This is a genomic window from Fulvimarina uroteuthidis (assembly GCF_034321785.1).
Lineage (GTDB): Bacteria > Pseudomonadota > Alphaproteobacteria > Rhizobiales > Rhizobiaceae > Fulvimarina > Fulvimarina uroteuthidis.
On the sequence record NZ_JAXLPB010000006.1, the window covers coordinates 47,742 to 105,412 of the forward strand.

Sequence of the window (57,671 nt, forward strand, 5' to 3'; positions counted from 1 at the left end):
CGTAAAATGCCATCGGCGCACGGCGGTGTAGGAGCCCATCCAGTGACGAACACCAAAGAAGCGTCGTCATCCCGGGCCTGACCCGGGATCCATTCCGCTGGACGGCCGACGGGTGAGGTTTCCCTTTGCCCCCACCGCATAGCTGCACGGGCTCCGGAATGGATCCCGGCTCGGAGGCCGGGATGACGAGAACGCGGAGCTTTTGTCTGACCTGGCCAAGCCCAGTGCCCGGCTACGGCCGATTGCACCCGGTTACCGCGTACCGAGGCTGGTCAAACAGGTATGCCGAGTAACGGTCTTCGGCATCGAGTGTGCCGATGCAATTGTCGCCTGCACGGCGACGACCCCTGACCCGTAAAATGCCATCGGCGCACGGCGGTGTAGGAGCCCATCCAGTGACGAACACCAAAGAAGCGTCGTCATCCCGGGCCTGACCCGGGATCCATTCCGCTGGACGGCCGACGGGTGAGGTTTCCGCTTTGCCCCCACCGCATAGCTGCACGAGCTATGGAATGGATCCCGGCTCGGAGGCCGGGGTGACGATAAGGGCAGGCGCTCCGTCCGAGCGGCGCCGACCGTGTCCATCCGGGCTGTCGCCTACACCGCCCGCCGGCCACCCCGCTCCGCCAGCAAGATCCCCCCGATCACGAAGGCCAGCGCGGCGAGATGGTAGCCGTGAAGGGTCTCGCCCAGGATCAGCACGGCGAGGATCGCGCCGTAGATCGGCACCAGATTGACGAAGAGGTTGGCCCGGTTGGGGCCGATGGCTTCGACGCCCTTGATGTAGAGGGACTGGGCGATGAGGGCGGGGAAGATGGCCGTGTAGAGGGCGGCGGTGAGGCCCTGGGCGTCCGGCAGGTTGGTCGCGCCCAGCGCGTATTCGGCAAGGGCGAAGGGGATGGCGGCGATAAGGGCTGCGACCGAGAGGCAGAAGATCGTCGATTGCCAGGACAGGTTCGGCTTGTATCGCAGGGCCACCGTATAGGTGCCGTAGACGAGCACGCCGAAAAGCATGAGCGCGTCGCCCCGGTTGAGCGAGAGGGTGAGCAGCGTCGTCAGGTCTCCGTGCGATGCGGTCAGCGCCACGCCGACGAAGGTGAGCAGGAAGCCCGCCACCTGGAAGGCCGTCACCCCGGTGCGAAACAGGAGGAAGTTGAGGACGAAGACGATGAGCGGCATCGAGGATTGCTCGATCGTGACGTTGATCGCCGTCGTATAGTTCAGCGCCGTGTAGAGCGAGGCGTTGAAGAGGGTGAAGCCGCAGGCGCCCAGGAGAAACAGCGTCACGAACCGTTCGCGCACGACCGGCCAGTCGGCCTTGACGTGAGAGAGCGCGAAGGGCGCCATGAACAGGCATGCGAAGGTCCAGCGGATGAGGGTGAGGAGCATGGGCGAGACGTGTCCCGCCGCCAGCTTGCCGGCGATCGCATTGCCGCCCCAGAACAGGGTGGTGAGCGCGAGCAGGGTGTAGGGATGGGCGAGGATGCGAATCATCGCCCCTTCTAGCGCCGGGTCGGGCGCGATGAAACCTTGCCGTGACGGCCCGTCGCGACGGCCGCATCGCCGTCGATGACCGCGCCGTCGGCAGCCGAACCCGCCGTGGCGCAAGCGGCGGGCAAGGCTGGCGCTGCAAATTCGGGCAAAAGTCCAAAGAATCAGCCCCAGGCGTTCGCATCTGCCGGATCGGTTCTCTATAGTCCACGCCGCCCCGGTGTGGGCGAACCCGTTGAAGCAGGAGTGCATAACCATGGCCAATGTCGTCGTCGTCGGATCGCAATGGGGCGACGAGGGAAAAGGCAAGATCGTCGACTGGCTGTCCGAGCGGGCCGACGTCGTCGTGCGCTTTCAGGGCGGCCACAATGCGGGCCATACCCTCGTCATCGACGGGACATCCTACAAGCTGTCGCTGCTGCCCTCGGGCATCGTGCGCGAGGGCAAGCTCTCGGTGATCGGCAACGGCGTGGTGTTCGACCCGCATGCCTTCGTCAGCGAGAAGGCGCGGCTCGAAGCGCAGGGCGTCACCATCGAGCCGAGCAATCTGCGCATCGCCGACAATGCCGCGCTGATTCTCTCGGTGCACCGCGAGCTCGATGCCGCGCGCGAGAACGCCGCCGCCAAGGGCATGAAGATCGGCACCACCGGCCGCGGCATCGGCCCGGCCTACGAGGACAAGGTGGGACGGCGCGCGATCCGCGTGATGGATCTTGCCAATATCGACGGTTTGCCGGCGCGCATCGAGCGGCTCCTGACCCATCACAATGCGCTGCGCCGCGGGCTCGGCGAACCGGAGATCGAGCATCAGACCATTCTGGAAGAGCTGACGAGCGTCGCCGACCAGATCGTGCCGTTCATCGACCGGGTGTGGAAGCTGCTCGACGACAAGCGGCGCCTCGGCGCGCGCATCCTGTTCGAGGGCGCGCAGGGCTCGCTGCTCGACATCGACCACGGCACCTATCCGTTCGTGACCTCGTCCAACACCGTGGCCGGACAGGCCGCGGCCGGCTCCGGCACCGGTCCGGGGCAGGTGGGCTACGTTCTCGGCATCACCAAGGCTTACACCACGCGCGTGGGCGAGGGGCCGTTTCCGAGCGAGCAGCAGAACGAGATCGGCACCTTCCTCGGAGAGAAGGGGCACGAATTCGGCACCGTGACCGGGCGGAAGCGCCGCTGCGGCTGGTTCGATGCGGTGCTGGTGCGCCAGGCGGTCGCGATCAACGGACTGTCCGGTCTGGCGCTGACAAAGCTCGACGTTCTGGACGGGCTCGAGGAGATCAAGGTCGTCACCGCCTATCGGCTGAACGGTGAAGTGATCGACTATCTGCCGGCAAGTCTATCCGACCAGGAAGCGCTCGAGCCGATCTACGAGACGCTCTCCGGATGGAGCGGCACCACACGCGGCGCCCGGAGCTGGAACGATCTTCCGGCCGAGGCCGTGAAGTATGTCCGGCACATCGAAGAGCTGGTTTCCGCGCCCGTGGCTCTTCTGTCGACGTCGCCCGAGCGGGACGATACGATACTTGTTCGCGATCCGTTTCAGGACTAGACTTCCTTCGGATTTCATTCGGCATTGGTAGAACTGGACAGTGGCGTTTCATGGCTGACTTGAGCGGCGTACTTCGCAAGACAATCGATGGTCTTCCGCGCTCGACGCCCGATATGCGCGTCCGGGTCTACGACAAGGCCCGGGCCGCGATCCAGCGGCAGATAGCGGCGGCGAATCCGCCGCTGTCCGATGGCGTGGCGCAAGCAAGGCTGAACGCCCTCGAAGATGCGATCGAGACGACCGAACAGCATTATCTCGATCTGGAGAACGGCGTCTTCGCGGACGCCGCGGGGCCTGACGAGCCGACGCATGTCGAGCCGGAGCCTTCCGCTTCGGTCGAGCCCGCCGATCCCGTTCTCCCCGCCGAGGCCAGGTCCTCGACCGAGGAGAGCGTCCAGGCCGAAGTGGTGCAGGATCGGCTGGAGGACGCTCCGCTCGCCCCATCGGATTATCCGCCGACGGACCCGATGCCGCAGGCGGGCGGCGGCCATTCGTCCTGGGGCACGCCGGGCGTGCCGGAACCCGACGAGCGCTACGATGTCGGCGAAGACGAGGGTCATGCCGCGCCCGGCGTCTATGCCGGCCAGCAGGACGCTTGGCAGGACCAGGACAGACGCCCCGAAGCGTACGAGGACGACGGCTACGCGCCCTTCGTTCCGGAGGCGGCGAGCGGTCACGACCGACGGGAGGTCGGCGCCTTCGTGCCGGCCGATGCCCAGGCCGATGCCGACTATACCCGCGACGACACCCATGACGACGAGCGCTTCCGCGACCGCGACGAGCCGGCACTCGACCGCCAGAGCTATGCCGACGAAGACGGCGCGGTGTCGATCCCCGAGGCCGATGTCTCGGGGCCGGCCTACGTGCCGCCGCGCAAGGCTCGTCACGGCAACAGGAGCGGATCGCTGCTCGCCATCGTCTCGCTCGTCGTCATCGTCGGCGGCCTCGGTGCCGCTGCTTGGCTCTACGGCGACGAGATTTCCACGGCGATCCTGGGCGAGGGCCAGGACGCGGTCGCAACGCTCGATCCGGGAGCCGACGGGGCCGATGACGCGCCAGGCGGGACACCGGCCGCAACCGGAGCCGAACCGGCCGCGGATGCGCCGCCGCCCGCAGCGAACGCCGGCCAGACGACGCGTCAGTATACACAGCGGCTGCAGCCGGACGGTACGGAGGTCGATGCGGGGCCGGCCGAGCGCGAGCCGAACCAGTTCGGCGAAGGCACGGACGTCGCGGCCGCGACCCTTGCCGAGGATCCGGGAAGCGATGGCACCACGCCGACCGTATCGAGCGAGATCGGCGGCGATCCCGCCGTTGCGGGCGCGCCCGACGCAGCCGCGGACGCCGCGCCGTCCGAAACGGCCGCGATCGACCAGGGCGCCGACGGCGCCGTCCCGGTCTCCCAGCGGACCGTGTTCTATCAGGAGCGCACGGCGGATCAGCCGGGAACCCAGGAGACCGGAAACGTCGTCTGGTCCGTGGTCAACGAACCGCCGATCGAAGGCCAGCCGCCCGAACCCGCCATCCGTGCGGTCGCCGAAATTCCGGAGGAGAACGTCACCATGACGATGACGATCCGCCGCAATGCGGACCCGACGCTTCCGGCCAGCCACGTGATCGAGATCATGTTCGACACGCCGGACGATTTCCCGGGCGGAAACGTCGCCACGGTTCAGAGGCTCGCCCTGAAACAGACCGAGCAGGCGCGCGGCGAGCCGCTGATCGGGGTGGCCGGCAAGATTTCGGACGGGTTCTTCATCATCGCCCTCAACAATCTCGACCAGGCGGTCGAGAACAATCTCGCGCTGCTCGAAAGCCAGGAATGGATCGATATTCCGATCGCCTATGCGACGGGACGGCGGGCTCTGGTTTCGATCGAGAAGGGGCTTCCGGGCGATCGCGTCTTCAAGGAAGCGATCGCGTCCTGGGATGCCAAGACCTGAGCGTGCGGCGCCCGGCCTCTTCGGGTTTCCCACGTCGACCCGCGCCCGCGAGCCTCGAACCCTGCCTAGGCACAAGGGCCCGATGGCGCGGTGATGGCTTCGCGTGATCCCGTGCCGAGGGGCGACTCGTCAGTTCGCCTTCTTCAGGCTGAGGGTCAGGTTTCCCGCTTCGTCTGAGTGCAGTTCGACGCAGAGGTCGTGGCCCGCCGTGAGGTGAAGAAAGGCCAGCATCGTCGCGGTGTCACGCCGGCCGAGCCCGATCGGCAGGTCGTTGAGAAGTTCCTGCAAGGCACGCTTTCCCGCAAGCCGCTCGTCCGTCAGGAACAGTTCGGCAAGGTCAGACATGGACGATGTCTCCCTTTCGTGCGTCGCCGCGGTCCGTCGCAAGCACGGAATGCTCGATGCCGTGCACCTTCCGCAGGCTGGCAAGCGCTTGATGGGACGGCTCGAAGCTGAAGGCCGTCAGCGACCACCGATCGTGCCGGATCGGAATGCCGAGGGGGCGGGGCGACATGCCGAACCCGATGAAGCGCGGCATCCACCAGGTTTCCCCGATGCAGCGCACGGTCTCGATCTGTTCCCGCAGCAGATATTCGAAGAGACCGCAGAACAGGATGCCGGACACGGGCGACTGCCGGCCTTCGCCGCGCCAATGGGGAACCACGAAGAACCGCGTCCATTCGTAGACGTTCGGACCGGTCGGCATGTCCGCCATGTTGGCGGCCTGGGGAAAGATCTCGCTCATCAGGGTCGGTCTTTGCGTCGGCAGAAGCCGGAGGCCGCCCACGACGCCTTCGCCGGCATTGATCGCCAGAATATAGACGGCGTCGCGATGATCGAACTGATCATATTCGCGCCCGTCTTTCACGGTCAGATCGGTCCATTGAAGCTCACCGACGAAGATGTCCGCTCTCAACCGAAAATGCTGGTCGAGTTCCGCATTGAATTTCGATCGATTGTCCGCATCGATTGCGACGACGTGCATGTTTTGCCACCTCTGTATGAGAACCGAGGCGGAAGGTGGCATGAGCCTTTAAGGCTCACTATCCCCCCAAAGGGGGACAGCACTAAACCAATAGTTGCCGGGAGCGCATTGCTTCGACGATAGTCTGCGGCACATTCTTCGTCTGAAGTTTGACTCTTGCACGTTTAACGTGCGTCTTCACGGTCTCGACCGAGATCTGCAGTTCCTTGCCGATCGTGCCCATGGTCTTGCCGCAGGCAAGGAGGTGCAGAATGTCCAGCTCGCGCTCGCTCAGCGTGGCGGATGTGGCCTGTATCCTGGCGATCCGCTCGGCCGCCCCGTGCACGTAATAGCCGAAGAGCTGCAAGGCCCGCTTCTCGAAGTCCTGCAGATCGTCCGGGCCCCCCACGAGGGAGACGACGGAGTGGAATCCGCAGTGATCGATGATGGGAATGGCAAGGCCGCGTTGCATGCCCCGCGAGGCGGCGTCGTCCATTATCTTCACGGCCTCCGGCGAAAGCTTGCCTCCGGCAGCCTCGGCCCACGAAAACGGCTCGACCGTCTCGAAACATTTCCGGGCGACCGGATCGGCCAGGTAATAACGCGAGCGATCGTAATTGTAGAGCCAGTCGTCCCAGCCCGAATGCAGGAGGACGTGCGGGCGAACGCGCTGTTCCTTCACCGGCAGCCGCGTGACGACGAAACTGTCGAAGCCGAAATCCCGGCTGAGATCGCCCACCGCGCACACGAGCCCCGCCTTGTCATCGATCGTGCGAAGGATTTCGATGACGGCGAAGACGTTCTGAATGCTTTTAAAGTCGCGGGGGATCGTCATCACGGTCTTCGTCACAGGACATGAACATTTCTTAAGAAAGCGACCCTACATCAGAAAGCGAAGTCAAACAGGATCTCGGTAGCCAGCTGACATCAAATAGCGACACTGTGTCCCACCGGGCGGTCGCAGAATCGCGCGCATTCCGTGTTTGCGGTCGCATAAAGCCGGCCCGCCGGCTAAGCGTCGAGGATTTGGAGCGCCGGGCGAAAATATAAGATCCGGTTTTTCGATCGGCCCGGCGCGCCAGGCGACAAGCCTCCAGTCGCAGGCGATGCTGATGTGTCGCCTGCGACTGTCGGACGGGTTTGACGCCGCAGCGAGCCCCTGAATGTCCGGTTCTTGGAGTCCCGCATCGACGTCGAGGCGCGAGCGGATCGCAGGCGCTTTTCGCTCAACGGCCCAATCCCGTGCGCAACTCCGCGATCCAGACGTCTGCCTTGCCGTCCGAAGGCGCACGCCAGTCGCCGCGCGGTGACAGGCTGCCCCCTTGCGACACTTTCGGCCCGTTCGGCAGCGCCGAACGCTTGAACTGCGACGTCTGGAAGAAACGGAAGAGGAATTTCTCGAGCCAATGGGCGATGGTGTCGAGGTCGTAGGCGTGCTTCTTCTCGTCGGTGAAATCGGCCGGCCAGCGGCCCGACGCCGTCGATCGCCATGCGTGCAGCGCCAGGAACGCGACCTTCGAGGGCTTCAGCCCGTGGCGCAGGATGTGAAACAGGAAGAAATCGTTGAGTTCGTAGGGTCCGATCTTCTCCTGCGTGCTCTGGATGCCGCCGCTTGCATCCTGCGGGACGAGTTCGGGAGAAATTTCCGTGTCGAGGATCGCCCGCAGCACCGCATCGGTCTCGCCGTCGAACTGGGCGGAGCGGATGCACCAGCCGATCAGATACTGGATCAGCGTCTTGGGCACGCCGGTGTTGACCGCGTAATGGCTCATCTGGTCGCCGACGCCGTAGGTACACCAGCCGAGAGCCAGTTCGGACAGGTCGCCGGTGCCGATGACGAAGCCAGCGCGCTGGTTGGCGAGCCGGAAGAGATAGTCGGTGCGCAGCCCCGCCTGAACGTTCTCGAAGGTGATGTCGTAGACCGGCTCCCCGTCGGCGAACGGATGCCCCATGTCGGCGAGGAGCTGCCTTGCCGCCGGCCGGATGTCGATCTCCTCGCACGCAATGCCCATGGCGCGCATCAGCGTCCAGGCGTTGGACCGCGTATGGTCGCTCGTCGCAAAGCCCGGCATGGTGAAGCCGAGAATGTTCTGGCGCGGCACGCCCATCCGGTCGCAGGCCTTGGCCGCCACGATCAGCGCATGGGTCGAATCCAGACCGCCGGAGATGCCGATCACCATCGTGTCGCCGGGTGTCGCCCTGTAGCGGGTGATCAGACCTTCCACCTGGATGTTGAACGCCTCGTAGCAATCCTGGTCCAGCCTGTCGGCGTCGTTGGGAACGAAGGGGAATCGCCGGATCGGGCGCGTCAGATCGGTGATCGCCGAAGCCGGCGCATGGGAGAACATCACCTTGCGAAACCGCTTCTCCGGATGCAGGCGGCGTGCCGCCGCATCGTTGAAGGTCGGCATCCGCAAGCGTTCCTGCCGGATCCGGTCGGTGTCGACGTCGCAGACGAGGATGGCGTGCGCGTGCGAGAAGCGCTCGGACTCCGCCATCAGTTCGCCGAGCTCGTAGATGCCGCCCTGGCCGTCCCAGGCGAGGTCCGTCGTGCTTTCGCCGTGTCCCGCCGCCGAATAGACGTAGGCGGCCAGGCAACGCATGGACTGCGAGGCGGACAGGAGATGGCGGTCGCGGCTCTTGCCGATCGTGATGTTCGACGCCGACAGGTTGCAAAGGACGGTGGCGCCGGCAAGGGCGCCGTCGATCGAAGGCGGGAACGGCGCCCAGTAATCCTCGCAGATTTCGGCATGGACGACGAAACCGGGCATCCCGCTGGCGGCGAACAGCAGATCGGGACCGAAGGGCACGGCTTTCCCGGCGATCTCGATCGTCAGGCCCTCGGTGCCGTCGCCGGACGCGAACCAGCGCTTTTCGTAATATTCCCGATAGTTCGGAAGATAGGTCTTCGGGACGACCCCGAGGATCGCGCCGCGATGGATGGCGACGGCGCAATTGTAGAGCCGGCCGTTCCGCTCGAGCGCTGCGCCGACGAGAAGCAGCGGCGTCAGGGTCTGGCTGGCTTCGGCAAGCTGTTTCAGCTGGGTCCATGTTCCCGCGATCAGGGCATCCTGAAGATGGAGATCGTCGTTGGCATAGCCAGACAGGGACAATTCGGGAAAGACGAGGAGATCGGCATGGCGGTCCGAGGCCTCCCGTGCCTGATCGACGATGGCACGCGCGTTGAAGGCGGGATCGGCGTTGCGAACCGCCGGCGTCGCGACGGCCACGCGGACGAAGCCGTGCGTGTGAATATCGAAGAAGGCGTCGGGAACGGGAGGGGTGTTCGAGTGTGGCATGGCTGGGTCCCGTTCTCGTATCGTCACGTTGGTGCCGATATAACAGGCCCGGTGACGTTCGGCGAACCCTCTGCGGAAGGGCTCGACACGTGGGCGGTTTCCGGCGATCGGCAAGACTGCCCCATCGTCGCGCCGGCCGGCGGGCTGTTGCATGTGGGGCCGGCGACGACATCTCATGGCGAGGGGTGGGGCGCCTTGCGACCGGGCGAGGTGCGGACCGCCGAAGCGAATTCCTGCCCGGATCCGAAGTCCCCACATGCGTGGAGAAAGCCCATGACGACCCGAAACTTCGACAAGCTGTTCCGGCCGAAATCGATTGCCCTGATCGGCGCGAGCGCAAAGCCGGGCACGGTCGGGGCGGTGCTGTGCGAGAACCTGCTGTCGGGCGGGTTCAAGGGCGAGGTCTGGCTGGTCAATCCGAACCGGGCGGCGATCATGGGGCGCGAAACCTTCGCCTCCGTCGCCGGACTTCCCGGCGTGCCGGATCTCGCCATCGTCGCGGTCAAGGCCTCGCGCGTGCCAGAGACCATCGGTGCCCTGTGCGAACGCGGGTGCCGCGCGGCCGTCGTCGTGTCCTCCGGTTTCGGGGCGTTCGACGATACGAGCGCGGTCTTCCAGGATGTGCTTGAGATCGCGCGCCCCTGCCTGATGCGCATTCTCGGTCCGAACTCGCTGGGTTTCATCGCCCCCCATCTCGGCATCAATGCAAGCTTTGCCGCAACCGCGCCGAAAGCCGGCGACATCGCCTTGGTCAGCCAGTCCGGGACGATCATCAATACCATGCTCGACTGGGCGCAGGAGCGCTCGGTCGGCTTTTCGCAGGTCGTATCGCTCGGCGACATGGCCGATGTCGATTTCGGAGACATGCTGGACTTCCTGTCGGGCGACCGGCGGACCCGCGCGATCTTTCTCTATGCGGAGAACATCACGCAGGCGAAGAAATTCATGTCCGCCGCCCGGATCGCGTCTCGCACCCGCCCCGTGATCGTCATCAAATCGGGACGGACCGCTGCCGGGTCGCGCGCCGCGCTCAGCCATACGGGCGCACTCGCGGGCAGCGACATCGTTTACGGGGCCGCGTTCGACCGGGCCGGTCTGTTGCGGGTCAACAAGATCGAGGAGGTGTTCGAAACCGCCGAGACGCTGGCGGCCGGGGTTCGGATCAAGGGCGACGGGCTGACGATCGTGACGAATGGCGGGGCGGCCGGCGTTCTCGCAACGGACGCGCTGGAAGCCTATGGCGGTCATCTCACGGCCCTCGATGACACGGTGCTCGACGCGCTCGACCGTCTTTTGCCGCCGCAATGGTCGCGGAGCAATCCGATCGATCTTCTGGGGGATGCGGACGGGTCGCGCTACGCCGCGGCGCTCGAGGCGCTCGCCGGCCAGAACGGGCAGGGCGCGATCCTGGTGATCCATTCGCCGAATGCGGTGACGAGCGGGCCGGAGATCGCCGGCTCGGTCTCGGCCTTCAAGAACGCGCACAAGACGGTTCCGGTGCTTGCCAACTGGCTGGGGGCGAGGAATGCCCGCTCCGCCAGAGGCGCGTTCGAGGAGAACGGGATCGCCGCCTTCGAAAGCCCCTCGAAGGCGGTGCGGGCCTTCACCCATCTGGTTCGCTATCAGGCGAACCAGCGCGACCTGATGGAAACGCCCGAAGCCGGCATCTACATTTCCGGCTTTGCGATCAGGGCCGCGCGCGATCTCATCGACACCGTGCTCGCCGAGGGCCGGGCGGTCATGTCGGAGCCCGAGAGCAAGCAACTCCTCAGGCTTTTCGACATTCCGGTGATCGAGACGCGCTTTGCGAGGGACGCGGAGGAAGCGGCTCGCCACGCCGCGGCGTTCGGCGGCGCGGTCGCACTGAAGATCGTCTCGCCCGACATTGCCCACAAATCCGATCTCGGCGGCGTGCGCCTCGGCCTTCGCGGCCCGGACGAGGTCGCGGAGGCTGCCCGTCGAATGGCGGCGGACATCGCGGCACTGTCGCGGGACCTGTCTTTGACCGGCTTCACGGTCCAGCCAATGGCCGACCTGACCGATGCGCAGGAACTGATCGCAGGGATCGCGACCGACGAGACGTTCGGGCCCGTCATCCTGTTCGGCCGCGGCGGGCGGGCCGTCGAAGTCATCGGCGACCGGGCCGTGGGCCTGCCGCCGCTGAACTCCGCGCTCGCCCGCCGGATCATCGACCGCACGCAGGTCTCGAAAGTGCTGGCCGGCTACGGCAGCGTACCCGCCGCGCCCTCGGGCATCATCACGGACATTCTGGTGCGGCTGTCGGAAATGGTGGTTCACCTGCCGCAGATCGTCGAGCTCGACATCAACCCGCTGCTCGTGCGGTCGGACAGCGTGCTCGCGCTCGACGGCCATGTGGCGGTGCGGCCGATGACGGGAGGCGCCGACCGCCTGTCGATCCGCCCCTATCCCCATGCCCTGGAGCGGGCCAGCGAACTGAAGGACGGCGAGCGCTACGTGCTTCGTCCGATCCGTCCCGACGACGAGACGGCGCTTGCCGAAATGGTGTCGCTCACCGACCCCGACGATCTCAGGCTGCGTTTCATGGGGCCGATGAAGCAGTTTCCGCACGAGATGGCGGCCCGCTTCACGCAGATCGACTACGACCGGGAAATGGCGCTCGTGGCGACGCGGTCGGGCGCGGCCTATGGCCGGGCGGAAGTGTTCGGCGTGGTTCGCCTCATCGCCGATCCCGAAAACGAGAAGGCCGAATATGCGGTTCTCGTGCGCTCCGACATGAAGGGCAAGGGTCTCGGCTACGCACTGATGAACGCCATTCTGGATTATGCCAAGCAGCGCGGGCTGAAACAGGTCTATGGTGAGATATTGCGGGAAAACACCAACATGATCCGCATGGCGCGCAATCTCGGGTTCGAGACCGGCAAGTTCGAGCTTGGCTCGGACGTGGCCCATGTCGTCTTCGACGTGGACAAGGCGGCCGGACGCCGGAACGACGACGAATAGGACAGGACGCCCATGGCGATGCGCGACAGATTTCCCGATCTTCCCCCCGTCTGGGCCGCCGGCTTCTTCGCCGCCGAATGGATCGTGGCGGACGTCCTGCCGATCGTGGCGTTCGGACAGCCGGTGACGGCGCTCCTGGGGGCCATGCTCGCAGTCTGCGGATTCGCCATCGCGATCTGGGCGGCGATCTGGTTCGGCCGGAAAAAGACCGCGATCGAGCCGGGCGAGACGCCGAAGGCGCTCATCGTCGAAGGTCCGTTCCGCATCAATCGCAATCCGATCTACACCGGCATGGCGCTGGTTCTTCTCGGCGTCGCGGTCTGGCTGGGTGCGCTGAGCGCGGTGATCGTCGCGCTCGGCTTTCCGTTCGTGATCACGGCCCGCTTCATCCGGGACGAGGAGGCTGCCCTTCGCAAGGCGTTCGGCCAGAAGGCCGAGCGCTATTTCGCCGGCACGCGGCGCTGGTAGGCGCGCCCGCGCCCGGACTTGGTGCCGATCACAGAACGATCGGTCCGCCGATCGCCGCGACGAGAACGACCGCGACCGGCGGCGCTTTCCAGCCGTGCAGCATGACGAAGCAGAGGCTTGCCAGCGCGAAGCTCGGCAGACCCTCGATGCCGCTCGTGAACACCGGATCATAGAGCGCGGCCGCCAGAATGCCGACGACGGCCGCGTTCGCGCCGGCAAGCATGGCGCGGATGCGCGGCGATGCGGACAGGGCGTTCCAGAAGGGCAGCACGCCGACGAGAAGCAGCATGCCGGGCACGAAGACCGCGACGAGCGCAAGCGCGCCCCAAACCGGGCCGCCGGCCTCGGTTCCGAGATAGGCCGCGAAGGTGAAGAGCGGACCCGGCACCGCCTGCGCGGCGCCGTAACCGGCCAGAAACGCGTCGTCCGATACGAAGCCGGGCGCCACCGTCTCGGCTTCGAGAAGCGGCAGGACGACGTGGCCCCCGCCGAAGACGAGAGCGCCGGCGCGGTAGATGCCGGACAGCAACTCGGCGAGCGGCGCCGTCGCCGCAAGCAGCGGCAAACCTGCAAGCAGCAGCGCGAAGACCGCAAGGCAGCCGATCGCCACCCTCCGCGAAACTGCCAGGCCCATGGACGCTTCGTCCGGGATCCTGCCCGCCTCGAGCAACAGCCATCCGGCCACCGCTCCGGCGACGATCGCCGCGATCTGACCGATCGGCCCTGGAGACAAAGCGAGAATTGCGATCGAGAGGACGGCGATGCCGGCGCGCTTCGCATCGGGGGTGAGGGCGCGGGCCATGCCGGCAAGCGCATGGGCAACGACCGCGACGGCCGCGATCTTCAGCCCGCCGATGATCTGGGCGCCGAGCCCATCGCTGAGCGTTCCGGCCGCATAGGCGAAGAGCATGAGGGCGAAGGCCGAGGGCAGGGTGAAGGCCGTCCAGGCGAGCAGCGCACCGACATATCCGCCACGCGACAGGCCGATCGCGAAGCCGAGCTGGCTCGAGGCGGGGCCAGGCAGGAACTGGCAGAGCGCCAGAAGGCTTGCGAACCGGTCCTCGCTGATCCAGCGGCGCGAGACCACGAACGCCTCCCGGAAATAGCCGATATGGGCGATGGGACCGCCGAAGGCGGTAAAGCCGAGCTTCAGGAAGGCGAAGAAGATGTCGCGGCGCTGACGGGTCGGCTGCTGGTCGTCCACGGGTCCCTCGCTTCATCGCGCTTCACCCCTTGCGGCATCGACCGCGGGGCCCTCGGATCGGGGCACCGCTCTTTCAAGGCCACCACCACCGAAGCGTCGGATTGACAGGCGGATATGACAATCGTGCGACAGTCGCGGTCGGCGGGTTCAGCGACGCGGGGGCGTCTTCGGCGTGATGTCCTTCATCTCGCGGCCCTCCGCCACATGGTCCCGCATCTCGTGTTCGCCGAAATGATCGGCGATGATGTCGAAGTTGCGTCGGTTGGCCTTGAAGTAGAGGTCGAAGGCATCGCCCAGAAGCGGGATCGAGCCGAGACCGACATCGACGCCGACATTGGCGAGCATGCGGACGATCTTGGCATTGGGCATGCCGAGACGGCGCGCCTCGTTGATCATCCACAGCGAGATCAGGCCGCCGCCGGCATCGCCGATGCCCGGTATCAGGCCGACGATGGCGTCGCCGCCGAACCGGATACCGGTTCCGGGAATGCGGACCGCCGTATCCATCAGCCGCGCGACCTTTCCGATCCGCTTCAAGCGGCGGCGGCGGTCGGCTTCAAGGAGAGTGTCGGTGGTCGTCATGGTCGCCTTAACCTCGCGAAACGTGCATCGACCGCCGATATGGGGATCGCGGCGCGCCGGCACAAATCGGCGGCGCCGGAAGCGGTCGCGACTTGGCGAGGACGGCGGAGTTTTGAACGCGTCGGACGGGCCGGACCGCGAGCCCAGGCCGGAGCTTGGGAAAGCGGCGCGGATCGATGACCCGCGCCGTCCTGTCCGGTGACGGTTCGCCGGGCCGGCGCTTCAGCCCATCAGCCGTGGCGGTGGTGGCTCAGCCACTTGTTCCAGTCGGCCCGGGTTCCGGCGAAGGCGTTCTTGTCGACGCCGCCGCGAATGCCGGGGACCGATCCGGTTTCGGTATATTGCCAGAAGCGGAATTTGCGGCGTTCGTAGACATTGTCCGGATGATCGCGCACGGCGCGCGCCCAGATCTCGTGGCTGTTGGTCGCATCGACCCATCGCTCGCGATGGACGTCGATCGGGATGTACAGTACCGGACGCTGGCCATAATGGGCTTCCAGCTTGTCGGCCATCGACAACACGTCCCTTATGAGTTCGTCGCGCGGGGGCCGTTTCGTGCAGGTCGGAGAGAACGGCGTCCATTCGACGTCGATGACCGGGGGCAGCGCGCCGGGATCCTTCGGCACGTTGCGGATGAACCAGTCGGCCTGCTCCGTTCCCGGCCGGCAATGGTACCAGAAATGATAGGCGCCGCGCGGAACGCCCGCGCTCTTGGCCTCGCGCCAGTTCTCGAGGAAGCGGGTATCGAGCTGGTCGCCCCCTTCGGTGGCTTTCAGATAGGCGAACTCGATGCCGGAGCGGGCGACGGTCTGCCAGTCGATGTCGCCCTGATATTTCGACACGTCGATGCCGTGCACGGGATAGTCCCCCGGCGTCTTTCCCTTGAACTCGCTCAAGGCGATGCCGGGATAGCCGAGACCGAGCGACTTGTTGCTGAGCGGCGTCGACGCGCTGCAGGCCTGGAGGCCGAGCGCCAGCGCGACGCCGAGAAGGCTTCGACCGATCAGGGAAGGCTTGCGGCGCCCCGCGTTTCCGGTGCCGGACACGCCACTGCGTTCCGGCCGATGCTTCGAAGCGCGCATGGCGTCCCCCCAAACTGTTCCCCGCGTTCCAAACTCGTCGGGAAAGCGGCGAAATTATTGCAATTGAGGCGTTTTCTCACGGTGCGCTGATCCGAGACTGTCGACGGGTCGTCGTGCGCGACAGAATCGTCACAGGCGGGAACGGGAAGAAGGCGTGTATGCCGCATTGCAAAAAATTTGTATGTTGAAAGCCGGTGGCGGGTGACCACTTTCCCATCCTTGGCAAGCGAGGAGCCGACGGCGCAATGGGCATATTTTCGCGATTGGGCGAACTTCTGCAGACGCTGGCCGCCTCTGGCCGGGCCACGATCGATTCGATCCTGGAGGCGCTCCGCACGGCGTGGAGCGGCGACGAGGAGACACGCAGGAGCGTCGCCTTCTCGGTCGCCATCATCGCGCTTTCGGCCAAGATGGCCAAGGCCGACGGAATCGTGACCATGGACGAGGTCGAGGCCTTCCGCGAGATTCTCGAGATCCCTCCCGAGGAAACCCGGAACGTCTTCCGCCTCTACGATATCGCCAAGCAGGATACGGCCGGCTACGAGGCCTATGCCAAACGCCTGCGCGCGTTTTGTTCGGACGGTTCCGCCGATTGTCCGCTCCTCGCGGACGTGGTCGACGGGCTGTTCCACATCGCCAAGGCCGACGGGCTGATCCACGAGCGCGAGCTCGATTTCCTTCACGACGTCTCGCGGATCTTCGGCCTTTCGGAAACCGCGTTCGAGCGCATGCAGATGCGCCATGTCCAGGGACCGAACGACCCTTATGCCGTGCTCGGCATCGATCCGGAGAGTTCGGCGAGGGAGACCCGGAAGCGGTACCTGACCCTCGTGCGCGAAAACCATCCCGACCAGCTCCAGGCGCGGGGCGTTCCGGAGGAGTTCCTGTTCATCGCCACCGAGCGGATGAAGGCGATCAATACGGCGTACGAACTCATTTCGGGAAAGAGCGCGGCGTGATCTGCGATCCGGCACTCGACTGCGAGGTTCGCCCGTCGCCGAACGTCAACGAGCGGCGGGGCGGGCTGACGCCTGATATCCTGCTTCTCCACTATACCGGGATGGGAACCGGCGATCAGGCGCTTGACTGGCTGTGCAATCGGGAAAGCGGCGTTTCGTGCCACTATCTCGTCCACGAGGACGGGCGGATCGTGCAGATGGTGCCCGAAGCCATGCGCGCCTGGCATGCCGGCGTCGGCTCCTGGCGCGGTCGCAACGACATCAACTCCACGTCCATCGGCATCGAGATCGTCAATGGCGGCCACAGCGGCGGCCTCCCCGCCTTTCCCGAACGCCAGATCGACGCCGTCGTCGCGCTTTCGAGGGATATTCTCGGCCGGCACGCCATCAGGCCGGAATTCGTGCTCGCCCATTCCGATATCGCGCCGGACCGCAAGGAGGATCCGGGCGAACATTTTCCCTGGGACGAGCTGCACCGGGCGGGAATCGGTCATCTCGTAGCGCCGGCGCCGATGCGTGGCGGACGTTACCTGTCCCGCGGCGATCGCGGCGAGCCGGTCTCGGCCTTCCAGGCCATGCTGTCGGCCTATGGCTACGGCCTTGCGATCGATGGCGATTTCGACGAGGCGACGAGGCTCGCAACGATCGCGTTCCAGCGTCATTTCAGGCCCGCGCGGGTCGACGGCGTCGCCGATATCTCGACCATCGACACCCTTCACAGGCTGCTCGCCGCGCTCGAACGCTCGCCTTTCGCCGATCGCACGCCAAGCGCGTGAGCCTGCATGGGGTTTGACTTCTTCGAGCCGAACCTGCAGATGCCGGATCGTCAGCCGGCCGGGCGGCCGCTCTCGTCATGTGCCGAAAGGCGGCGAGGGAGGAAAGTCCGGGCTCCACGGAAAAACGGTGCCGGATAACGTCCGGCGAGGGCAACCTCAGGGATAGCGCCACAGAAAACAGACCGCCCCGCCTGCAGTTCGGCTGCGCGTTCCCCGTCGAACGGGACGCCGAGCCCAACTGGTGGCGGGGTAAGGGTGAAACGGTGGGGTAAGAGCCCACCGCGTCTTCGGTAACGAAGGCGGCACGGCAAGCCCCACCGGGAGCAAGACCGAATAGGGACGGTGCGAAAGGCGGGAACGCCTTTCATCCTTTTTCCGGGACAGCCGTCCGGGTGGGTTGCTTGAGGCGTCTCGCGAGGGACGTCCCAGAGGAATGGTCGCCAAGCCTTCGGGCCTTCGGGGTCGAGGGCGAACAGAACCCGGCTTACAGGCCGGCTGACGCTCGCCGATCCAGCGGCGTTTCGAGCGGCGTCGAGCGCCTCATGCCGGCGCTTCGCACGCGGTGCAATCTGCGCCCCCCGAAACCGCGGGGGACTGCTACTTCCAAGCTTATCGAATCGTGAAGCTTTCGTGAAAATCGAAATTATTCAGTCAACTTGAGTGTTTGGCTAAGCAAAGCCTTGCGCGAGCGGGATTGTCGATGCCCGAGGCGCTGTTCCCCAGGGGCAGATCGACCCCTATGGGACTTTGTGGGCCATGGCATGTACGGTTAGATTTCGTCAATCTTAACGGGGTGTTAACCGGTTCTATCGCATCGTCTGGGACGTCTTTCCGAACCATGTTCCAACCGCCTCCGTCCATTGACGCCCACAAGGCCCCATGATATCCCGTCAGTCATCTTTTGGAGGGTTGAAGCGGTTCGTTTTTCGGCCTCGGTGCGAGACGAAAACGGAACCGGATTTGGTCCGGCGCGGCGATGTCGTTCGCGCCGATGGAGAGGCTTCGTCTTGCGTTTGGCCGGTTTCAGGGGAGAGTGCCATGCATGCCGCAGCAAGCTCCGCCGGGCGGTCGCGGACTGATGGATCGCTTTCTCTCCCACTACGTCCACAGCGTCGATTCCAAGGGGCGGATCTCCGTTCCGGCGGCCTATCGTCAGGTGCTGGCGTCGCGGGACATTCGCGACCTGTTCGCGATGCGAAACCTGGATCTGCCCGTCATGAACGTCGGCGGGCCGGACCTTGCGAGGGAGTTCGAACTGGAAATGGAGAAGCTCGATCCGTTCTCGCCGGAATATCAGGACCTTGCGATCCTCGCCTATGGCGACGGGACCTACCTGAAGACCGATTCGGAAGGGCGGATCATCATCAACGACCTCATTCGCGAGCATACCGGCATCACGGACCGTGCGACCTTCGTGGGTGTCGGCAACAAGTTTCAGCTCTGGCGGCCGGAAGATTTCGAGGAGAAGCTTTCGGCCCTCCGGGAAAGGGCGGCGAAGACACGCGCCGCCAAAACGAGATCGGCGGGAACGACGGAAACATGACGGGTCATGGTGGGCACGAGGGCCCGACCATTGGCGGACCGACCCGACATGTTCCCGTCCTCCTTGCCGAGGTCATCGCGGCGCTCGACCCGGCGCCGGGCGCGCAGGTCGTCGACGCCACGTTCGGGGCGGGCGGTTACAGCCGCGCGATCCTCAGCGCCGGTGCGGCGGTCATCGCGATCGACCGGGATCCGGGGGCGATCGAGACGGCCCATGCGCTCGCCGCGCAGAGCGCGGGACGGCTTCGGCCGGTGCCGGGCCGCTTCGGCGACATGGAGACGCTTCTCGCCGATCATGCCGGTGATCTGGACGGAATCGTCCTCGATATCGGCGTGTCGTCCATGCAGATCGACGAGGCCGAGCGCGGCTTCTCGTTCCAGAAGGACGGCCCCCTCGACATGCGCATGGGAAATCATGGGCCAACGGCGGCCGACGTGGTCAACACGCTCTCGGTCGGCGATCTTGCGCGGATCTTCAACTTTCTCGGCGACGAGCGCCATGCGGGCCGCGCGGCCCGTGCGATCGCCGCGCGGCGGGAGGCCGAGCCCTTCACGCGCACCCTCGATCTGGCCGGCGTCGTCGGCAGGGCCGTCGGTCGCGGCAAGAACGACAAGATCGATCCGGCAACGCGCTGCTTCCAGGCCCTGCGCATCTTCGTCAACGACGAGCTCGGCGAGCTCGCGCGGGCGCTGACGGCGGCCGAGCGACTGCTGAAGCCGGGCGGGCGCCTCGTCGTGGTCTCCTTCCATTCGCTCGAGGACCGGATCGTCAAGCGCTTCTTCCTTGATCGCGCCGGCACGCAGGGCGGCTCGCGCCACCTGCCGGACGTTGCGGTCGCCGAGCCGACCTTTTTGGCCCGCAACAAGGCGATCACCGCCAGCGAGGCCGAAGCGTCGGCCAATCCGCGCGCCCGCTCCGCCAAGCTTCGATCCGGGACGCGCCTTGCGGCACCGCCCCGCGGTTCTGCCGCCGACCTGTCTTTCGCTTCCCTGCCGACCTTAGCCGAACTGTCGAGGATTTGAGCCGATCATGTTGAGAACCCTGGACATTCTGTCGATCGTCGCCCTGATCGGCGCCGCGTCGTGGACCTTTTCGGTCAAGCACGAAACCGATCTCGTCGAGAACGAGATCCGCAAAGTGGAGCGCAAGATCGCGTCCGAGAAGGAAACGATCGCGATCCTCTCGGCCGACTGGACACTCTACAATCAGCCCGCGCGCCTTCAGGCGCTCGCCGAGACCTATGCCGAAGACCTGAAGCTGATGGAGATCCGCCCCGACCAGATCGTCGCGGAGCATCAGCTGCCGGCGCCTCCCATCCCCAAGGATCTGACGATCGAGGATATCGAAGCCGAACTTCTCGCTTCCAATAATACGGCGGTGCAGTGATGTTTTCGCGCAAATCGCAAAAGACCGGGTCCAGTCCCGAACCCAAACGCGAACGCCGGGCCGCCGTGCGCCATGGCGACCGCATGAACGCGACCCCGGACAATAAGAGCCGCTTCGTGATCGCCATGGTGCTGTTCGTCGGCGTCTACGGTGCCATCGGCGTGCGTCTCGTCACATGGGGAACCGTGCCGGACGCGCGGACCATGTCCTTCCGTGCGGCCGACCAGATCATGGCCTCGCGGCCCGATCTCGTCGATCGCAACGGGAGCGTCCTTGCGACGGATATCCGCGTGGCCTCGCTGTTTGCCGAACCGCGCAAGATCGTGGATGCGAACGAGGCGAGCGAGCTGCTCCTGTCGGTGCTGCCCGATCTCGATCCGAAATGGCTCTATAACAGCCTTTCCAGCGAAGCCGGCTTCCTGTGGCTGCGCCGCGAGCTGACGCCCAGTCAGCAACAGGCCATCCTCGACCTCGGCGTCCCCGGCATCGGATTTCGCACCGAGAAGCGTCGCTTCTATCCCGGCGGCACGACCGCGGGTTTCGTGACGGGCCACGTCAATGTCGACAATCAGGGCATTGCCGGCATGGAGAAATATATCGACGACCAGGGTTATCTGGCGCTCCAGAATTCCGGGCTCGCGGTCGACGCGGAACTCGAGCCGGTCCAGCTTTCCATCGATCTGAGGGTCCAGCACATCCTGCGCGACGAATTGTCGGAAGCGATGACGCGCTATCGCTCGATCGCCGCCGGCGGCGTCGTGATGAACGCCAAGACCGGCGAGATCCTCGCCATGACCTCGTTGCCCGACTACGACCCGAACGATCCGAGACAGGCGCTCGAAAAGGATCGCATGAACCGGACGTCGGCGGGCCTTTACGAGATGGGCTCGACGTTCAAGTCGTTTACCAGCGCGATGGCGCTCGACACCGGCAAGGTCAACCTGCTCTCCAAGTTCGACGCCTCGCGGCCGATCCGCATCGGCGGGCATCAGATTTCGGATTTCCACGGCAAGAAGCGCGTCCTGACCCTTGAGGAGGTGTTCATCTATTCCTCGAACATCGGTTCGGCGAAAGAGGCTGAACTCGTCGGCATCGAGGGCCATCAGGCATTCCTGACGCGGCTCGGCCTGCTGTCGCGGCTGCAGACCGAACTGCCGGAGGTGGCGACGCCCACGCAGCCGAAGAACTGGAAGCTCGTCAACTCCATCACCGCCTCCTACGGGCACGGAATCTCCACGACACCGCTCCAGACGGCCGTCGCCGCCGGCGCACTGATGAATGGTGGCAAGCTGATCCCCCCGACCTTCCTGCCGCGCACGGAAGAGCAGGCCGCCGCCGTGGCGACGCAAGTCATCACCAAGTCGGCCAGCGACGACATGAGATACCTTTTCCGGCTCAACGTCGAAGATCAGCGCGGCTCGGGAAACTACGCCGAGATCGACGGGTACCGGGTCGGCGGCAAGACCGGCACCGCGAACAAGGTGGTGAACGGACGCTATTCCGACAACAAGAAGTTCAACGCCTTCCTTTCGGCGTTCCCGATGGACGATCCGCAATATATCGTTCTGATCTACATCGACGAGCCACAGCCCGAACCCGGCAAATATTATGCGACGGCAGGCATGAACACCGCACCGACCGCCGGAAACGTCATTCGCCGGGCCGCCCCTCTTCTCAACGTGAAGCCCGACCTCGGCCCGACCGGCGAAACGCTTCTCGTATCCTATTGAGGATGCGGGTCGGCAGGCGGCTGCCCTAATACCGCCGCGCGAGTTTGGAATTCCGGTTCATGCAATCATCGAGTTGCAGAAGAGAACGGTGGCGCGACCCCGACACCGGTCAGAACAAGAAAAACCGGACCTTAGACCCGCATGAACCTTGCACGACTTGCAGACGAACTCGGCCTGGCTCCCGACGGAGCCGCCGCCATCGAGATCACAGGCCTGACGCTCGATAGCCGCAAGGTCGAGCCCGGATTTCTGTTCGCGGCCGTCTCCGGCGTCAAGGCGAACGGCGCAGCGTTCGTCGAGGACGCGAAAGCCCGCGGCGCCGCCGCGATCCTGTGCGCCAGCGATGCCCGGATCGAGACAGACCTGCCCCTTGTCAGGTCGGACAATCCCCGGCTCGCCCTTGCCCGGATCGCGGCGCGCTTCTTCGGCAGGCAACCCGAAACCATCGTCGCCGTCACCGGAACCGCCGGCAAGACCTCCATCGCCTCCTTCGTTCGCCAGATCTGGACGTCGGCAAACGAACAGGCCGCCTCGATCGGGACGACGGGCGTGGTGTCGCCGGGGCGCGATGAATACGGCACGCTGACGACGCCGGATCCGATCGCACTTGCGAGGCTGATGGCCGAACTTGCGGGCGAGGGCGTGACGCACGCCGCCATGGAGGCGTCGAGCCACGGCATCGACCAGCACCGCCTCGACGGGGTGCGGCTCGCCGCCGGCGCCTTCACCAATCTCGGCCACGACCATCTGGATTATCATCCCGATCTCGAAAGCTATTTCGCGGCCAAGATGGGACTGTTCACCCGGCTTTTGCCTTCGGGCGCCCCCGCCGTCATCAATACGGACGACGCCTGGTCGGCCCGCGCGATCGATGCTGCAAGGCAGGCCGGCTGCACGGTCCATACGACGGGCCGGGCCGGAACGCTCCTGACGCTGAGCCGTCTGGAGCACGAGCGCGATCGTCAGGTGGCCGAGATCAAGACGACGGACGGCATCGTTCGGATCGTACTGCCGCTCGCCGGCGAATTCCAGATGTCGAACGCTCTGGTGGCGGCCGGTCTCGCCATCGTCACGGGAACGTCGGTGCGAACCGCGCTCGCGGCCCTCGAAACGCTGAAGGGCGCGTCGGGCCGGCTCGAGAAGGCCGGCACGACGAAGGACGGCGTTCCGGTCTTCGTCGACTACGCCCACAAGCCCGAAGCGCTCGAGCATGTGCTGAAGGCCGTGCGTCCGTTCACGACCGGCCGCGTCATCGCGATCATCGGTTGCGGCGGCGACCGGGACAGGGCGAAGCGGCCGATGATGGGCGCGATCGCCGCGCGGCTCGCCGACGTCGTGATCGTCACCGACGACAATCCGCGCTCGGAGGATCCGGGCACCATCCGCGCCGAGATCATGGCGGCGGCGACCGGCGCGCGCGAGATCGGCGATCGCCGCAACGCCATTCGCGCCGCGATTGCCGAAGCCGGCAAGGGCGACACGGTGATCGTTGCCGGCAAGGGGCACGAGACCGGCCAGCTCGTCGGCACGGTGAATCATCATTTCAGCGATCACGAGGAAGTGGCGGCGGCCATTGCGGAGACGATGGCGTGAGCGATTTTCTATGGGAAACGGATGTCCTGATCGAAGCCATGCGGGCCCGCCCGATCGGCACCATGCCGGCCGGCATCCGGGGCATCTCCATCGACAGCCGGACGGTCGAGAAGGGTGACGCGTTCTTCGCCATCGCCGGCGACCGGTTCGACGGCCACGACTTTCTGATCAATGCGCAGAAGGCCGGCGCGGCACTGCATGTCGTGTCCGAGCGGCGCATTCCGGCGTTGGGGCGTCTTCAGGCTCCGATGCTGGTCGTCGACGACGTTCTGGACGCGCTCGGGCGCCTGGCCGCAGCTGCGCGGGCCCGTTCCAAAGCGCAGATCGTCGCCGTCACGGGAAGCGTCGGAAAGACGACGACGAAGGAGGCGCTGCGTCACGGCCTTGCCGTCAACGGTACGGTTCACGCAAGCCTTGCATCCTTCAACAATCACTGGGGCGTTCCGCTGAGCCTTGCCCGCCTTCCGGCGGAGACGCGCTATGCGATCTTCGAGATCGGGATGAACCATCCCGGCGAGATCCGTCCCCTGGTCAAGCTCGTGCGCCCGCACGCCGCCATCGTGACGCTGATCGCCGCGGCCCATCTCGGCCATTTCCGCGATCTGGACGAGATCGCCGATGCCAAGGCGGAAATCTTCGAGGGGCTGGTCGCCGGAGGCACCGCGATCGTCAATTCGGACGATCCGAAATGCATGCGGCTCGCCAGCGCCGCGCGGGCCGCCGGCGTGACGAACGTGATGACGTTCGGCGAGGCCCCGGGCGCCGATTTCAGAATGACCGAGTTCGAGGCCGGCGACGCCGGTTCGATGCTCATCGCCGATATTGCGGGCACCTCGGTGTCCGTGGAACTTGCCATGTCGGGCAAGCATTTCGCCCAGAACACGCTCGCGGTTCTGGGCGCTGCCCACGTGGCCGGCGCCGACGTCGAGGCAGTCGCGGCGCGGCTCTCGAGCTGGCAGGCGGTCAAGGGCAGGGGGCAGCGCTACAGCCTGGCCATGCCGTCCGGCGGCGAGATCACGGTCTTCGATGACAGCTACAACGCGAACCCTGCCTCCATGCGGGCCGCGATCGATACGCTGCGCCTTGCAAGGCTCGGCGAGAACGGTCGCAGGATCGCGGTTCTCGGCGACATGAAGGAACTTGGCGGCCACAGCGGCGACCTGCATGCCGGCCTTGCCGAGCCGCTCGCGGCCGCAGGCGTCAGCCGGGTCTTTCTCGTCGGCGAGGAGATCAGGGCGCTCGAATCCGCCTTGCCGGAGGCGATCGAATCCTCCCTGCACGACGCGCCGGCCGATGCCGAAGAGCAACTTCTGTCGGAGATGCGCGCGGGCGATGCCATCATGGTCAAGGCCTCCCGCAGCATCGGGCTGGAAAAGCTGGTCGAGGGACTACTGACGCGCTACCCGCCCCGGCCCGTGGCCCTTGACGAGGCCCCGCCTACAGGTGACACGACGTCCGTACCAGACGATACACCGGAGAATTCAACGCGATGATCGCCTATCTCGGACAGTTCGCCGACCAGATCGCGATCTTCAACATTTTCCGCTACATCACCTTTCGCACCGGCGCGGCGATGATCTTCGGATTCATCTCCGTGTTCCTGTTCGGGCCCGCGATCATCGCGGCGCTGAGACTGCGTCAGGGCCGCGGACAGCCGATCCGCGCCGACGGACCGCAGACCCATTTCAAGAAGGCCGGAACGCCGACCATGGGCGGGCTGATGATCCTTTCCGGTGTCCTGGTCTCGACGCTTCTGTGGGCGGATCTCACCAATATCTATGTCTGGACGGTGCTGCTGGTCACCATCGGATTCGGCGCGATCGGCTTTTACGACGACTATCTGAAAGTGACCAAGCAGAGCGACAAGGGCTTTTCCGGCAAGGCTCGCCTGGCCCTCGAATTCCTGATCGCCGGAATCGCGGTGCTTCTCATCGTCATGGGCGCGGAGGGGACGTTCGCGACGTCGCTGACCTTTCCGTTCGTGAAGGAGCTGCTGCTCAATCTCGGCTGGTTCTACGTCGGGTTCGCGGCTTTCGTCATCGTCGGCGCCGCCAATGCGGTGAACCTGACCGACGGGCTCGACGGGCTCGCGATCGTGCCGATCATGATCGCCATCGCCGCGCTCGGGCTGATCGCCTATCTCTCGGGCAATGTGAACTTCGCCAATTATCTGCAGATCCATTACGTCGCAGGCACGGGCGAGCTCGCGCCGGTCTGCGGCGCGGTGATCGGCGCCGGCCTCGGCTTCCTGTGGTTCAACGCGCCACCGGCCGCCATCTTCATGGGCGACACGGGATCCTTGGCGCTCGGCGGCATGACCGGCGCCGTCGCGGTCTCGACGAAGCACGAGATCGTCCTGGCGATCATCGGCGGTCTCTTCGTCATCGAGGCGCTATCGGTGATCATCCAGGTCGTTTGCTTCAAGCTGACCGGCAAACGGGTGTTCCTCATGGCGCCGATCCACCATCATTTCGAGAAGCTCGGCTGGACCGAGAGCCAGGTCGTGATCCGGTTCTGGATCATCGCGTTCATGCTGGCCTTCGTCGGCCTTTCCACGCTCAAGCTGCGGTAACAGGATGAAGATCGAAAGCTTCGCCGGCAAGCGCATTGCCCTCTTCGGTCTCGGCGGCTCCGGCCTTGCGACGGCCCAGGCGCTGCTCGAAGGCGGAGCCGATCTCGTTGCGTTCGACGACAATCCGGAAAGCGTCGCCAAGGCGGACGCCGCCGGCATCGCGACCGGGAACCTGCACGAGATCGACTGGTCGAGGCTCGATGGGTTCGTCCTGTCCCCCGGCGTGCCGTTGACCCATCCCAAGCCCCACTGGTCGGTCGATCTGGCCGCAAGGGCCGGCGTTCCGGTCATCGGCGATGTCGAGATCTTCGGCCGCGAGCGGCGGATGAAGGCACCCGAATCGCCCTTCGTGGCGATCACGGGGACGAACGGGAAATCGACGACGACCGCGCTGATCGCCCACTGTCTTGCGCAGAGCGCACGAAACACGCAGCTGGGCGGCAATATCGGCGTCCCGGTGCTGACGCTGGCCGATCCTTCTCCGCAGAACCATTATGTCGTCGAATGCTCCTCCTATCAGATCGACCTCGCGCCGACGCTCCAGCCCTCGGTCGGCCTCCTGCTCAATCTGACGCCGGATCATCTGGATCGGCACGGCACGATGGAGCATTACGCCGCCGTGAAGGAGCGGCTTGTCGCGGGCGCCGACCATGCCGTCGTCGGGGATGACGACGAATGGTGCCGCGCGATCGGCAACCGGCTCGAGGGCGCCGGACGCCGCGTCGTTCGTATCAGCGGGCGAGGGCCGGTCGAGAATGGAGCCTTCTACGAAGACGGTGCCGTCCTGCGGCGCATGGAGGGCTACCCCGAGGCGCGTTTCGATCTCGGCGCGATCGGATCGCTTCGCGGACGTCACAATGGGCAGAACGCGGCCGCGGCCGTTGCCGTTCTGACGCTGTGCGGGCTCATCGAGCGCGATATCGCCAACGGTTTGAAGAGCTTTCCCGGACTGGCTCACCGGATGGAAGAGGTCGGCCGGATCGGCAATGCCCTGTTCATCAACGATTCCAAGGCGACGAATGCGGATGCGGCGGGCACCGCGCTTGCCTCGTTCGAGCGGATCTACTGGATCGCCGGCGGCCTTCCGAAAGAGGGCGGGATCGCCGGGCTCTCGGCGTTCTTTCCAAGGATCGTGAAGGCCTATCTTATCGGCGAGGCCGCGCCGCAGTTCGCCGCGACCCTCGGCGAGAGCGTTCCGTTCGAGATTTCCGCGACCCTGCCGAACGCGGTCGCGAGCGCCGCCCGGGACGCTTCATCCGACGCAATGCCGTCGGCCGTGCTATTATCCCCGGCCTGCGCCAGCTTCGACCAGTATCGTAACTTCGAAGTGCGCGGCGATGCATTCCGTGAAGCGGTCGAAACGTTGCGCGGACAGGGGAACGAGGCGGGACAATGAGCGATTCCGGCAGCAAGATCATAAAGGTATCGGACTGGTGGCGCGGTCTCGACCCCTGGCTGCTCAGTGCCTTTCTCGTTCTCCTGATCGGCGGAGCGGTCCTGTCCTTCGCGGCAAGCCCGCCCGTCGCCGAGCGGATCGGGCTTCAGCCCTTCCATTTCGTCGAGCGGCACATTTTCTTTCTGATTCCGTCGGCGATCGTGATGTTCGCCTGTTCGCTGCTGACACCACGCGGCGTTCAGCGCGCGGCGATCATCATGCTCGGCGTGTCCCTTCTCCTGATGATCATGACGCTGTTCATCGGCACGGAAATCAAGGGCGCGCGCCGCTGGCTCGATTTCGGCGTGCTCAACATCCAGCCGTCGGAGTTCATGAAACCGGCCTTCGTCGTGGTGTGTGCGTTCCTGTTTGCCGAAAACGCCCGCCGGTCCGAAATTCCCGGCAATCTGTGCGCGCTGATCCTGCTTCTCGTCTCCGTGGCGTTGCTGGTGGCGCAGCCCGATCTCGGGCAGACCCTGCTCGTCGCCGCGACCTGGGGCGGGCTGTTCTTCATGGCCGGCATGCCCTGGCTGTGGATCGCTCTCCTGGCCGCGATCGGCCTGACGGGCGCGTTCTTCGCCTACGAGGTCTTCGATCACGTGGCCAGCCGTATCGACCGGTTCTTCACCGGCGAGGGCGACAACTACCAGACCGACACCGCGCGCGAGGCCATCCTCAATGGCGGCTGGTTCGGACAGGGTCCGGGCGAGGGGACCGTCAAACGGCTGCTGCCCGACAGTCACACCGACTTCGCCTTCGCGGTCGTCGCCGAAGAGTTCGGAATCATCACCTGCGTGGTGCTCGCCGCCGTCTTCGCCTTCGTGGTGATGCGCGGGCTCTCCGTCGCGGTATCGCAGCGCGATATCTTCGTGCGCCTGTCGATCTCCGGTCTCGTCTTCATCTTCGGCCTGCAGTCGATCATCAACATGGCGGTGAACCTGCAGCTCATCCCGGCCAAGGGCATGACGCTGCCCTTCATCTCCTACGGCGGTTCGTCGATGATCGCGATCTCGATCAGCGCCGGCTTCGTTCTGGCGCTCACGCGCAGGCGACCGGAAAACCGTTCCTACACGGACCGGCTCATGGAACGCACGGCCCTGATCCACGGGGTCTGACGACAGGCATAACACGCACCGGACCGATCGATCGTTGGCGGTTCGCGGCGCGCCCGAGGGCGTCGGGTGGAGCTTGCGGCCGGCGTCGCGGGCGGCCCGACCCGAGCCTCGAAGCGGCGCAGAACGCAAAGCCGACACGATCCGGCGCTAGCGGGGTCTTCATGAGCACCATCCTTCTTTCCGCCGGCGGCACGGGCGGCCATCTCTTTCCTGCCGAAGCGCTGGCGCACGAACTCGTCGCGCGCGGCCACCGCGTTCATCTTGCGACCGATGACCGGGCGGGGCGTTTCACCCAGACCTTTCCCGGCGACGGGGTCCACACGATCGCCTCGGCGACGTTCGCCTCGCGGAACCCGGTCAGGATCGCGCGGACCCTCTGGACCTTGTGGCAGGGGTTTCGCCAGGCCGGCAATCTGGTGCGCAAGATCCGCCCGGACGTCGTGGTCGGCTTCGGCGGCTATCCGACCGTGCCGCCGCTGATGGCGGCAAGCCGGGCCGGCCGTCCGACGATCGTGCACGAACAGAACGCCGTGATGGGCCGCGCCAACCGGTTTCTGGCCGGACGCGTCGACAGGATCGCCGCCGGCATCGCCCAGGATCAGGCCGACCCTTCGCTCGCGGCCAAGATGGTGGTGACGGGCAATCCGGTCCGCGCTGCGGTTCTGGAAGCGGCGAAGACCGCTTACGCGCCGCCCTTGGCGGACGGCCCGTTTCGGCTGGTCGTGTTCGGCGGCAGCCAGGGCGCCCGGTTCTTCTCGCAGATCATGCCGGAGACCGTCAGACGGCTGCCGGAGGCGCTCGCAAGGCGGCTTCACGTCACGCAGCAGGCGCGCAAGGACGATGCGGCCGAGGTGGAGCGGTTCTACAGGGACGCGGGGATCGAGGCCGAGGTGGCGCCGTTCTTCGGCGACATGGCCCGCCGGATCGGCGCGGCGCATCTCGTCGTCAGCCGATCGGGCGCGTCCACGGTGTCGGAGATCGCCGTGATCGGCAGGCCTGCGGTCCTCGTGCCCTATCCCTATGCGCTCGATCACGATCAGGCCGCCAATGCCGCGCGCCTCGAAGCCGAGAACGGCGCGCTCGTCGTGCGCCAGGCGGATCTGTCGGCCGAAAGGCTCGCGGCCATCGTCACAGACCTTGCCGGCGACCCCGACCGGGCGACCGCCATGGCGGCGGCCGCCAGACGAACGGGGATGCCGGATGCCGCGATCCGGCTTGCCGATCTGGTGGAGTCCCTGGCGGCGACCCGAGGGGCCCCGACCGCTTCCGCCGACCGGCCGGCATAAGACCGCGGACGGGCACGGCCGCCCAACCGCGAGGACAAAATTGTTAAACGACCCGGCGACATCCGGGGCGCATCCGTCTGCAAGACATGATTTTTCTTATCCGCGCCGATACTGTATCGGGACATCAACCGATCGAGGCGCCGCCGAATGTCCGGCGCAGCTTTCCCAAGGAACGTTCAGGAGACCCTGCCATGAAGATGCCGCCCAATATCGGTCCGGTTCATTTTATCGGAATCGGCGGCATCGGCATGAGCGGAATCGCCGAGGTCCTGGTCAATCTCGGCTATAAGGTACAGGGCTCCGACCAGTCCGAGAACGCCAATGTCGCGCGGCTGCGCGGCAAGGGCGTCAAGATTTCGATCGGTCATCGCTCCGACAATCTGGGAGAGGCCGAGGTCGTCGTGGTTTCGACCGCCATCAAGCGCTCGAATCCGGAACTTTCCGCCGCACGCGAGAAGCTGCTGCCCATCGTCCGGCGCGCCGAGATGCTGGCCGAATTGATGCGGTTCCGCCAGGCCATCGCCATTGGCGGCACCCACGGCAAGACCACCACCACCTCCATGGTGGCCACGCTTCTCGACGCCGGCGGCCTCGATCCCACAGTGGTCAATGGCGGCATCATCAACGCCTACGGCACCAATGCGCGCATGGGCGACGGGGACTGGATGGTCGTCGAGGCCGACGAATCGGACGGCACGTTCCTCAAGCTGCCCGCCGACGTCGCCGTCGTCACCAATATCGATCCGGAGCATCTCGACCATTACGGGACGTTCGACAAGGTGAAGGAGGCGTTCCGCTCCTTCGTCGAGAACGTCCCCTTCTACGGCTTCGCGGTGATGTGCATCGACCATCCCGTGGTCCAGAGCGTCGTCTCCGAGATCGAGGATCGGCGCGTCATCACCTATGGCGAGAACCCCCAGGCGGACGTTCGTTTCGAGAACGTCTCCTTCGAGCCCGGCAAGTCGCTCTTCTCGGTCACGGTGCGCGACCGGGTGAAGGGCACCGAGATCGCGCTCGGCGAACTCAGCCTGCCCATGCCCGGCAAGCACAATGTCTCGAACGCGACCGCCGCGATCGCGGTCGCCAGCCGACTCGGGCTCAGCGCCGACCAGATCCGCAAGGGCCTGGCAAGCTTCGGCGGCGTCAAGCGCCGTTTCACGCTGACGGGCATGGTCGAGGGGATCGCGATCTACGACGATTACGCCCATCATCCGGTGGAGATCCGCTCGGTCCTGGCGGCCGCGCGCGGGTCCGTCACCGGTCGCGTCATCGCGATCGCGCAGCCCCACCGCTACACCCGCCTCCAGGCGCTGTTCCCGGATTTCGCCTCCTGTTTCAACGATGCCGACACGGTGGTCATGGCTCCGGTCTATGCTGCCGGAGAGGAGCCGATCGAGTTCGTCAATTCCGAGATGCTGGTGGAGCGGATCAAGCTCGGCGGTCACCGCGATGCGCGGTTGATCGACGGACCCGACGAACTGCCGGACCTCGTGAACCAGCTGGCCGAGGAGGGCGATCTCGTCATTCTCATGGGTGCCGGCTCGATCACCCAATGGGCCTACGCCCTGCCCAAGCAGTTGGAAGACCTGCGCGAGCGGGCGGTCAAGGCATGAGGGACGGTGCGGCTCTCCTCGCTGATCTGCGCGCCGGTCTCGGTGCGTTTCGCGGCCGTCTTTCGGCCGATGCCGGAATGGACAAGATCACCTGGTTTCGCGTCGGCGGACCGGCGGACGTTCTCGCCATGCCGGCCGACGAGGACGATCTGGCTCTTCTCATGGCGGCGATCCCGCGGAATGTCCCGGTCACGGTGGTCGGCATCGGGTCGAACCTCCTCGTGCGCGACGGCGGTGTTCCCGGAATCGTCGTGCGATTGTCCGCCAAGGGATTCGGCGCCGTCGAGCGCGTGTCGGAAACGCGGCTTTCGGCGGGCACGGCCTGTCCCGACAAGCGCCTCGCAGCAGCTGCGCTCGACGCGGGCCTGGCTGGTTTTCATTTCTATCACGGCATTCCCGGCTCCGTCGGGGGCGCGCTGCGGATGAATGCCGGGGCCAACGGCACCGAAACCTGCGACCGCGTGGTCGAAGTCCATGCCGTCGATCGCGAGGGGCACAAGCACGTTCTGTCGCAGCAGGAGATGGGCTACGCCTATCGACACTCCTCGGCGAGCAAGGACCTCGTCTTCACCCGCGCGATCTTCGAGGGAGAGCCCGGCGATCCCGCCGAGATTCAGGCGCGGATGGACGAGGTCCAGCACCATCGCGAAACCGTCCAGCCGGTGAAGGAAAAGACCGGCGGCTCGACGTTCAAGAACCCGGACGGCGGTTCGGCCTGGAAGGAGGTCGATGCCGCCGGCTGCCGCGGCCTGATGGTGGGCGGGGCGCAAATGTCCGAGATGCACTGCAATTTCATGATCAACACCGGTCACGCGACCGCCTGTGATCTCGAAACGCTCGGCGAGACGGTCCGCAAGCGGGTCCGCGACACCTCCGGTACGACGCTTCAATGGGAGATCAAGCGGATCGGCGAGTTCGCCGACGGGCAGGTCGTGCGCCCGTTCCTCAACGCGGACGGCTGACCGGGCGGGCGATCGACATTCGTCTTTCGCCGCGCCTTGTTCCCGATCGCCGGCATGCCGTTCTCCGGCCTGTCGCTCGTCGTCGAAACGTCGCTCGCATGGGTCCCGTCGAGCAGAAGGCGCCGTCGCCGGTTCGACCGCACCATGGCGGCGCTGCTCGTCCCGTCATTGGTTGCGGTGCCCGCGAACTGGCCCCCCGTGAGCCGAAGCGCCCCCCTCGCGTGTCAGTCCAGCGTCCAGGCGCGGCCGATGATGGTGGATCGCGGGATCATCCCGATCTCGCCTGCACGGCTGTCCACGGAGTTGTCGCGATTGTCGCCGAGAACGAAATAATGCCCTTCCGGCACGGTGGCCGGCCCGAAACTGTCCGCCGGAAAATCTCCGCGATCGAGAATCGCGTAGGACACGTTGCCGGGCAGTGTTTCCACGGCACGCTCCACATCGATACCATCGCCGCCGGTCCCGTCGTCCGTTTCCCGCGCGACCGCGATGTCCGTCCCCTCGATCGCAACGCGCCCGCCTCGCAGGGAAACAGTTTCGCCCGGCAGCGCGACGATGCGCTTGATATAGACGCCATCGCCATTGAGCGCGGTGAACATCACGATGTCGCCACGCGCGGGCTCGCCCGTTGGCGGCAGATCCGAACCCGCCGAAAGATCCCCAAACGGGATGCGGGAGAAGGTCGGATCGACGAGCACGATGTCGCCGTCGACGACGTTCGGGGCCATCGAGTTCGCCTCGATCCGGTAGGGGCCGAGCACCGACGCCGCCGATGCCGAGCCGGACACGAGATGTGCGGCAGCCACGACAATCAGCACGACAACAGCCCAGCTACGGCGGCGCGCGGCACCCTTCCGGCCGGTCGTCACCTCAGCGTTCGATGCCCTGATCCATCACCCGGGCTGGCGGCTGGCAGCCCTTGCGCACGCTGACGACGCGCGCGGGCACGCCCGCAACGGTCGCGTAGCGCGGCACGTCGCGCAGCACGACCGAGCCGGCCGCGATCTTCGAACATTCGCCGATCCTAATATTGCCGAGAACCTTCGCGCCGGCGCCCAGAAGCACGCCCTTGCCGACCTTGGGGTGGCGGTCGCCATCTTCCTTGCCGGTGCCGCCGAGCGTTACCTCCTGCAGGATGGAGACGTCGTCGGCGACGACCGCCGTCGCCCCTACGACGATACCCGTCGAATGATCGAGGAAGATGCCGCGCCCGAACTGCGCGGCCGGATTGATGTCGCACTGGAAGACGGACGAGGACCGCGACTGCAAAAACAGCGCGAAATCGCGGCGGTCGCGTTTCCACAGCCAATGGGCCAGCCGGTGGGTCTGCAGGGCGTGGAAGCCCTTGAAGTAGAGCAGGGGTTCGATATAGCGCTCGCACGCCGCGTCCCGGTCGAGCACGGCCTGGATATCGGTGCGGATGATGTCCGAAATGTCGCGGTCATCGGCGAACATCTGCTCGAATGCCTGCGAGATCATGTAGGCGGGCACGTCGCCATGATCCATCCGCTGCGCGATCCGGTGGCCCAGCGCCGCCTCGAAGCTGTTCTGGTTCAAGATGGTGGCGTAGACGAATCCGGCCAGCGTCGGTTCGGCCTTCGCCATGGCCATGGCTTCGGTGCGCAGGCTGTCCCAGATCGGATCCATCGCCTGAACGGCGTTGATGTTCGAAGCGTTTCTATGAACCATCGGGCAGTCTCCTCATCGGAGGTTTCGGACGGTTGCCCGAATTGTTTCGTGCGTCGCACACTCGTGAAGATAGGCGGATTTCATTCGTCTTCCAAGCGGCGAAGGTTCGCATGTCGACGACGCGCCTCCGCCGCGCGATCAGCTTGCCAGGAAGCCGAGTACCGCCGTCTTGAATGTCTTGTCGCCGACGGCCAGCATATGGTCGCGATTGGCTATGGTGAGGGCGCGCGCGTTCGGCATGATTTCGGCCAGCCTGTCGGGCGAGCCGGCAATGTCGTCCCGCGAGCCGACGCCGATCAGGGTCGGCGTCAGGATGCTGCGGGCTTCGGCTTCGGTGATCTCGTCGCGGGAATGGGCGATGCAGGCGGCCAACGCCTCCCGGTCGCTCTTCGTGCGATCTGCGAAGGCGCGGAACATCTGCCCGCGCGGATCCGACACCTCGTCGAGGGAGGGCGCGCGCAGTGCCCTCGCGATCGGGTCCCAGTCGCCGACACCCTCGATGAGGCCGTATCCCAGACCTCCCAGAACGAGCCTGGTGACGCGATCGGGTCGGTCCAGCGCCGCGAACGCGCTGACGCGAGCGCCCATGGAATAGCCGAAGAACGACGCAGCCGGAATGTCGAGATGATCCAGCAGTCTGAAGGCGTCCGCAGCCATCTTGTGCGGCGTATAGGCGGCCTCGTCCTTCGGCTTGTCACTCGAACCGTGCCCGCGATGATCGAAGGCGATCGTCCGGTAACCGGCCTCCGTCAGGGTCTCGATCCAGCCCGGATCGGTCCAGTTGAAGCGGATCGATGACGCGAAGCCGTGAACCAGAAGAACGGGTTCGCCGTCCCGCGGCCCTTCGTCGACGAAATGGATGGCGACATCGTCGCTCTTAAAGCTTGGCAATTGACGGTTTCCTCAGGACGCGAAACTGGTCCGGCGGACACGAAAAAGCCCGGCGGTGTTGCCGGGCTTCTTAGCATCGGACGCAAACGGCGCCCAGAGGTGGTCGTGGGATCAATATTTTCCGATGACCCAGATCGCATGGATGATGCCTGGAATGAACCCGAACAGGGTCAGAACGATGTTGATCCAGAAATGCTTTCCCAGTCCGACCTGCAGGAAGACGCCGAGCGGCGGGAGGATGATGGCGCAGATGAGACGGATGATATCCATGGGGTCAGGCTCCGATATATGAGAATTCGTTGACTGGGGAGGCAACGCAGCCGGGCCTGCGACGTTCCTTCATGGAAATCGAGGCATGTCCGATGCCGCCAGATCCCGGCACATGCACAATGGGAGGCGGCGTATCGTCAAACATATCCGTCATTTTCCCGCGCTGGACCCGGCGACCGCAATGCTGCCGGCATTGCGATGCGAAGATGGGATGAACCGAACCGGAGGACCTGAATTTGAAGCCTGGGACCAGACAGACGATCGCCGTGGCCGTGGCGGCGCTCGGCATCGCCCCGCTCGGCGCGCTGGCGCAATCGGAGACCTATTTTTCGCGCTATGACGGCGGATGGGAAGGCGGCGGCAGCGTGCAGATCGAGCAGTTGCCCAAGCCTGTCGACGTCTCCTGCGACATGTCGGGCGCGGTCGAGGCCGAGACCGAGTTCAAGCTTTCCGGCAATTGCAGTGCCATGCTGGTGCTGAACCGGGATATCGGCGCGGAGCTCACCCTCGATCCTGAAACCGGGGAATATAACGGCGTCTATACCGGTTCTGGCAGCGGGCCGGCCAAGCTCAACGGCAAGCGCGACGGCGCGACGCTCGACCTTCAGGTCACGTGGAACAAGACGATCTACGACGACAATACGGCGCGCATGACCATCGAAAACCAGGACGGCGAAGCGTTCGTCATGAAGGTGATCGAAAAGATCGAGGGCGAGGACGTGGTCGTGTCCGATCTGGAATTCACCCGGAAGGGTGCCTGAGCGGCCCGCTCCTGTTCCCGGGACGAGCAGCCAACGGAAAAGGCGCCGCGCTGGTGACAGCGGGGCGCCTTTTTTCTCATGTGACTGGCACATTGTCCGCGACCGGCGGGCCGGCACGCGGGACCGGCATCACTGGGCGGGTGCATCGCCTTCGCTCGCGCCGGCGCCGCTCTTGGCCGCGTCCTGGGCGGCCTCGAACTTCTGGCGGCGCTCCTCGGCCTGCTGCTGCAGCGCTTCGTTGAGCTCGCGCTGGCGCGATGCGATTTCCGACGCATCCTTCGGCTCGCCGTCATAGGCGGCCGTGAAGCCCTCGAGCGTCACCGGAACCGGGTTCGGCTGGCGCTGGAAATTGATCGAGGTGACGGTCATCCGCTGGCCGCGCTTCATGCTGGCGACGATCTGATCGGTCAGTTCGGCCTCGGCGATGCAGCGGTCCTGGAAGCAGACGGAATAATTCAGCGCCACCGGGGCGGCATCGTCGATCTTGACCTGGACGCCTGCGGGAATGACGCGGCCGGTCGGGACGACGGCCTGCACGACCTTCTGGTTGACCTTGCCGGAGACTTCGATGAGATTCATCGCCGTGATCAGCTGGCGCGTGTCGGCAACGAGCGTGAACTGCGTGTTGCAGATATTGTTCTCACCCTGCTCGGAGCAGACCTTGAACCATTCGCCGGGTACGGAAGGAGGGGCGGAGGCAGGCGCCGCCTGTTGAGCCAGCGCTCCGCCGGCAAGGGTTGCGACACTGAAGAAGGCGGCGGCAATCGTCAGGGACGTTGAGTGGCGATGCATCGTTGGGAGCCTCTATTGTACTGAAAGTCGAACCGGGTTGCGCGGCGCTCGGCATGGTCCGATCCGCCGCCGATGAAACGTCTGACGGGAACCCCCGACGGGCCGCCACGCGCGTTTGCCACATTCCTTAACGGGGCGTTCCGTCTGACGCAAATAAGGCCAATTGAAGACCTAGGGCAGGGCGGAACAGACGATGGAGGGACCTTGTGCCGGGCCTGAAACCTCCGCCCGATTTCCATGGAGACCGATCTTGATGCGCATGCCTTCGACAGCCGGTATCGTTGCCGGTGTGCTTTTCCTGGCCCTTGGCCTTGCACCGACCGCTCCGCGCGCAGAACCGACGCACGCGCTCGCCATGCAGGGCGAGCCGGCCCTTCCTGCCGATTTCCAGCACATGCCCTATGCCAATCCGGATGCCCCTCAGGGCGGGACGATGCGCTACGGCGTCTACGGCAATTTCGACAATCTCAATCCGGTGATCGTGCGCGGCGCGCTGACCACCGCGCGGGGGATCTGGTTCGACCGCCAGTTCGGCAATCTCGTCTTCGAGCCGCTGATGCAGCGCAGCCGCGACGAGGCCTTCACCATGTACGGGCTTCTGGCCAGGACGGTGGAGACCGACGCGGAACGCACCTTCATCGAGTTCCAGCTCGATCCCGAGGCGACGTTCTCGGATGGAAAGCCGGTGCGCCCGGAGGACGTTCTCTTCACCGTCGAGATGCTGCGCGAGCACGGTCGCCCGTTCTACGCCAACTGGCTGCGGCCGGCCAAGACGATCGAGAAGGTCGGCGAGCACGGCATCCGCTTCACCTTCGACGAGACGGCCGACCGGGAGACCCCGCTTCTCATCGCCGGGCTTCCGGTCCTTCCCGAGCACGCCTTCGATCGCGAGACGTTCGAGCGGACGACGCTCGAGCCGGTGATCGGCTCGGGGCCCTACGTGATCAAGTCGGTGAAACCGGGTCAGCAGATCGTCTACGAGAAGGACCCCGACTACTGGGCGAAGGATCGGCCGATCACCCGCGGTTTCGACAACTACCAGACCATCGTCATCGACTATTATCGCGATTCGAGCGCGCAGTTCGAGGCGTTCAAGAAGGGCAACAACGACGTCTATCTCGAAGGCGATCCGAATCACTGGCGGACGGCCTACGATTTCCCTGCGGTGCGGGACGGCCGCGTCGTCAAGGAAACCTTCGAGGTGGGGGCGCCGTCCAACATGCTCGGCTTCGTGTTCAACACGCGCCGCGAAAAGTTCGCCGATCCGAAGGTGCGCGAGGCGCTTGCCATGCTGTTCGATTTCGAATGGGCGAACACCAACCTTTATTACGGCGCCTACGAGCGGACGGCGTCGTTCTTCGAGAACTCCGAGCTCTCCTCCGCCGAAATTCCGGCGAGCGAAGCGGAAAAGGCGCTGCTTGCGCCGTTTCCCGACGCCGTTTCGCCGGAGGTGATGGACGGCACCTACGCGCCGACCGTCAGCGACGGCTCCGGCGGCGATCGCACCGTGCTTCGCGAGGCGCTCCGTCTGTTCAAGGAGGCCGGCTACGACTTCAAGGGGCGCACGCTGGTGGGGCCGGAGGGACGGCCGCTCAGCTTCGAGATCCTGACCCAGTCCTCCGAGCAGGAGCGCATGGCGCTGGCGTTCAAGCGCACGCTGGAGCGGCTGGGGATTTCGATCACGCTTCGCACGGTCGACGATTCGCAATATCAGGCCCGCAAGAACGGGTTCGACTATGACATGATCATCGCGACCTATGCCGCCTCGCTCTCGCCGGGTGCCGAGCAGGTCTATCGCTGGGGCTCCATATCGAAGGACGTCGAGGGCTCGTTCAACTATGCGGGCACCGCCGACCCCGCGATCGATGCCCTGATCGAGGCCATGGTGGTGGCCCGCACGCGCGAGGACTTCGTGACCGCCGTGCGTGCCTATGACCGCGTGCTCGTCTCGGGCCATTACGTGATCCCGCTGTTCCACCTGCCCGAACAGCGCCTTGCCCGCTGGGCCCATGTCCGGCATCCGGACGTGACGCCGCTCTACGGATACTGGCTGCCGGCCTTCTGGATCGAGCGATAGGCGGCGGTCCGGTCCGGCGGCCGCCTGGCCGCCGGACGGCATCCGTTCGCGTCCGGGTGATTGCGCGACGACCCCGTTGACAGGCGCGCTCGTCCCCGCCTATAGAGCCCCCACGATTTGGAGCGCTCCGCGCGGGCGCAGACAGACGTATGGCGGGGTAGCTCAGCTGGTTAGAGCAGCGGAATCATAATCCGCGTGTCGGGGGTTCAAGTCCCTCTCCCGCTACCATCCATTTTCCCTTGTAGATCAATAGCTTGCCAGAGAGTTTGAAGCCGCTCTTTGCATCCGGCTGTGCTGGTTTTACGCTAGCACAGTCCCAGCACAGCGCGGGAAGAAGTGCTTTGTTATCAAGGCTTCCGGTACGATGCCTTCGAGGGCCTAGCACAGTTTTAGCGCAGAGCAGGGCACCAACGTAACGCCATTGGAGCCGGGCCGATGTCACAGAACGTGTCCCCGCCGTTCACCCTTTTCCAGCGAAAGGGCAGCAAAAACTGGTCCGTGCGGTTCAGCATGAAGGGCCGTCAAATTCGCAAATCTCTGGAAACGGACGACGAACGTCAGGCCCAGCGCAAGGCGTATGAGGTCTGGGCCGAGGCCAGCTACCGCGCGAAGAGCGGCCTGGAGCCCACGGTGATGCCGTTCTCCAAGATGGCCGAAGCTTTCATCGAACAGCTGCTCAAAGAGGTGGAACGAGACGAGCGCAGCACGCATCATGCCCGGGATTGGCCGCCGGTTATTCGTCGTTACCTCGTGGGCTTCTTTGGCGATCGGCCTGTGGATGCGATTACCGAGGCGGACCTCGAACGGTATGTGGAATGGCGGCGCACCTATTGGACAGACGGTCCGGGCAAGGACATCACGCATATTCGGTACGAGCGAAACGGACGGGCCCTGAAGCGCGGGGTCAAACGGGAGACACCCTCGTTGAGCCGCCAACGGGGCGAACTGGTGATCGTGCGGTCGGTGTTTTCGCAGGCCACGAAATGGGGATATGTGCGGTCGCTGGAAGTGCCGGCGATCAAAGTGCGGCGGCGCGTTGACAACCGCCGACCCAGCTTTGAGCCCGACGAATACGCGAGGCTTATCGAGACGAGCCTATCGCGTCTCGTTGACCCTATCATGCTGCACACGGACCCAGCCGACGCACGGATCACGAAAGCCAAGGACGGCCGGCAATGGCGTCTGGACCGACTGGACGATCATACGCGCCGCGATCGGATTGCCCTTCACTGCTACATCGAGATCTCCGCGCTGACGGGTATGCGGCCCACCGAAAGCAAGAACCTCAATTGGGGCGATGTTCTGGGCTATCGCGATGCCCGCAAGAAGCCCATCGGCGAGCGTGACATCCGCGTTCGGGTTCGGGGTAAGGGCAAGAGCGGAACGCTTGTGCCGCAACTGGCGGCGCTCACGTGGTTCGACATGCTATGGGATGTGTTCGAGAAGGGCACCGGACGCGAACCCATCGATGAGGACCCGGTGTTCGCGAACATCGATGGCAGCCGCATTCAGAGCTTCAAGAAGAGCTTCTCCGAACTGCTACGCGTGTGCGATCTCCAGACGGACCATCGCGGTGTGCGACGAACCTCTTATAGCCTCCGGCATTTCCACCTGAGCCAACAGTTGGCCCATGGCGTTCCCATCCATGACCTGGCTCGGAACACCCGCACCTCCATCACCATGATCGACAAGCATTACGCCCAGGTTCAGGTGGAGCGAATGAAAGACAGCCTTCGGCCGGAATGGGGCGCGCGATAGGCTGGACAGGGCCAGAACCGGACCGACTCCTTCAGGACATAGTAGGCGGAAAGCTGACATTCGGGTTTCGACCCTTCCACGACAAAGGCGACAGTCGCTACGCCGCTTCAGAGCGCACATTGCCACTGGCTTACTCTTGCAGCACCACGAAGGCAAAAAACGCTATTATGGAACGGCAATATCCGCATGCGCCTTGAATCGCCAATCGCAACAGGGTTTGATCCGGCCAATCCGGTGATTGGCACCAACAGCGGGCAGTTCTTAGAGCATGACACTTTCCGGCGTCCTCAGTTCGCCTTTCCAGAAGCGAATTTTTCTTTTCACATCGTTCGTTGTGTTGGCTGTCTCAGTCGGCGGCGTTTTCCTGATCGCAATCCTAGCGCCGCCCACACCCATCTGGAGCGCCCTCAGCAACCTGCTCATTTCAGTCGTGGCTAGCGGCGCCTTCGCCCTAATGTCTGGCCTCTACCTTACCTACCTATTCGTGGATCCCAACGATCTTGCCGCAAGATCCTCGATTCTGCCTCAAGACATTGGAACGGCACTGGAGCGGATTGCGTCCAACGCCACGGACTACAGGATATTCGTGCGGACGGGTCGGCACTTTCGATCCGACATACTTCCAATCCTCGTTAGACAAGCACGACAGTCGCGGCGCAGGATGCAAGTCCGGGTCATATTGCTCGATTTGCGCAACGCGGCGGTTTGCGAGCGTTACGCGAACTTCCGACGCACGTCGTCCTTCGACCATAAGCTTTGGAGCGTCGACCACGTACGAACGGAAGTGCTCGCGACCATACTAGCTCTGATCCAAGCATCGCGAGAAAACCTTGGTCTGATCGACATTGAACTTTTTCTGACCACGCGTCTTTCGACATTTAGGATCGAGGGGACTGCCGACGAACTTCTGGTGACGCGTGAGGATCCGAAGGACACCGCAATGCGCTTTCGAAGGTCCGATAGCGACTACTCGGCCTTTTCGACCGAACTTGACTGGATCTGCGCGGACGCGTTTAGAGTTGAGAACCAAGGAGACGGGAGCTTGCCCACAGCTATCACGTCGATCGTCTATGACAAGGAGATCATCCGCTTGGAACCTAAAGCGAAATCGAGCCTCGCGAACCCATCACCGTATGTCCGCTGAATGCTTTTCATTCCTGAAGCATGAACGTGTTCGGTCAACCCCTGCGGATATCCTCCTAGCCGAGATAAAGGCTTGGCTCATCCGCACGAATCCCAGCGCCCTTCTTCACCCACATGGCTTCCATGTCGTACTACTAAGCCGGTCAGACGAAGAGGAATGGCGCTTTCACTTCTGGCCGCAGGCACCCCGCGTCATCGCCGGAATGCCTGCCTTTGTCCATACGCACGACCGACATGTGGATAGCTGGATCCTACAGGGTCGCCTTACAAATATTAGGTACAATGTGCAGACCGTGCCAGTCGGCGGAAAGCCGCTCTACGAGGTGGGCTACGCTGGGGATCGTTATCGATCGACGACCTCGAACGTTCTTCGCAGGACGGCGTTCCGGGTTCAGGCCGATGTCGTGAGCGAGGCGACGATGAAGTGTGGCGACTCGTATCGGGTGGGCCACCACGACTACCACGAAGCCGTAGTTCCGGATGATCTCTGCACGGCAACATTGGTCCGTATGCACGCCCGTGCACCAGGAGCAGTCAGGGTCGTCGGATTAGATGGGTTTCCCGAGACGATCAACTTCCTGCGAACCGAACTGAACGCGGAAGCCTTTGTCGGCAGTTTGGCGCCGCAGACGTAAGATCGGTCGGGTCACCTGCCAAGCCTCTCTTTTTCCGCAACGTCGCGAACAGCCGTTGGTTGTGACGTTGCCCCCAAGTTTTGTCCAGCCAATACGTTCGCCGCGGCGCAAGCAGGAGACCGTCGGCAACCGTTCCGTGAGCATCGACGTGGAGCACGGGCCTCAACCCCTGCTCGGCCTCCGTTGTCAGCTGCTTGAACAAATCGCTTAGTTCGGCGCGGTTCCGAACGACATACGCGATGACGGGGAAACCGCCGGCAATGGCGAGGCACCCAAGGTCTTCGAGGATGCGCCGGCTTGGCCCCATCTCCTGTTCCGGCAGCGAGTGGTTCCACACGATCGCGTTGGTCTGCAGCGTTTCCGAGATCGTTAGAGCGGTGTCCGAATAGGATAGCACTTTGGTGGGTCTCGCGTTGCTCTCATGCCTGCTCGTTTGGCCTCAGACATAGCGGGGTCGGCCGAGAAGGGTGGAAAGCTCGAGGCGATCGCTCAGCCCGGCGGCTACCACATGTTGAGCGACCGTGGCGCGCTCGGTTGCGGTGGTGGTCGAGCCGAGCACGATACGTGCGATCAGAACGGGAAAATCGACATCGACAAGGATGCCGTGTTCAGGAACGCGGACGCCAAATTCCTCCGCCATTCGAACGGAGATTGCGAGCCGGTATTCCCGCTCCCATTCAAAGGCCCTGTGCTTGAAGAAGAACCGGTCGAGCATGGCAACACGGCGCATCCGAATCTGGGTTAGGTCGACATATTGGACCGGACCACCCCATAGATCCTCGACGCCATATTCCGGTTTGAGACGGAAGGGCTTGAAGGCGGCGCGCATGCGATCGGGCGTCGTGCAGATGGCGATGCCCTTGTGCTCTCCAGCGTAGAGCTTCCACATCGCATCGCTCTCATAAGCGGCGCGGTGCCAGCAGCTTATCTTGGTCAACCGCTTCAGTTGGAAGAAGGCATGCTCCGCGCTCTCCATTCCGGCGTAGCGCGGATCAGGCGGCGGCACATCCAACTGGACGGCGACGGCGCCTTCGAACGGATCGATGAACTGATTGGCCGAGGCGAAATAGAGCCGGCTCTCCGCCAGCGTTGAAAGGAAGCGCTCCAGACGGAAGTATTTCCAGAGCGTTTCATTGCCCTCGACATCAGTGTCGCCAACCTTTCGCATGATACCCCCACGATGCTGCGACACCGGAACCTTCATAGCGCAACCCGGACGCCCAGGCCAAGAACTACTCACTGGTCTATCGGCTCGGTCGCATCGAGCTCGTCAGCTCTATGATGTCAATGAGAACGCCCAATTGTAATGGATGCGCCATCGATCGACGGCTGGTGGATGTCTGCTTTCGGTCGCCGGCTGGCTTCAGCCGAACGGCCGCAATGGGCGCAATGCTGCCGGCGATCCCATACTCTACGAACTTTTGAACACGCTCGCTTTGGAGCAATATGGCGCACATTCCAGATTGTTTAGCTGGCTTAAAATTTCACAACTTTTAACGCGGATTAGCTATCGCCACGGAATACAAAATGTCGCTAAAAAATTAGCGGCACCGGCAACAAATGCGAGCGAGCGATGGATTGTTACCAGATTGCTTTTAAACAGCGGCAGCCTTGCGAAAAAATTCGGAAAGAGACGAGGGAGTCTGACGAAGCCGATCTCACCGCTTCCCTGCTTACAATGTCGAAAACGGTACGTGCCCTGATTAGCTTGCGCCTCGCGGGGATTGGATTTCATAGCGGGCAGAACGAAGCACTTCTTCTTCTCGATCCCGATATGCCGATTGCTGCTCGGGACCTCGCAGAAAAACTTGACGTGCATCCCCAGACGATAGCGAAAAGAATGGACCCGTTAATCGCCCGGGATTTCGTGACTGAAACCCTTGATGCCAACAAGAGCCGCAAAATGATGCTGCAACTGACGGACGCAGGGATAAAGGCGCGAGACGAGATCATGCAGGTTCACGCTGCAATTAATGTCGATGTTCTTGCGATGCTCAACGAAGATCACCCCCATGCCATGCTCGAAGAGCTCGGAGAGTTGAAGCGATCTCTCGCGAAAAGGCTGTTGCGCGTTCGCCGAGCGACAAATGCTGAGTCGTAGGAAGATGCATGCTCCTCCCTGAGCGATAATGGTGCGTATGGGCGCGAAGCGGTCGTTAGCGGGAATGTCAACCTCACACCGAAAGCCGATCAAACATTTCGCTTTTGAGGCTTCCGTCGCACATACCCAGCGGAAACAGTAGCGGCGATCTCCGATTGCAGCTGCCGTTGACCGAGGATCAGCCCACGAACGGCCACACGAGCATCGCCACCCACAAGGCCGATGGCTTCGTTGACATCCTCTTCGATGTCATCGGTGGGATGTTCACTCTGCTCACGATGCTCGCCCATCACGGTCTCCGTTGATCGATTCGTTGTCTTGATGATCGCATCGAGAGGATCACAACGAAAGCAGTTTGTTCCGTATTCGTTCTCGTGCAGAATGCCCAAATGGTTCAGACGATTCGAAACTTCGCAGAGGGACTTCGGCGCGGCCTTGGCATCCGTATCCACTGCGTTTGCGGCAAGCGAGTGGTTCACCGGTGTTCGGATTTTCGTGAAGCCATCGCGCCGACGGCGGATATTGAACAGTTGCCGTTTCGATGTTCGTGGTGCGGTGAGAAGCCCAGCTATGTGCGTTTCACAGCGCTCGAAGGTCTGGATCGGGAAAGCTTAAGTCAATGGTCGCCGGACAAACGAAAATGGTAGGAGAACAGTTGAGCTTTCGCGCTAGTTTTCGATGAGAACGTCGGTTCGGCAACACAGGCCAAAACGCCCACACCATGTTCTTAATGGTCAGACGTTTCCATCGACCGACCACGTTGGGATGAACCCCGTGCTTCCTGACCAGTTCGCCAAAGTCAGCTCACCCACATTTGTATCCAGCGCGACCGTGGCTTTGGATTCTCTGGAATACCGCGTCTTCTTCCGAATTCTCGGATCGTCCTCATCACCAAGTGATCCAGTCTAGGCATTGGTCCAGTATTCCGAACGCACCTCCACGGTTCCAAATTTAGCTAGAGAGAGCCGTAAATGTTCATCGCGTTGACGGACACTGCCCACATGCTTCACAAGAAGCTCAATTTGTATTGTCAAATCCCTCGCGCCACCGACGCCGACATTTGAACAGAAGGTAATGATATGGCGAAAGAAGTGACGACTGCGTCGATCCTTGTTGATGACTACGACCGGGTGTTGGCGGGTTGGCTGAAGGTTCAGTCGAAGGAGGGCGTCAAGCGTACAGATCTCGTCTCAGCCAAAGAATCGGAAAAGCAAAGTCGTGCTCTGCTGAGCGCTATGGCACGCGTGATGCCCGACACCGCCAACGACGACGGCTTCGACCTGTCCGACTCCGGCTGGGCGCCCGTCCGCGAAACACTAGAGGAAATTGCTGAAAACCGCACCGAACGCGGCGTCTCGACGACCGAGATGGGCTGGTTCATCGGCTCACTCAAACAGCCTCTCCTAGAAGTTTTACAAGCCGAACACGGCGAAAATCCAAAGATTCTAATGAAGGAAATCTGGAACACGACGCGGATTGTCGACCAGATCGTCCTGCATGCGATCGAAACTTTGGTGACGAAGCGCGAAGCGATCATCGAGCGCCAGCGCGCCGAAATGACCGAAGTGTCCGCACCGGTCGTCAAGATCTGGGAGCGCATCGTTACGGTTCCGCTGATCGGGACGCTCGATTCGTTCCGCTCCCAGACCGTAATGGAAAATCTTCTGGACGCTATTGTCCGGTGGGAGGCCGAGATCGCCATTATCGACATCACCGGCGTCTCTACCGTAGACACTTTGGTGGCGCAGCATCTTCTGAAAACGGCCGCAGCAGTTAGACTAATGGGCGCCGAATGTGTGATTTGCGGAATTAGTCCTAAGATCGCCCAGACGGTGGTAAATCTCGGCGTCGACCTTCCCAACATTACGACCCGTGTCGATTTGCAAAGCGGCCTCGCCTATGCGTTCGATCGGATCGGCGTTGCCCCGGGTCAGCGGTAAAGCCGTGACCCAGGTGAAAAGCAACTTTCCCATCATCACTATCGGCGGCTGCGTCATAGTCGCTATCCGTGACGATCTCGACGATCAGGATATCGTCGCTTTGCAGGATCAATTGGTCGAAGAAGTGGCTCGCAAAGGCGCCCATGGGGTAATAATCGACATTTCCAGTCTTGAGATCGTCGACACGTTTGCGGGCCGCATGCTGGGAGCTATGGCCCAGATGGCGCGGATGATGAACGCCCGGACGATCGTCGTAGGAATGCGACCTGCCGTAGCGATGACCCTTGTCGAACTCGGCATGACGCTGGATGGCGTGGAGACGGCGCTCACCGCTGACCGGGCGATCAAGACGATCATGTCCGGCCGTGCATAGCGACTGGTGCTGACTCGATGACAACGGTGACCTTAGCAAAGTCGCAGGACGTTGCCTTTGCGCGGCAAGCTGCGATGAAAGCGATGGGAGAAATCGGCGCATCCGCAGTCAAGCGTACCAAATTCGTTACCGCCGTATCCGAGATCGCGCGAAACGCCGTCAACTATGGTCGCGGCGGTCGCATAACCTTCGAGATCGTTGGATTGGGGGCGAACCGCAGGGTCATTGCGCAATGTTCGGATCGCGGGCCGGGGATCGAAGACGTCGATCTCGCCCTCTCGGACGGATACAGCACTGGCAAGAGTCTTGGCCTTGGGCTCGGCGGTGCGAAACGCCTAGTCGATCGGTTCGACATCACGTCCTCGTCAAGTACCGGGACGATCGTTACGCTGGAATGTGGTCAAAGATGAAATCTCTGCCTGTCATCGAAGAAAGCCAAGTTGGCACTGCGCGCCGGACTGCCGTACAGGCAGGCAAGGCTGTCGGATTACCGGACGATGCACTGGAAAGGCTGGCAATCGTTGTCACCGAAGCCTGCACCAATCTCGTGCGCCATGCAGTCAATGGCGAGCTTCTTGTCGATGCGCGTACAGCGAGTGGAAAAGGCGGCCGGGGGCGCATCAAGGCGTCGGTCACGATTCTGGCGATCGACGACGGACCCGGGATTCCGAACGTCGAAGCCGCGATGGCCGATGGCTATACAACTGTCACAGAAGAGCCGCGCGGCATCGGCGGCGGCATGGGCTCAATGCAGCGCCAGGCCGACCGCTTCGACATTTATAGCGGTTCGCATGGTACGACGGTGATGGCGACGGTCGGCGAAACGCCCGGTCCAGTCTCCTCATCTCCTTACGATGTCACCGGATTGATCGTCCCCATGCCCGGCTTTGACGCCGGTGGCGACGCGTTTGCGATCCGGCCAGGGAAGCATTCAACGATGGTGATGCTCATGGACGTTCTCGGCCATGGCCCAACCGCCGCCGAGGTCGCTTCGACCGGTCTAAAGGCCTTTGATGTGGCCGGATCTAAGTCCCTGGAGGATATTGAACGACAGGTCGCGGACGCGCTAAGTGGTAGCCGTGGCGCCGCCGCTCTCATCGTTGAGATCCCGCATGCAGCGGGTAAATTGCGGGCCATGGGCCTCGGTAACGTCCGCGGTTCTATCCACACTTCGGACGGCAACCAGTACGGCATTCCTTCGCAGCCCGGCATTCTGGGAGCTGCTACAAGGCGCCCCCGTCCGACTGAACACGATTGGTCAGATGACGCGATGCTGATCTTGAGCACGGACGGCCTAAAAAGTTCTCCACGTGTTCCGGAGCCGCGCTCGCTGTTCTTTCGAGAGTCCGGTATCATTGCCGCGACACTCTATAAGCTGCGGCGGCGCGGCAGCGACGACGCCGGAATCGTCGTCGTGAGGCCGCATACATGAAATCGGTGGTGACCTCCATCAGTCTCGAACTGGACGGCGACGTCACTCATACGCGTCGCTCAGCGTTGCTGATCGCCAAGGTCGCGCAGGCGCCGAGCCGTGACCAGATCCGCTTTGCCACTGCCGTTTCTGAAATTGCCCGCAACGCCTATCAATATGGCGAAAACGGCGTAGCCGAATTCTCATTCAACACCACCAGCCGCGGCGTACGTCTTCTCGCACGCGTTCACGATCGTGGGCATGGAATTAGGGACGTCGATGCAATGCTGCGGGGCCGTCACCAGTCGCATAAGGGGCCTGGTCTCGGCTTAAGCGGATCACAAAAACTCGTCGACGACTTCGTCATCAACACCAGTGAGGCGGGCACCATTGTTGAGCTTGCACTCAACCTGAAGACTGTGAATGCACCGGTCGATTTGGCTAGGACTGCGGCCGAAGCGCTCGTCACTGCAACCCACGGCTCGCCTGTCGAGGAATTGAGCGAACAGAACCGGGCACTACGTGACGCGCTTGCTGAACAGCAGTTTCTGCTACGCGAAATGCATCATCGCACTAAGAATAATCTCGCGATCATCCAATCGCTTGCCCTGATGCAGGCTCGTCGGTCCGAACACGCGGAGACACGCCGCGCTCTCAACGACCTGACCGGCCGTATTCAGGCCTTCGCCAATGCGCACAACCTGCTGCACCGAGCCGACGACGTCACCCATGTTGACATCCGCGAACATATCGAGACGCTAACGGAACGATTGCGTGTCGCTCTTGCCCAGAGTGGGCTCGCCATTGAAACCGAAGGCCCCCCATTGCTGGTATCGTTCGATACGGCAACGGAACTAGGACTAATAATCAATGAGCTTGTGACGAATGCTGCGAAGCACGCGCCCTCAACGAATGACAGAAACAGCGTTGTAACGATTACCGCAGCGCGTGTCGGAACCAAAATAAGATTGACCGTCGCTGACAATGGAATTGGTCTTGCAAATGCAGAGGAAACGCTTCGTGCATCAAAATCGCTTGGCTGGAAAATCATCGAAGGTTGCGTGCGAAAACTAAATGGCTCGATAGCAGTTGATGGATCGGCGGGCTTGGTTGTCGATGTCGAATTCGATCAAGGACCGTTTTGAAACATTCGATACGGTCGACGAGTAACGAGAAAACTACGAAGGCGGACTGTACCTAATTAAGCCGAACCTGAGATCTTTATGTGCAATCTCAACGCGTTCACAAAAGGCCAAGCAGCGATCCGCGAATCCACGAAGGCTCTAAGCGATACTACTGGCAATCTGCCCGCAATGACGCCCGCACCATTGTAGCTCGAGGTTCGCGACATGACGGCTCCGAGCACGAAGAGTAGTTCTACGCGACGCGCAACGAAGAGATCCGCTGCGTACAACAAAGCCGCCAAGAGTTTCCTCCGGCGGCTCAGCGTGTCCGAAACGGACAGTGCGACTTTCTCGGCGTGGTTGCCAGTACATCCGTGGTCAACGATCCGAGAAAGATCCTGGCGCGCAAGCCCTTTAAGGGGCGCGCTGCACGCTACGAAGATGGGTAACATTTACGCCTTGTGCAAGGCTGAAAACGGATCTGCCTTGTTGTCGATGGGGTGTTTGCGGCAATCGCAATGCTCGGTGAGTTCGCCCGCGTTCTTATCGCGTCGATCTTTTTGAGAGACATGAAGGATGCGAGGACGGCGCGCGCAGCGAAGCTATCCGACTTATCAGCTGGTTGCAATGGGCTTTGCCGTCTTGGTGTCGAGGCGCTGGCTTCGTGCGTTCTGACAATCTTCGGTTGCTCTTTGAGTTCATCGGCATCGTTATCCGGGATATCGACAACGATGTTTGGGAACGAAGCAATGACCCATTTGAAGGCACTGAAGTTGGCCACAGCGGAACCCATGAACGCGCAGGCAGATCCGGTGAAGCGGACCCGCGCCAAGGTCATCGAGGCGCTGGCCGAGCAGAAGCGCGCGGCAGAAGCGAAGATCGCCGGCGAGGCGTTCGTGCCCACGCACATGGTTTGGCGCAAGAACGAAGCCGACGAGCGCGTGCAGGTGGAACAGCGCAAGCGGTTCCGGTCCGCTTGGTTCGAGAATGCGGCGGGCCAGACGTTCTTCTCATTGCGCTATGCGGGCAAGACCATCGAACTGGCCAAGGGCAAGAACGCGATTGAGATCGCCGAGTTCACGCAGCTTCCGGGGCTCATCGACACGCTGATCGCCGCAGTGGATGCGGGCGAGCTGGACACCCAGCTGGGCGAAGCCGCCGCCGCGCGCAGCCGGGCGCTTCGGTCCAGCAAACAGGCAGCGTAGACATGGGGCAGGGCGGCAACTTCGTGCGCCCGACCAGGCCGGCTTTCCAACAATATGAACGCCTTTACGAGGACCTCGCCGCTTTGGACGAGGTCCTTCGCCGTGTCACCCTTCGGATCGGGCAGGCCGAGGTTTCCGAAGATCAGCGCGCGGCGGCGCTGATTAACGTCGCCAGCTTGATGAGGATCGCGGCACGGCTTGATGCGAACCTGGCGAGCTGGAGTCTCGGCGAGCGCAAACCCAGCATTCTCTTCCCGCCGAAACGAATGAAGCCCCAGTGACGCGAAACCTCGACCTCATCATCCGCGCCGCGTCCTTGCCGATCGTTCTGGCGTTCAGTCAAGCCAGAATGTTCGGGCTTTTCCTATCGGTCGCGATCCTCGCGCTGGCGTTCACGGACGTGGAAATAGTACGGGTCGTAGTCTATGGGATCATCGCGCTGATCGCCTCGAACATCGCCACCATTGCTGCGCATTGGGGTTCAAGATTTCTGGCCATCACGATCGTCGTTGGCGCGCTGTTTGCGGCCTGGGAGGCCGAATACATCTTCCGAATGGTGATCCCCACCGCGGAAAGCGTGAGGATCACCGACAACGTTCCCATCAGCCTTTCGCAGAGCATCTCCGGGAACACTGTTCGGGTCAGCTTCACCAATCTCAGCGCGATGTGGCTGGAGAGCCTGCGGATTGAATGCCAAGGCTATTACCGCGACGGCACGCCACGCGAAAAGCCGTGGGGGCGGAACGGTGCGGGCATCGGGCATTGGCTGGCGCCGGGTGACAGCGTGAACTCGGTTCGAGTCTTCGAGGCTCGGTTCGACGACGTTGACCGGTACGACCTCAACCGATCGGAATGCCGCGTCGCGCACGCGGACTTCCGGCGCATGCCGGAACAACTCCCGAGGTTGGAGACGGAGACCACGGAAACCGGACGGCTGCGGTTCGTCGTCACCAACACCACGGACTACGCGATCGACGGCATTTGGATCTCCTGCATGACCCGGGACGGTTTCCGAACCACAGTGCCGGTGGAGCCGGCCTATCAGAGCGCCTTGCACTTCACGATCGCCCTAGGAAGCTCGATCACGCTGATGCCAACGACCGCACGCTTCGGCTTGCAGGACTGCCGCATCTACGCGCTACGGGCTCTCTGAGCGTCCTGCCGACTGGGCGTAACGCCGCAATCAGAGTAAGATTGCCTCACGACAGGGCGGGAATGGCGTAGCGGTGATGACGGATATTGAGAAACAGCGATACGCCGGCAACGCGCGACAGGCCGACCTCTTCGCTACGGAGCCGGACAATGCTCCGGCTGCGCGAGCACCCGGCAACAGCAACAAAAAGGCGCAGGCCTTCGTCTGGCCCATGGCTCGGGATGACGAAGAACGCGTCGTTGAAAAGCTGCAAGAAACCGGACGGTACCGCATTCAGCGCCAGCTAACACCGCGCCCCATCGTGCAAAACCACGTGGTCGTTCCGGGCCAGAGCATTGGCATCATTCTGGACACGGAGACGACCGGGCTGGATCATCGAAAAGATGAAATCATAGAACTGGGCATGGTGGCCTTCACCTATGACGCCAGCGGTGTGCGGGACGTGATTGGCGTCTTCTCCCAACTGCGCGAACCAGCTGTTCCGATAAGCGCGGAGATCACCAACATCACCGGCATTACCATGGACATGGTGGCGGGCCGCAGCATAGATCCAGACGAAATTTCAGCTTTCATCGCCGGCGCTGAGCTTGTGATCGCGCACAATGCGAAGTTCGACCGCCCCTTCTGCGAAGCCTTTCACGACGGCTTCTCCCACAAGGCATGGGCGTGCTCGGTTGCAGAGGTTGATTGGACGTCTCTTGGTTTTGAAGGCAACAAGCTGGTCTATCTGATCGGCCAGTGCGGCTTTTTCCATAACGGACATCGGGCCGTGGATGACTGCCATGCGCTATTGGAAGTTTTGACGTCCTCGACGGGGGTTTCTGCTGAAAGCGCGTTTCTGCAGCTTGAGGCTTCGGCCGGAAAAGACCGTCTGCATGTGTTCGCACAAAACAGTCCCTTCGATACCAAGGACATTCTCAAAGCTCGCGGCTACCGATGGAATGACGGTTCCGATGGTCGAGCAAAAAGCTGGTGGACTGAAATTGACGAGACTGCCTACGAAGCTGAGCTGAAATTCCTGCGACAGGAGATATATCGGTCGGAGGCTGAGCCCATTGTCCGACGTCTCTCTGCGTATGATCGATACAGGGCCTAAGCGTGAGGATCAAAACCATGACTGATTACGGCGAAGACCCGGAGATTGAGTACTCCGAGCTTTCCGGCCCTTGCACCCAGGATAGCGTCACCGTTGAGATGAATATCTACCGGATTAAAGGCTCGTCCGAAGGATGGGCGTTGGAAGTCGTCGACGCTGAGAACAATTCCACCACCTGGGACGACCTGTTCGCCACCGATGCTGCGGCATTGGAGGAATTCAACAAGGCATTGGCGGAAGTCGGCATTCAAGAGTTCGTTCAGTTTACGCCGACCAACGTCCACTAGCGACCGTCAGCTGGGATCGCGTATGGCTCTGGTTAATGGTTGGCTGAGCTCGGTGGGGCTGCCAGCCGACGATGATCGGCAGCGATACTTTCCGATCCACCGCTCCTACCTTCCCGGTCGGCCGTATCTACGCGCTGCGGACGCTCTCAGGGGCTTCATGATATCGGCAGGACGGTCGGACAGGGCAGGGCGCGTCACGGCTGCCCTCAGACGCTCAACAGCGCGCGTCATAGACTGAACGCGTCAGAGACGCTGAAGCCGAGCATGCCAGCGGCGTTGACGCTGTGTGAGCCAAGTTGGGGGACCGGAGCGCGGCGGCGCTTCGGCACCACGTGTTTCTTAACAAAATTCCGCATCCAGCTTCGCCAGCGGCAAACGTTTCGTCCAGAAGCAGTCGGGCCATGGGGGTTCTGAACGCGCGGTCGTCGACGACGGCAAGCAGTTCTGAATGCCAGTTCGTCTCTTGTATAGTATATTCATACCTAAACCCGACGACACTCTCACACCCAGTTGCTTCTCCATCACCACCATCATCACCAATACCCCGTTGGTTCACACGAACACCCTCGGTTAGAGCCGCTTTTTCTTTCCCTTTGCCCTTGGGTTTCTTTCGAACAAATCGCATCCCTTGAAACCCCCGACCCTCGGCGTGCCATGCCAGCAGCGCCGTTATGTCCTCTCGGCTCCACCACTTTCGCTCCATCGGCTCCGCTGGTTCCTCCGTCTCCGCCCCCGGCACCGGCTTGTCCCGTTTAAAGTCCTCTTCAATCCGAAACTTCAAACTGTATCGGGTTACCCGCTGAATGTTCCGCTCCACCCGGCGGCTCGCATCGAACGCTTGAACATCAACCTGATAGGGCGTTTCATGACCGTACTCCCGCAGTGTCCGGGCGAACTCATCGCGGCTGATCGCACCCAGCTCCACGATCCCATGCAGGTGGGGACACCAAATCGTATCATCCGGCTGCAGCCATTTCTCCTCCACGATAGCCTGGAAGTAGGTTCGCGTGTTGCGACCGGCCTTTTCGTTTTCCCGAACGCTGGTCCGGTCCAGCTCCAGATACAACACCCATTGAACCCCCCGCCATCGCGGGTCTTCCCGGCACTTGCGATCTGCCATGTTGCGCATCCGGCGCTTGGCGCGTTCGAACTCCCCTTGCGCGGAGCTTGGATCCCCGCACGGGTCCAGCAACAGCGTGAGGAATGCCAGCTTGTCGTTGTGAACACCGGCAAAACGTTTCTTGATGGAGATCGCCGTCTCCTTGCGTCGGTAGTTCATGAAGCATCGCGGGCAGGCCGGGATCCGACACGCCATCTGCCCGCCCCATTGGTCCTCTTCTCCGCATTCGTGAAGCCGACTGTTCAGCCCTTCGATCCGCGCGTACGACGCCACCTCGGCCAACTTGTCCGCCTGCGCCTGCATGCCCGGTGACAATTGAATGATCTTACCGGTTCGATGATGGTTCGTCGCGATCAACGCGGCTCTTACTTGGTCTATTGAAGTCATAGCACTCTCCTTTAGTGCTATTTATAAAGTAGGCTCCAAGGTCTCGGCTAAATAAGCCAAAAGGAGCACTTCATGATCCATCACGTCTACCAACGCCTTCGCGACGGCGGCTTCACCCACAGTCAGGTTCACTTCTCGACGGTCTGGTTGGGTCGGAGCTCTCGGTATTATTCGAACCTCATTGCAACCCAGCGCGAGCCCGCCATCGGTACGATGCTTGAGCTCAATACGCGGGTTCTGAGGGTCGCCCTTCACATGGAGCGGGGCCAGAATGCCCACGAGCTTTTGGAACTCGTCGGGCAACTCGATGAGGAGATGTTTCGTCGGATCTCGTATCGAGTGACACTAACTCGATTGAAGGTGGAAACAGAAAAAGTAGGACCCACGAGCCTCTAGCCGGAGCGAGAGTCTGAACAGGATCTGCCTTCGGCAGATCCTGTTAAACGCTTACCACGGTTTGAGATTCAAAGCTTCATATGCCCGTTCCAAGTGATCTGGATGGATCATCGCGACGAGATCCATGTCAGTGAACTCACCGGCGATGGCCTGCAACAGCGGTATCGTGTCCTCATCCACCACGATGCTCTGCGGTGCCAGCTTCGCGCCCTTCCGCTTGGCGTTCTTAAAATCGTCTCGCGAGCTTTCGAACCCCCGATCTCGCAGCCAATCCACGACATCCTGATAGCTGCGGCCGTCCAAGCCGAGCCCCCATTCGTCACGAACCAGCGCGCGCAGGAATTGACGGTACAGATGACCGTAAGAGCCATCGGATCGAATACCTACGCCTTCGATCTCCGAAGTCGAGTCGATGAGGGTTTGGTAGGCCTGCCACGCGGCGACATCGGCTGGGGTCTTCAAGACTCGCTTGTAGCTTCTGGTCCAACCTCGAAAGCGCTCCATCGCGGTGAAAGCCTCATCGGCGGTGGCGAACGGCACGGTGTCGAATGCCACATGGGTTCGCACGAGAGGATCGGCGATTGCCGTGGACGCACCCGCATTGGGTTTGAGCATAAACAAGGGACCGGGAAGACGAACGGAATTTTCCGTGATCTCATGGGGGCGGCGTTTAAAATCGTATTCGAGGTTCAATCGTACGTGGCGAGTGACAGCCACGAGATCGCTTTCAGTCTTCCATTGCTCCTGCAGGCCAATCAGCGAGTGCTGGTGATGACGCTGGTCGGGTTCGCGATCCAGAAACAACCGCAGCATGTATTCGTTGTGCTGGTCCGACGGCACGTCCGGTTTGACCCCGGCTTTGGCCAGCACGATCGGATGACCCGGCTCGGACTGACCCGTCAGCTGCCCACGAGTCTTCAATGCGACCACTTGGCGAACCCGATGCTTCTCTTCGAGTATGTCGTCGGTACCGAACGTGTCCATGCGAAGGCGGCGGAAAGCCATACAGAGCGGGCCATCGAGAACAAGCTCGCTGAACGGCGCGTTCGTGAGAAGCCCATCCGTGGTCGCGCTGACGACGAGCCGATCCTTGGAAACACCGTTCAGGATTTCGCCCAGAACCGCACGAATGAAACCGGTGACGAATGCCGCGGGAAACGCTGCAGTGATCGCTGAGGGCGGCATCTCATTGTATCGGCCGCGCCGAGGATCGAAGACTCGCTTCTGCTTCACGCCTTGGGCAAGCTTCCCGTAAACGCTGTTGCCGATTTCCTTCCAGATCTTCTCGGCGAACGTTCCCTTGCCCGCGCGTCGACGCTCCTCGCTCACATGCTTGGCGAAGCTGCCGAAGATGGGAAACGTGTCGGCGTTCGGAATGATGAGGCCCTGAATGATCTCAAGTTCGGCACCCATTGATCGGGCAAGAAAGACTTCCGGCCCCGTACAGACGCTGATACCTTCGAGCGGGAAGACAAGGGTTTCTCGAACACGGACAGGGAGACAGGGAAACCGGGTGTCCGACGAAAAGCGAAATTTCACGCGAACGGCGGACACGGTGAAGGGGCCGAAATCGTCCACATGCCTGGTCCAGCGAGCGTTCTCGTAATCGAGAGCACGGAGCGCGCACATCGCGGTGGTGTAAGCGCCGGGCAAGTCATAGTCGTGGAACACGCCGACGGGCGTCGGACCGAACCAGTAGCTCTCACCCCGACCGCCTTGATAGGCGATGGCCGCGAACTCCTCGTAAATCTGACGCTCGAATGAAGCCTCGACGGTCTTTCTCGTACGGTATTTCCCTGTGCCCTCGTGAAACTCGGTTTTAGCCACGACCTCCAGACCGAGAGCTTTGTTGAGATCGATGCCGGCTTCTCGGCTCTTCAACTTCAGAAGGCCGATCCCCGCGGAAGCGAGTGTCGTGGGCAGTCGCCGCAGACCCGCGTCGGTCATCATGCGTTTGATTCGAAGACCATATTCCAAGGCAATCTCCGCGTCGTGCAGGGCGTAGCGTTCGAACGCGGCTTTGTCGTTTTTGAGAAGCCGATCCATTCGGTCGATCGTATAACCGGCGGGTAGCGACACTTTCTCCATGCCGATGATATTCGCCGCGATAGCCAATCCGGCTCGGCCCGGCGTCAACAACATGGTGTCGATAAACCGGCACAGCATGATGTGCGGAGGCTTCTTCCCCTGGCGGAAAAACACGGCTTCGGAACTGTGACGGCGTCCCTGAAGGTCTTCATCAGAGACATCGATGACTTCCCGAATTGAGCGAGCCGTAAACGTTCGGCCGAAACCATCGAACTCTCGTTTTCGGGGCCAGAAATCCGTAAACGTTGTGAGATCGGCTCGAAGGAAATGAGCGTAGATCTCGACCCGATCCGGCAAGCCCGGCAGCACCCGTTTTGTGATGGCGAGACGAACCAGACGCTTCAAGAGGGCATTGAGGGAGAGACGATGTCGCTTGGTGGAGCCGGAAGGGTAGACGACGAGCGGGACGCGATGACCGGCGTGATGAAGCACTGCCT

51 protein-coding genes, 1 tRNA gene and 1 other RNA gene (1 of these 53 only partly in view) are annotated in these 57,671 nt (G+C 63.1%); 36 read left to right on the forward strand and 17 right to left on the reverse strand.

Annotated features, from left to right (window positions below; translation table 11 throughout):
• Window positions 1-597: 597 nt before the first annotated feature.
• Window positions 598-1,485 (reverse strand): DMT family transporter, encoded by an 888-nt coding sequence (locus U0C82_RS16400; RefSeq protein WP_416186706.1) that lies wholly within the window; start codon window positions 1,483-1,485, stop codon window positions 598-600.
• Window positions 1,486-1,747: 262 nt separating this feature from the next.
• On the opposite strand from U0C82_RS16400, the gene U0C82_RS16405 reads away from it, so the two are divergent.
• Both U0C82_RS16405 and U0C82_RS16410 read left to right on the forward strand, forming a co-directional pair.
• Window positions 1,748-3,043: an adenylosuccinate synthase gene (locus U0C82_RS16405; protein WP_322188584.1), complete on the forward strand. Its 1,296-nt coding sequence runs from the start codon at window positions 1,748-1,750 to the stop codon at window positions 3,041-3,043.
• 50 nt (window positions 3,044-3,093) lie between these two features.
• Complete coding sequence (locus U0C82_RS16410) at window positions 3,094-4,986, forward strand: hypothetical protein (RefSeq protein ID WP_322188586.1); 1,893 nt, start codon at window positions 3,094-3,096, stop codon at window positions 4,984-4,986.
• Between the two features lie 129 nt (window positions 4,987-5,115).
• Here the strand turns inward: U0C82_RS16410 and U0C82_RS16415 are convergent, their stop codons facing one another.
• From U0C82_RS16415 to U0C82_RS16430, 4 genes are all read right to left on the reverse strand, one after another.
• Window positions 5,116-5,331: a hypothetical protein gene (locus tag U0C82_RS16415; protein ID WP_322188588.1), complete on the reverse strand. Its 216-nt coding sequence runs from the start codon at window positions 5,329-5,331 to the stop codon at window positions 5,116-5,118.
• Window positions 5,324-5,971, reverse strand: coding sequence for an acyl-homoserine-lactone synthase (locus U0C82_RS16420; protein WP_322188589.1), 648 nt, complete (start codon window positions 5,969-5,971; stop codon window positions 5,324-5,326). The genes U0C82_RS16415 and U0C82_RS16420 overlap by 8 nt, the downstream gene beginning before the upstream one ends.
• An 82-nt stretch (window positions 5,972-6,053) precedes the next feature.
• Window positions 6,054-6,785, reverse strand: coding sequence for a helix-turn-helix transcriptional regulator (locus tag U0C82_RS16425; RefSeq protein WP_322188590.1), 732 nt, complete (start codon window positions 6,783-6,785; stop codon window positions 6,054-6,056).
• A gap of 391 nt (window positions 6,786-7,176) precedes the next feature.
• Window positions 7,177-9,249, reverse strand: coding sequence for an NAD(+) synthase (locus U0C82_RS16430; RefSeq protein WP_322188592.1), 2,073 nt, complete (start codon window positions 9,247-9,249; stop codon window positions 7,177-7,179).
• Window positions 9,250-9,522: 273 nt separating this feature from the next.
• Here U0C82_RS16430 and U0C82_RS16435 point away from each other — a divergent pair, with 273 nt between their 5' ends.
• Both U0C82_RS16435 and U0C82_RS16440 read left to right on the forward strand, forming a co-directional pair.
• Window positions 9,523-12,231, forward strand: a complete 2,709-nt coding sequence (locus U0C82_RS16435) for a bifunctional acetate--CoA ligase family protein/GNAT family N-acetyltransferase (RefSeq protein WP_322188594.1) — start codon at window positions 9,523-9,525, stop codon at window positions 12,229-12,231.
• Between the two features lie 12 nt (window positions 12,232-12,243).
• A complete protein-coding gene (locus tag U0C82_RS16440) occupies window positions 12,244-12,699 on the forward strand; it encodes a methyltransferase family protein (protein ID WP_322188596.1) in 456 nt (151 codons plus the stop codon).
• Between the two features lie 28 nt (window positions 12,700-12,727).
• On the opposite strand, the gene chrA is transcribed toward U0C82_RS16440, so the two are convergent.
• From chrA to U0C82_RS16455, 3 genes are all read right to left on the reverse strand, one after another.
• Window positions 12,728-13,903, reverse strand: a complete 1,176-nt coding sequence (gene chrA / locus U0C82_RS16445; protein WP_322188597.1) for a chromate efflux transporter — start codon at window positions 13,901-13,903, stop codon at window positions 12,728-12,730.
• 147 nt (window positions 13,904-14,050) lie between these two features.
• A complete protein-coding gene (locus U0C82_RS16450) occupies window positions 14,051-14,485 on the reverse strand; it encodes a DUF4112 domain-containing protein (RefSeq protein ID WP_322188599.1) in 435 nt (144 codons plus the stop codon).
• A 230-nt stretch (window positions 14,486-14,715) separates the two neighbouring features.
• Window positions 14,716-15,531: a glycoside hydrolase family 25 protein gene (locus U0C82_RS16455; protein WP_322188601.1), complete on the reverse strand. Its 816-nt coding sequence runs from the start codon at window positions 15,529-15,531 to the stop codon at window positions 14,716-14,718.
• Window positions 15,532-15,812: 281 nt separating this feature from the next.
• Here U0C82_RS16455 and U0C82_RS16460 point away from each other — a divergent pair, with 281 nt between their 5' ends.
• The 15 genes from U0C82_RS16460 to murB all read left to right on the forward strand — a co-directional run bounded on the left by U0C82_RS16460 (window position 15,813) and on the right by murB (window position 32,537).
• A complete protein-coding gene (locus U0C82_RS16460; protein WP_322188603.1) occupies window positions 15,813-16,526 on the forward strand; it encodes a DnaJ family molecular chaperone in 714 nt (237 codons plus the stop codon).
• Window positions 16,526-17,302, forward strand: coding sequence for a peptidoglycan recognition protein family protein (locus U0C82_RS16465; protein ID WP_416186707.1), 777 nt, complete (start codon window positions 16,526-16,528; stop codon window positions 17,300-17,302). The genes U0C82_RS16460 and U0C82_RS16465 overlap by 1 nt, the downstream gene beginning before the upstream one ends.
• A gap of 50 nt (window positions 17,303-17,352) precedes the next feature.
• Window positions 17,353-17,805: RNase P RNA component class A (rnpB, locus tag U0C82_RS16470), an RNA gene on the forward strand.
• Window positions 17,806-18,344: 539 nt separating this feature from the next.
• Window positions 18,345-18,845, forward strand: a complete 501-nt coding sequence (mraZ, locus tag U0C82_RS16475) for a division/cell wall cluster transcriptional repressor MraZ (RefSeq protein ID WP_322188606.1) — start codon at window positions 18,345-18,347, stop codon at window positions 18,843-18,845.
• Window positions 18,842-19,867 (forward strand): 16S rRNA (cytosine(1402)-N(4))-methyltransferase RsmH, encoded by a 1,026-nt coding sequence (gene rsmH / locus U0C82_RS16480; protein WP_322188608.1) that lies wholly within the window; start codon window positions 18,842-18,844, stop codon window positions 19,865-19,867. Before mraZ ends, rsmH begins: the two co-directional genes overlap by 4 nt.
• A 7-nt stretch (window positions 19,868-19,874) precedes the next feature.
• On the forward strand, window positions 19,875-20,231 hold the full coding sequence (gene ftsL / locus U0C82_RS16485; protein ID WP_322188610.1) for a cell division protein FtsL: 357 nt from the start codon (window positions 19,875-19,877) through the stop codon (window positions 20,229-20,231).
• Window positions 20,231-21,961: a peptidoglycan D,D-transpeptidase FtsI family protein gene (locus tag U0C82_RS16490; RefSeq protein ID WP_322188612.1), complete on the forward strand. Its 1,731-nt coding sequence runs from the start codon at window positions 20,231-20,233 to the stop codon at window positions 21,959-21,961. Before ftsL ends, U0C82_RS16490 begins: the two co-directional genes overlap by 1 nt.
• Before the next feature lie 141 nt (window positions 21,962-22,102).
• Window positions 22,103-23,554: a UDP-N-acetylmuramoyl-L-alanyl-D-glutamate--2,6-diaminopimelate ligase gene (locus tag U0C82_RS16495; protein WP_322188613.1), complete on the forward strand. Its 1,452-nt coding sequence runs from the start codon at window positions 22,103-22,105 to the stop codon at window positions 23,552-23,554.
• Window positions 23,551-25,047, forward strand: coding sequence for a UDP-N-acetylmuramoylalanyl-D-glutamyl-2,6-diaminopimelate--D-alanyl-D-alanine ligase (locus tag U0C82_RS16500; RefSeq protein WP_322188615.1), 1,497 nt, complete (start codon window positions 23,551-23,553; stop codon window positions 25,045-25,047). Before U0C82_RS16495 ends, U0C82_RS16500 begins: the two co-directional genes overlap by 4 nt.
• A complete protein-coding gene (gene mraY / locus U0C82_RS16505; RefSeq protein WP_322188616.1) occupies window positions 25,044-26,126 on the forward strand; it encodes a phospho-N-acetylmuramoyl-pentapeptide-transferase in 1,083 nt (360 codons plus the stop codon). Before U0C82_RS16500 ends, mraY begins: the two co-directional genes overlap by 4 nt.
• A gap of 4 nt (window positions 26,127-26,130) precedes the next feature.
• A complete protein-coding gene (gene murD / locus U0C82_RS16510) occupies window positions 26,131-27,522 on the forward strand; it encodes a UDP-N-acetylmuramoyl-L-alanine--D-glutamate ligase (RefSeq protein WP_322188618.1) in 1,392 nt (463 codons plus the stop codon).
• Entirely contained in the window at window positions 27,519-28,676 is a 1,158-nt protein-coding gene (ftsW, locus tag U0C82_RS16515) for a putative lipid II flippase FtsW (RefSeq protein ID WP_322188620.1), read from the forward strand. Before murD ends, ftsW begins: the two co-directional genes overlap by 4 nt.
• A gap of 161 nt (window positions 28,677-28,837) precedes the next feature.
• A complete protein-coding gene (gene murG, locus U0C82_RS16520; protein ID WP_322188622.1) occupies window positions 28,838-29,962 on the forward strand; it encodes an undecaprenyldiphospho-muramoylpentapeptide beta-N-acetylglucosaminyltransferase in 1,125 nt (374 codons plus the stop codon).
• A 191-nt stretch (window positions 29,963-30,153) separates the two neighbouring features.
• Window positions 30,154-31,575 (forward strand): UDP-N-acetylmuramate--L-alanine ligase, encoded by a 1,422-nt coding sequence (murC, locus tag U0C82_RS16525; RefSeq protein WP_322188624.1) that lies wholly within the window; start codon window positions 30,154-30,156, stop codon window positions 31,573-31,575.
• Window positions 31,572-32,537 (forward strand): UDP-N-acetylmuramate dehydrogenase, encoded by a 966-nt coding sequence (murB, locus tag U0C82_RS16530; RefSeq protein ID WP_322188626.1) that lies wholly within the window; start codon window positions 31,572-31,574, stop codon window positions 32,535-32,537. The genes murC and murB overlap by 4 nt, the downstream gene beginning before the upstream one ends.
• Before the next feature lie 224 nt (window positions 32,538-32,761).
• Here murB and lepB read toward each other — a convergent pair whose 3' ends face one another.
• From lepB to U0C82_RS16550, 4 genes are all read right to left on the reverse strand, one after another.
• Window positions 32,762-33,406 carry a signal peptidase I gene (gene lepB, locus U0C82_RS16535; RefSeq protein WP_322188628.1) on the reverse strand — a complete coding sequence of 215 codons (645 nt, stop codon included), beginning with the start codon at window positions 33,404-33,406 and terminating at the stop codon, window positions 32,762-32,764.
• Window position 33,407: 1 nt separating this feature from the next.
• Complete coding sequence (gene cysE, locus U0C82_RS16540; RefSeq protein WP_322188630.1) at window positions 33,408-34,226, reverse strand: serine O-acetyltransferase; 819 nt, start codon at window positions 34,224-34,226, stop codon at window positions 33,408-33,410.
• 138 nt (window positions 34,227-34,364) lie between these two features.
• Complete coding sequence (locus tag U0C82_RS16545; protein WP_322188632.1) at window positions 34,365-35,117, reverse strand: alpha/beta fold hydrolase; 753 nt, start codon at window positions 35,115-35,117, stop codon at window positions 34,365-34,367.
• A gap of 111 nt (window positions 35,118-35,228) precedes the next feature.
• Window positions 35,229-35,387: a YqaE/Pmp3 family membrane protein gene (locus U0C82_RS16550; protein ID WP_322188634.1), complete on the reverse strand. Its 159-nt coding sequence runs from the start codon at window positions 35,385-35,387 to the stop codon at window positions 35,229-35,231.
• Between the two features lie 236 nt (window positions 35,388-35,623).
• On the opposite strand from U0C82_RS16550, the gene U0C82_RS16555 reads away from it, so the two are divergent.
• Window positions 35,624-36,148 (forward strand): hypothetical protein, encoded by a 525-nt coding sequence (locus U0C82_RS16555; RefSeq protein WP_322188636.1) that lies wholly within the window; start codon window positions 35,624-35,626, stop codon window positions 36,146-36,148.
• Window positions 36,149-36,277: 129 nt separating this feature from the next.
• Here U0C82_RS16555 and U0C82_RS16560 read toward each other — a convergent pair whose 3' ends face one another.
• Complete coding sequence (locus U0C82_RS16560; protein ID WP_322188638.1) at window positions 36,278-36,940, reverse strand: invasion associated locus B family protein; 663 nt, start codon at window positions 36,938-36,940, stop codon at window positions 36,278-36,280.
• A gap of 253 nt (window positions 36,941-37,193) precedes the next feature.
• Here U0C82_RS16560 and U0C82_RS16565 point away from each other — a divergent pair, with 253 nt between their 5' ends.
• The 4 genes from U0C82_RS16565 (at window position 37,194) to U0C82_RS16580 (ending at window position 41,919) form a co-directional block, all read left to right on the forward strand.
• Window positions 37,194-39,017: an extracellular solute-binding protein gene (locus U0C82_RS16565; RefSeq protein WP_416186703.1), complete on the forward strand. Its 1,824-nt coding sequence runs from the start codon at window positions 37,194-37,196 to the stop codon at window positions 39,015-39,017.
• A gap of 151 nt (window positions 39,018-39,168) precedes the next feature.
• Window positions 39,169-39,245: transfer RNA gene (locus U0C82_RS16570), tRNA-Met, on the forward strand.
• A 207-nt stretch (window positions 39,246-39,452) separates the two neighbouring features.
• On the forward strand, window positions 39,453-40,775 hold the full coding sequence (locus tag U0C82_RS16575; protein ID WP_322188640.1) for a tyrosine-type recombinase/integrase: 1,323 nt from the start codon (window positions 39,453-39,455) through the stop codon (window positions 40,773-40,775).
• A gap of 268 nt (window positions 40,776-41,043) precedes the next feature.
• The gene (locus tag U0C82_RS16580) at window positions 41,044-41,919 is read left to right on the forward strand and encodes a hypothetical protein (protein ID WP_322188642.1); all 876 of its coding nucleotides are present in this window, start codon (window positions 41,044-41,046) and stop codon (window positions 41,917-41,919) included.
• Between the two features lie 1,073 nt (window positions 41,920-42,992).
• Here U0C82_RS16580 and U0C82_RS16585 read toward each other — a convergent pair.
• Entirely contained in the window at window positions 42,993-43,721 is a 729-nt protein-coding gene (locus U0C82_RS16585; RefSeq protein WP_322188644.1) for a DUF2971 domain-containing protein, read from the reverse strand.
• A gap of 405 nt (window positions 43,722-44,126) precedes the next feature.
• Here U0C82_RS16585 and U0C82_RS16590 point away from each other — a divergent pair, with 405 nt between their 5' ends.
• Window positions 44,127-44,654, forward strand: coding sequence for a MarR family winged helix-turn-helix transcriptional regulator (locus tag U0C82_RS16590; protein ID WP_322188646.1), 528 nt, complete (start codon window positions 44,127-44,129; stop codon window positions 44,652-44,654).
• Window positions 44,655-44,743: 89 nt separating this feature from the next.
• Here U0C82_RS16590 and U0C82_RS16595 read toward each other — a convergent pair whose 3' ends face one another.
• Entirely contained in the window at window positions 44,744-45,133 is a 390-nt protein-coding gene (locus U0C82_RS16595) for a hypothetical protein (RefSeq protein ID WP_322188648.1), read from the reverse strand.
• Window positions 45,134-45,733: 600 nt separating this feature from the next.
• Here U0C82_RS16595 and U0C82_RS16600 point away from each other — a divergent pair.
• From U0C82_RS16600 to U0C82_RS16645, 10 genes are all read left to right on the forward strand, one after another.
• The gene (locus tag U0C82_RS16600) at window positions 45,734-46,594 is read left to right on the forward strand and encodes an STAS domain-containing protein (RefSeq protein ID WP_322188649.1); all 861 of its coding nucleotides are present in this window, start codon (window positions 45,734-45,736) and stop codon (window positions 46,592-46,594) included.
• 4 nt (window positions 46,595-46,598) lie between these two features.
• Window positions 46,599-46,967 (forward strand): STAS domain-containing protein, encoded by a 369-nt coding sequence (locus tag U0C82_RS16605; RefSeq protein ID WP_322188651.1) that lies wholly within the window; start codon window positions 46,599-46,601, stop codon window positions 46,965-46,967.
• Window positions 46,968-46,984: 17 nt separating this feature from the next.
• The gene (locus U0C82_RS16610) at window positions 46,985-47,377 is read left to right on the forward strand and encodes an ATP-binding protein (RefSeq protein ID WP_322188653.1); all 393 of its coding nucleotides are present in this window, start codon (window positions 46,985-46,987) and stop codon (window positions 47,375-47,377) included.
• Entirely contained in the window at window positions 47,374-48,399 is a 1,026-nt protein-coding gene (locus tag U0C82_RS16615) for an ATP-binding protein (RefSeq protein ID WP_322188655.1), read from the forward strand. Before U0C82_RS16610 ends, U0C82_RS16615 begins: the two co-directional genes overlap by 4 nt.
• The gene (locus tag U0C82_RS16620) at window positions 48,396-49,523 is read left to right on the forward strand and encodes a sensor histidine kinase (RefSeq protein WP_322188657.1); all 1,128 of its coding nucleotides are present in this window, start codon (window positions 48,396-48,398) and stop codon (window positions 49,521-49,523) included. Before U0C82_RS16615 ends, U0C82_RS16620 begins: the two co-directional genes overlap by 4 nt.
• 728 nt (window positions 49,524-50,251) lie before the next feature.
• The gene (locus U0C82_RS16625; protein ID WP_322188659.1) at window positions 50,252-50,707 is read left to right on the forward strand and encodes a DUF6641 family protein; all 456 of its coding nucleotides are present in this window, start codon (window positions 50,252-50,254) and stop codon (window positions 50,705-50,707) included.
• Between the two features lie 2 nt (window positions 50,708-50,709).
• Entirely contained in the window at window positions 50,710-50,988 is a 279-nt protein-coding gene (locus U0C82_RS16630; protein WP_322188661.1) for a hypothetical protein, read from the forward strand.
• Window positions 50,985-51,860: a hypothetical protein gene (locus U0C82_RS16635; RefSeq protein ID WP_322188663.1), complete on the forward strand. Its 876-nt coding sequence runs from the start codon at window positions 50,985-50,987 to the stop codon at window positions 51,858-51,860. The genes U0C82_RS16630 and U0C82_RS16635 overlap by 4 nt, the downstream gene beginning before the upstream one ends.
• 76 nt (window positions 51,861-51,936) lie before the next feature.
• Complete coding sequence (locus U0C82_RS16640) at window positions 51,937-52,956, forward strand: 3'-5' exonuclease (protein WP_322188665.1); 1,020 nt, start codon at window positions 51,937-51,939, stop codon at window positions 52,954-52,956.
• Window positions 52,957-52,973: 17 nt separating this feature from the next.
• On the forward strand, window positions 52,974-53,243 hold the full coding sequence (locus U0C82_RS16645) for a hypothetical protein (RefSeq protein WP_322188667.1): 270 nt from the start codon (window positions 52,974-52,976) through the stop codon (window positions 53,241-53,243).
• Window positions 53,244-53,457: 214 nt separating this feature from the next.
• On the opposite strand, the gene U0C82_RS16650 is transcribed toward U0C82_RS16645, so the two are convergent.
• Window positions 53,458-54,750, reverse strand: coding sequence for a hypothetical protein (locus U0C82_RS16650; RefSeq protein WP_322188669.1), 1,293 nt, complete (start codon window positions 54,748-54,750; stop codon window positions 53,458-53,460).
• A 72-nt stretch (window positions 54,751-54,822) separates the two neighbouring features.
• Between U0C82_RS16650 and U0C82_RS16655 the strand changes: the two genes are divergently transcribed.
• Window positions 54,823-55,146 (forward strand): DUF6626 family protein, encoded by a 324-nt coding sequence (locus U0C82_RS16655; protein WP_322188671.1) that lies wholly within the window; start codon window positions 54,823-54,825, stop codon window positions 55,144-55,146.
• 51 nt (window positions 55,147-55,197) lie between these two features.
• Here the strand turns inward: U0C82_RS16655 and U0C82_RS16660 are convergent, their stop codons facing one another.
• A protein-coding gene (locus U0C82_RS16660; RefSeq protein ID WP_322188673.1) for a hypothetical protein crosses the window boundary here: on the reverse strand, window positions 55,198-57,671 show its 3' portion. The gene runs 142 nt beyond the window's last position; the window shows 2,474 of its 2,616 coding nt (coding positions 143-2,616); its start codon lies off the right edge, out of view; the stop codon is at window positions 55,198-55,200.

Coding starts and splice junctions, on each gene's coding strand:
- U0C82_RS16650 (WP_322188669.1), bottom strand. CDS start 54,750: ATGACTTCAATAGACCAAGTAAGAGCCGCGTTGATCGCGACGAACCAT.
- U0C82_RS16490 (WP_322188612.1), top strand. CDS start 20,231: ATGTTTTCGCGCAAATCGCAAAAGACCGGGTCCAGTCCCGAACCCAAA.
- U0C82_RS16435 (WP_322188594.1), top strand. CDS start 9,523: ATGACGACCCGAAACTTCGACAAGCTGTTCCGGCCGAAATCGATTGCC.
- murG (WP_322188622.1), top strand. CDS start 28,838: ATGAGCACCATCCTTCTTTCCGCCGGCGGCACGGGCGGCCATCTCTTT.
- U0C82_RS16550 (WP_322188634.1), bottom strand. CDS start 35,387: ATGGATATCATCCGTCTCATCTGCGCCATCATCCTCCCGCCGCTCGGC.
- U0C82_RS16560 (WP_322188638.1), bottom strand. CDS start 36,940: ATGCATCGCCACTCAACGTCCCTGACGATTGCCGCCGCCTTCTTCAGT.
- U0C82_RS16410 (WP_322188586.1), top strand. CDS start 3,094: ATGGCTGACTTGAGCGGCGTACTTCGCAAGACAATCGATGGTCTTCCG.
- U0C82_RS16640 (WP_322188665.1), top strand. CDS start 51,937: ATGACGGATATTGAGAAACAGCGATACGCCGGCAACGCGCGACAGGCC.
- cysE (WP_322188630.1), bottom strand. CDS start 34,226: ATGGTTCATAGAAACGCTTCGAACATCAACGCCGTTCAGGCGATGGAT.
- U0C82_RS16495 (WP_322188613.1), top strand. CDS start 22,103: ATGAACCTTGCACGACTTGCAGACGAACTCGGCCTGGCTCCCGACGGA.
- U0C82_RS16575 (WP_322188640.1), top strand. CDS start 39,453: ATGTCACAGAACGTGTCCCCGCCGTTCACCCTTTTCCAGCGAAAGGGC.
- U0C82_RS16580 (WP_322188642.1), top strand. CDS start 41,044: ATGACACTTTCCGGCGTCCTCAGTTCGCCTTTCCAGAAGCGAATTTTT.
- U0C82_RS16630 (WP_322188661.1), top strand. CDS start 50,710: ATGGGGCAGGGCGGCAACTTCGTGCGCCCGACCAGGCCGGCTTTCCAA.
- rsmH (WP_322188608.1), top strand. CDS start 18,842: ATGACGGGTCATGGTGGGCACGAGGGCCCGACCATTGGCGGACCGACC.
- murB (WP_322188626.1), top strand. CDS start 31,572: ATGAGGGACGGTGCGGCTCTCCTCGCTGATCTGCGCGCCGGTCTCGGT.
- murC (WP_322188624.1), top strand. CDS start 30,154: ATGAAGATGCCGCCCAATATCGGTCCGGTTCATTTTATCGGAATCGGC.
- U0C82_RS16620 (WP_322188657.1), top strand. CDS start 48,396: ATGAAATCGGTGGTGACCTCCATCAGTCTCGAACTGGACGGCGACGTC.
- U0C82_RS16625 (WP_322188659.1), top strand. CDS start 50,252: ATGACCCATTTGAAGGCACTGAAGTTGGCCACAGCGGAACCCATGAAC.
- mraY (WP_322188616.1), top strand. CDS start 25,044: ATGATCGCCTATCTCGGACAGTTCGCCGACCAGATCGCGATCTTCAAC.
- U0C82_RS16600 (WP_322188649.1), top strand. CDS start 45,734: ATGGCGAAAGAAGTGACGACTGCGTCGATCCTTGTTGATGACTACGAC.
- mraZ (WP_322188606.1), top strand. CDS start 18,345: ATGCCGCAGCAAGCTCCGCCGGGCGGTCGCGGACTGATGGATCGCTTT.
- U0C82_RS16610 (WP_322188653.1), top strand. CDS start 46,985: ATGACAACGGTGACCTTAGCAAAGTCGCAGGACGTTGCCTTTGCGCGG.
- U0C82_RS16425 (WP_322188590.1), bottom strand. CDS start 6,785: ATGACGATCCCCCGCGACTTTAAAAGCATTCAGAACGTCTTCGCCGTC.
- U0C82_RS16440 (WP_322188596.1), top strand. CDS start 12,244: ATGGCGATGCGCGACAGATTTCCCGATCTTCCCCCCGTCTGGGCCGCC.
- U0C82_RS16460 (WP_322188603.1), top strand. CDS start 15,813: ATGGGCATATTTTCGCGATTGGGCGAACTTCTGCAGACGCTGGCCGCC.
- U0C82_RS16585 (WP_322188644.1), bottom strand. CDS start 43,721: ATGCGAAAGGTTGGCGACACTGATGTCGAGGGCAATGAAACGCTCTGG.
- murD (WP_322188618.1), top strand. CDS start 26,131: ATGAAGATCGAAAGCTTCGCCGGCAAGCGCATTGCCCTCTTCGGTCTC.
- U0C82_RS16590 (WP_322188646.1), top strand. CDS start 44,127: ATGGATTGTTACCAGATTGCTTTTAAACAGCGGCAGCCTTGCGAAAAA.
- U0C82_RS16655 (WP_322188671.1), top strand. CDS start 54,823: ATGATCCATCACGTCTACCAACGCCTTCGCGACGGCGGCTTCACCCAC.
- U0C82_RS16430 (WP_322188592.1), bottom strand. CDS start 9,249: ATGCCACACTCGAACACCCCTCCCGTTCCCGACGCCTTCTTCGATATT.
- U0C82_RS16420 (WP_322188589.1), bottom strand. CDS start 5,971: ATGCACGTCGTCGCAATCGATGCGGACAATCGATCGAAATTCAATGCG.
- ftsW (WP_322188620.1), top strand. CDS start 27,519: ATGAGCGATTCCGGCAGCAAGATCATAAAGGTATCGGACTGGTGGCGC.
- U0C82_RS16645 (WP_322188667.1), top strand. CDS start 52,974: ATGACTGATTACGGCGAAGACCCGGAGATTGAGTACTCCGAGCTTTCC.
- U0C82_RS16405 (WP_322188584.1), top strand. CDS start 1,748: ATGGCCAATGTCGTCGTCGTCGGATCGCAATGGGGCGACGAGGGAAAA.
- U0C82_RS16415 (WP_322188588.1), bottom strand. CDS start 5,331: ATGTCTGACCTTGCCGAACTGTTCCTGACGGACGAGCGGCTTGCGGGA.
- U0C82_RS16565 (WP_416186703.1), top strand. CDS start 37,194: ATGCGCATGCCTTCGACAGCCGGTATCGTTGCCGGTGTGCTTTTCCTG.
- U0C82_RS16615 (WP_322188655.1), top strand. CDS start 47,374: ATGAAATCTCTGCCTGTCATCGAAGAAAGCCAAGTTGGCACTGCGCGC.
- ftsL (WP_322188610.1), top strand. CDS start 19,875: ATGTTGAGAACCCTGGACATTCTGTCGATCGTCGCCCTGATCGGCGCC.
- U0C82_RS16450 (WP_322188599.1), bottom strand. CDS start 14,485: ATGACGACCACCGACACTCTCCTTGAAGCCGACCGCCGCCGCCGCTTG.